This is a genomic window from Micromonospora sp. CNZ322 (genome assembly GCF_007827755.1).
This window is the reverse complement of record NZ_VITD01000006.1, coordinates 343,309-399,915: the sequence shown is the minus strand read 5'-3', so window position 1 is coordinate 399,915 and position 56,607 is coordinate 343,309. Positions and strand designations below refer to the sequence as shown.

52 protein-coding genes and 1 pseudogene (1 of these 53 only partly in view) are annotated in these 56,607 nt (G+C 71.6%); 24 read left to right on the top strand and 29 right to left on the bottom strand.

Annotation, left to right across the window (positions count from 1 at the left end):
- The 4 genes from FB453_RS17690 to FB453_RS17675 form a co-directional block, all read right to left on the bottom strand.
- Nucleotides 1-100: the 5' portion of a permease-like cell division protein FtsX gene (locus FB453_RS17690; protein WP_145791610.1), read on the bottom strand. It extends 512 nt beyond the left edge of the window; only the first 100 of its 612 coding nucleotides appear in the window; it begins with the start codon at nt 98-100; its stop codon lies beyond the left edge, outside the window.
- A gap of 86 nt (nt 101-186) precedes the next feature.
- On the bottom strand, nt 187-2,376 hold the full coding sequence (locus FB453_RS17685; protein ID WP_486480313.1) for an FUSC family protein: 2,190 nt from the start codon (nt 2,374-2,376) through the stop codon (nt 187-189).
- 87 nt (nt 2,377-2,463) lie between these two features.
- The gene (locus tag FB453_RS17680) at nt 2,464-3,876 is read right to left on the bottom strand and encodes an FAD-dependent monooxygenase family protein (protein ID WP_222431364.1); all 1,413 of its coding nucleotides are present in this window, start codon (nt 3,874-3,876) and stop codon (nt 2,464-2,466) included.
- A 302-nt stretch (nt 3,877-4,178) separates the two neighbouring features.
- The gene (locus tag FB453_RS17675; protein WP_145791605.1) at nt 4,179-5,561 is read right to left on the bottom strand and encodes a cation:dicarboxylate symporter family transporter; all 1,383 of its coding nucleotides are present in this window, start codon (nt 5,559-5,561) and stop codon (nt 4,179-4,181) included.
- 98 nt (nt 5,562-5,659) lie between these two features.
- Here FB453_RS17675 and FB453_RS17670 point away from each other — a divergent pair, with 98 nt between their 5' ends.
- The 3 genes from FB453_RS17670 (at nt 5,660) to abc-f (ending at nt 9,901) form a co-directional block, all read left to right on the top strand.
- On the top strand, nt 5,660-7,246 hold the full coding sequence (locus tag FB453_RS17670; protein ID WP_145791603.1) for a sensor histidine kinase: 1,587 nt from the start codon (nt 5,660-5,662) through the stop codon (nt 7,244-7,246).
- Nucleotides 7,243-7,938, top strand: coding sequence for a response regulator (locus FB453_RS17665; RefSeq protein WP_112699762.1), 696 nt, complete (start codon nt 7,243-7,245; stop codon nt 7,936-7,938). The genes FB453_RS17670 and FB453_RS17665 overlap by 4 nt, the downstream gene beginning before the upstream one ends.
- A 325-nt stretch (nt 7,939-8,263) precedes the next feature.
- Nucleotides 8,264-9,901: a ribosomal protection-like ABC-F family protein gene (gene abc-f / locus FB453_RS17660; protein ID WP_145791600.1), complete on the top strand. Its 1,638-nt coding sequence runs from the start codon at nt 8,264-8,266 to the stop codon at nt 9,899-9,901.
- Nucleotides 9,902-10,005: 104 nt separating this feature from the next.
- On the opposite strand, the gene dnaE is transcribed toward abc-f, so the two are convergent.
- Nucleotides 10,006-13,536 (bottom strand): DNA polymerase III subunit alpha, encoded by a 3,531-nt coding sequence (gene dnaE, locus FB453_RS17655; protein ID WP_112583357.1) that lies wholly within the window; start codon nt 13,534-13,536, stop codon nt 10,006-10,008.
- A gap of 144 nt (nt 13,537-13,680) precedes the next feature.
- On the opposite strand from dnaE, the gene FB453_RS17650 reads away from it, so the two are divergent.
- On the top strand, nt 13,681-14,301 hold the full coding sequence (locus tag FB453_RS17650) for an L-threonylcarbamoyladenylate synthase (RefSeq protein WP_145791597.1): 621 nt from the start codon (nt 13,681-13,683) through the stop codon (nt 14,299-14,301).
- A 37-nt stretch (nt 14,302-14,338) separates the two neighbouring features.
- On the opposite strand, the pseudogene FB453_RS17645 reads toward FB453_RS17650, so the two are convergent.
- Nucleotides 14,339-15,526: pseudogene (locus FB453_RS17645) on the bottom strand (RNA-guided endonuclease InsQ/TnpB family protein); the annotation flags it as partial.
- Nucleotides 15,527-15,564: 38 nt separating this feature from the next.
- On the opposite strand from FB453_RS17645, the gene tnpA reads away from it, so the two are divergent.
- The 3 genes from tnpA to FB453_RS17630 all read left to right on the top strand — a co-directional run bounded on the left by tnpA (nt 15,565) and on the right by FB453_RS17630 (nt 17,246).
- On the top strand, nt 15,565-15,999 hold the full coding sequence (tnpA, locus tag FB453_RS17640) for an IS200/IS605 family transposase (RefSeq protein ID WP_145791594.1): 435 nt from the start codon (nt 15,565-15,567) through the stop codon (nt 15,997-15,999).
- A 162-nt stretch (nt 16,000-16,161) separates the two neighbouring features.
- Complete coding sequence (locus FB453_RS17635) at nt 16,162-16,701, top strand: RNA polymerase sigma factor (protein WP_145791592.1); 540 nt, start codon at nt 16,162-16,164, stop codon at nt 16,699-16,701.
- Entirely contained in the window at nt 16,698-17,246 is a 549-nt protein-coding gene (locus FB453_RS17630) for a hypothetical protein (RefSeq protein WP_145791589.1), read from the top strand. The genes FB453_RS17635 and FB453_RS17630 overlap by 4 nt, the downstream gene beginning before the upstream one ends.
- Nucleotides 17,247-17,263: 17 nt before the next feature.
- Here the strand turns inward: FB453_RS17630 and FB453_RS17625 are convergent, their stop codons facing one another.
- Entirely contained in the window at nt 17,264-18,694 is a 1,431-nt protein-coding gene (locus tag FB453_RS17625; protein ID WP_145791586.1) for a serine/threonine protein kinase, read from the bottom strand.
- Nucleotides 18,695-18,814: 120 nt separating this feature from the next.
- Here FB453_RS17625 and FB453_RS17620 point away from each other — a divergent pair, with 120 nt between their 5' ends.
- From FB453_RS17620 to FB453_RS17585, 8 genes are all read left to right on the top strand, one after another.
- On the top strand, nt 18,815-19,414 hold the full coding sequence (locus FB453_RS17620) for a hypothetical protein (RefSeq protein ID WP_145791583.1): 600 nt from the start codon (nt 18,815-18,817) through the stop codon (nt 19,412-19,414).
- 130 nt (nt 19,415-19,544) lie between these two features.
- Nucleotides 19,545-19,886: a PadR family transcriptional regulator gene (locus FB453_RS17615; protein ID WP_145791581.1), complete on the top strand. Its 342-nt coding sequence runs from the start codon at nt 19,545-19,547 to the stop codon at nt 19,884-19,886.
- A complete protein-coding gene (locus tag FB453_RS17610; protein ID WP_145791578.1) occupies nt 19,883-20,830 on the top strand; it encodes a permease prefix domain 1-containing protein in 948 nt (315 codons plus the stop codon). The genes FB453_RS17615 and FB453_RS17610 overlap by 4 nt, the downstream gene beginning before the upstream one ends.
- Before the next feature lie 116 nt (nt 20,831-20,946).
- Entirely contained in the window at nt 20,947-22,284 is a 1,338-nt protein-coding gene (locus FB453_RS17605) for a sensor histidine kinase (RefSeq protein WP_145791576.1), read from the top strand.
- Nucleotides 22,281-22,997 carry a response regulator transcription factor gene (locus tag FB453_RS17600; protein ID WP_145791574.1) on the top strand — a complete coding sequence of 239 codons (717 nt, stop codon included), beginning with the start codon at nt 22,281-22,283 and terminating at the stop codon, nt 22,995-22,997. The genes FB453_RS17605 and FB453_RS17600 overlap by 4 nt, the downstream gene beginning before the upstream one ends.
- 80 nt (nt 22,998-23,077) lie before the next feature.
- The gene (locus tag FB453_RS17595; protein ID WP_112583369.1) at nt 23,078-23,971 is read left to right on the top strand and encodes an ABC transporter ATP-binding protein; all 894 of its coding nucleotides are present in this window, start codon (nt 23,078-23,080) and stop codon (nt 23,969-23,971) included.
- Nucleotides 23,968-25,029: an ABC transporter permease gene (locus tag FB453_RS17590; RefSeq protein ID WP_112583370.1), complete on the top strand. Its 1,062-nt coding sequence runs from the start codon at nt 23,968-23,970 to the stop codon at nt 25,027-25,029. The genes FB453_RS17595 and FB453_RS17590 overlap by 4 nt, the downstream gene beginning before the upstream one ends.
- Before the next feature lie 178 nt (nt 25,030-25,207).
- Nucleotides 25,208-26,998: a carbohydrate binding domain-containing protein gene (locus FB453_RS17585; protein WP_145791571.1), complete on the top strand. Its 1,791-nt coding sequence runs from the start codon at nt 25,208-25,210 to the stop codon at nt 26,996-26,998.
- A 73-nt stretch (nt 26,999-27,071) separates the two neighbouring features.
- Here the strand turns inward: FB453_RS17585 and FB453_RS17580 are convergent, their stop codons facing one another.
- Nucleotides 27,072-28,100, bottom strand: a complete 1,029-nt coding sequence (locus FB453_RS17580; protein ID WP_145791569.1) for a helix-turn-helix domain-containing protein — start codon at nt 28,098-28,100, stop codon at nt 27,072-27,074.
- Between the two features lie 253 nt (nt 28,101-28,353).
- On the opposite strand from FB453_RS17580, the gene FB453_RS17575 reads away from it, so the two are divergent.
- Nucleotides 28,354-29,349, top strand: coding sequence for a helix-turn-helix domain-containing protein (locus tag FB453_RS17575; RefSeq protein ID WP_145791567.1), 996 nt, complete (start codon nt 28,354-28,356; stop codon nt 29,347-29,349).
- A 12-nt stretch (nt 29,350-29,361) separates the two neighbouring features.
- Here the strand turns inward: FB453_RS17575 and FB453_RS17570 are convergent, their stop codons facing one another.
- The 8 genes from FB453_RS17570 to pgsA form a co-directional block, all read right to left on the bottom strand.
- Nucleotides 29,362-29,976 (bottom strand): ribonuclease FAU-1 family protein, encoded by a 615-nt coding sequence (locus tag FB453_RS17570; protein ID WP_145791565.1) that lies wholly within the window; start codon nt 29,974-29,976, stop codon nt 29,362-29,364.
- A 142-nt stretch (nt 29,977-30,118) separates the two neighbouring features.
- Entirely contained in the window at nt 30,119-30,871 is a 753-nt protein-coding gene (locus FB453_RS17565; RefSeq protein ID WP_112583375.1) for a YebC/PmpR family DNA-binding transcriptional regulator, read from the bottom strand.
- Between the two features lie 282 nt (nt 30,872-31,153).
- A complete protein-coding gene (gene pdxT, locus FB453_RS17560; RefSeq protein ID WP_145791562.1) occupies nt 31,154-31,759 on the bottom strand; it encodes a pyridoxal 5'-phosphate synthase glutaminase subunit PdxT in 606 nt (201 codons plus the stop codon).
- Between the two features lie 43 nt (nt 31,760-31,802).
- Nucleotides 31,803-32,720, bottom strand: a complete 918-nt coding sequence (gene pdxS / locus FB453_RS17555) for a pyridoxal 5'-phosphate synthase lyase subunit PdxS (protein WP_091401733.1) — start codon at nt 32,718-32,720, stop codon at nt 31,803-31,805.
- Nucleotides 32,721-32,870: 150 nt separating this feature from the next.
- On the bottom strand, nt 32,871-33,374 hold the full coding sequence (locus FB453_RS17550; RefSeq protein ID WP_112583378.1) for a hypothetical protein: 504 nt from the start codon (nt 33,372-33,374) through the stop codon (nt 32,871-32,873).
- Nucleotides 33,375-33,455: 81 nt separating this feature from the next.
- Nucleotides 33,456-34,616, bottom strand: coding sequence for a glycosyltransferase family 4 protein (locus FB453_RS17545; protein ID WP_145791559.1), 1,161 nt, complete (start codon nt 34,614-34,616; stop codon nt 33,456-33,458).
- 16 nt (nt 34,617-34,632) lie between these two features.
- Nucleotides 34,633-35,565, bottom strand: a complete 933-nt coding sequence (locus FB453_RS17540) for a phosphatidylinositol mannoside acyltransferase (protein ID WP_145791557.1) — start codon at nt 35,563-35,565, stop codon at nt 34,633-34,635.
- Between the two features lie 46 nt (nt 35,566-35,611).
- On the bottom strand, nt 35,612-36,241 hold the full coding sequence (gene pgsA / locus FB453_RS17535; protein ID WP_145791554.1) for a phosphatidylinositol phosphate synthase: 630 nt from the start codon (nt 36,239-36,241) through the stop codon (nt 35,612-35,614).
- 249 nt (nt 36,242-36,490) lie between these two features.
- On the opposite strand from pgsA, the gene FB453_RS17530 reads away from it, so the two are divergent.
- A complete protein-coding gene (locus FB453_RS17530; protein ID WP_145791552.1) occupies nt 36,491-38,647 on the top strand; it encodes an elongation factor G-like protein EF-G2 in 2,157 nt (718 codons plus the stop codon).
- A gap of 257 nt (nt 38,648-38,904) precedes the next feature.
- On the opposite strand, the gene FB453_RS17525 is transcribed toward FB453_RS17530, so the two are convergent.
- Entirely contained in the window at nt 38,905-39,963 is a 1,059-nt protein-coding gene (locus FB453_RS17525) for an aldo/keto reductase (protein WP_145791550.1), read from the bottom strand.
- An 86-nt stretch (nt 39,964-40,049) separates the two neighbouring features.
- Between FB453_RS17525 and FB453_RS17520 the strand changes: the two genes are divergently transcribed.
- Nucleotides 40,050-40,544: a hypothetical protein gene (locus tag FB453_RS17520; RefSeq protein WP_145791547.1), complete on the top strand. Its 495-nt coding sequence runs from the start codon at nt 40,050-40,052 to the stop codon at nt 40,542-40,544.
- Nucleotides 40,545-40,593: 49 nt separating this feature from the next.
- Here the strand turns inward: FB453_RS17520 and FB453_RS17515 are convergent, their stop codons facing one another.
- A complete protein-coding gene (locus FB453_RS17515) occupies nt 40,594-41,106 on the bottom strand; it encodes an HIT family protein (RefSeq protein ID WP_186718362.1) in 513 nt (170 codons plus the stop codon).
- A gap of 176 nt (nt 41,107-41,282) precedes the next feature.
- Here FB453_RS17515 and FB453_RS17510 point away from each other — a divergent pair, with 176 nt between their 5' ends.
- On the top strand, nt 41,283-42,011 hold the full coding sequence (locus tag FB453_RS17510; protein ID WP_145791542.1) for a D-Ala-D-Ala carboxypeptidase family metallohydrolase: 729 nt from the start codon (nt 41,283-41,285) through the stop codon (nt 42,009-42,011).
- Nucleotides 42,012-42,139: 128 nt separating this feature from the next.
- Here FB453_RS17510 and thrS read toward each other — a convergent pair whose 3' ends face one another.
- Nucleotides 42,140-44,149 (bottom strand): threonine--tRNA ligase, encoded by a 2,010-nt coding sequence (thrS, locus tag FB453_RS17505; RefSeq protein ID WP_145791539.1) that lies wholly within the window; start codon nt 44,147-44,149, stop codon nt 42,140-42,142.
- Between the two features lie 189 nt (nt 44,150-44,338).
- Here thrS and FB453_RS17500 point away from each other — a divergent pair, with 189 nt between their 5' ends.
- Nucleotides 44,339-45,253: a DUF1775 domain-containing protein gene (locus FB453_RS17500; protein WP_145791537.1), complete on the top strand. Its 915-nt coding sequence runs from the start codon at nt 44,339-44,341 to the stop codon at nt 45,251-45,253.
- Nucleotides 45,254-45,423: 170 nt separating this feature from the next.
- Here FB453_RS17500 and FB453_RS17495 read toward each other — a convergent pair whose 3' ends face one another.
- A complete protein-coding gene (locus tag FB453_RS17495) occupies nt 45,424-46,344 on the bottom strand; it encodes an ADP-ribosylglycohydrolase family protein (protein ID WP_145791534.1) in 921 nt (306 codons plus the stop codon).
- A gap of 73 nt (nt 46,345-46,417) precedes the next feature.
- Here FB453_RS17495 and FB453_RS17490 point away from each other — a divergent pair, with 73 nt between their 5' ends.
- Both FB453_RS17490 and FB453_RS17485 read left to right on the top strand, forming a co-directional pair.
- Nucleotides 46,418-47,107 (top strand): response regulator transcription factor, encoded by a 690-nt coding sequence (locus tag FB453_RS17490; RefSeq protein ID WP_091401712.1) that lies wholly within the window; start codon nt 46,418-46,420, stop codon nt 47,105-47,107.
- A 29-nt stretch (nt 47,108-47,136) separates the two neighbouring features.
- Complete coding sequence (locus FB453_RS17485) at nt 47,137-48,540, top strand: HAMP domain-containing sensor histidine kinase (RefSeq protein WP_181539338.1); 1,404 nt, start codon at nt 47,137-47,139, stop codon at nt 48,538-48,540.
- A 239-nt stretch (nt 48,541-48,779) separates the two neighbouring features.
- Here the strand turns inward: FB453_RS17485 and FB453_RS17480 are convergent, their stop codons facing one another.
- Both FB453_RS17480 and FB453_RS17475 read right to left on the bottom strand, forming a co-directional pair.
- Nucleotides 48,780-49,802, bottom strand: a complete 1,023-nt coding sequence (locus tag FB453_RS17480) for an adenosine deaminase (RefSeq protein WP_145791532.1) — start codon at nt 49,800-49,802, stop codon at nt 48,780-48,782.
- Nucleotides 49,799-50,593: a trans-aconitate 2-methyltransferase gene (locus tag FB453_RS17475; RefSeq protein ID WP_145791530.1), complete on the bottom strand. Its 795-nt coding sequence runs from the start codon at nt 50,591-50,593 to the stop codon at nt 49,799-49,801. Before FB453_RS17475 ends, FB453_RS17480 begins: the two co-directional genes overlap by 4 nt.
- An 83-nt stretch (nt 50,594-50,676) precedes the next feature.
- Here FB453_RS17475 and FB453_RS17470 point away from each other — a divergent pair, with 83 nt between their 5' ends.
- Both FB453_RS17470 and FB453_RS17465 read left to right on the top strand, forming a co-directional pair.
- Complete coding sequence (locus FB453_RS17470; RefSeq protein ID WP_112602199.1) at nt 50,677-51,660, top strand: aldo/keto reductase; 984 nt, start codon at nt 50,677-50,679, stop codon at nt 51,658-51,660.
- A gap of 88 nt (nt 51,661-51,748) precedes the next feature.
- On the top strand, nt 51,749-51,940 hold the full coding sequence (locus FB453_RS17465; RefSeq protein ID WP_145791528.1) for a hypothetical protein: 192 nt from the start codon (nt 51,749-51,751) through the stop codon (nt 51,938-51,940).
- A gap of 121 nt (nt 51,941-52,061) precedes the next feature.
- Here the strand turns inward: FB453_RS17465 and FB453_RS17460 are convergent, their stop codons facing one another.
- The 7 genes from FB453_RS17460 to FB453_RS17430 form a co-directional block, all read right to left on the bottom strand.
- The gene (locus FB453_RS17460; protein ID WP_030338233.1) at nt 52,062-52,265 is read right to left on the bottom strand and encodes a cold-shock protein; all 204 of its coding nucleotides are present in this window, start codon (nt 52,263-52,265) and stop codon (nt 52,062-52,064) included.
- 287 nt (nt 52,266-52,552) lie between these two features.
- Nucleotides 52,553-52,825: a DUF4235 domain-containing protein gene (locus tag FB453_RS17455; RefSeq protein ID WP_030338235.1), complete on the bottom strand. Its 273-nt coding sequence runs from the start codon at nt 52,823-52,825 to the stop codon at nt 52,553-52,555.
- Complete coding sequence (locus FB453_RS17450; protein WP_112583391.1) at nt 52,822-53,196, bottom strand: DUF3618 domain-containing protein; 375 nt, start codon at nt 53,194-53,196, stop codon at nt 52,822-52,824. The genes FB453_RS17455 and FB453_RS17450 overlap by 4 nt, the downstream gene beginning before the upstream one ends.
- Nucleotides 53,193-53,627: a phage holin family protein gene (locus FB453_RS17445; protein ID WP_030338239.1), complete on the bottom strand. Its 435-nt coding sequence runs from the start codon at nt 53,625-53,627 to the stop codon at nt 53,193-53,195. The genes FB453_RS17450 and FB453_RS17445 overlap by 4 nt, the downstream gene beginning before the upstream one ends.
- Before the next feature lie 435 nt (nt 53,628-54,062).
- Nucleotides 54,063-55,253, bottom strand: coding sequence for a mechanosensitive ion channel domain-containing protein (locus FB453_RS17440; protein WP_145791683.1), 1,191 nt, complete (start codon nt 55,251-55,253; stop codon nt 54,063-54,065).
- An 83-nt stretch (nt 55,254-55,336) separates the two neighbouring features.
- Entirely contained in the window at nt 55,337-56,158 is an 822-nt protein-coding gene (locus FB453_RS17435) for a DUF1206 domain-containing protein (RefSeq protein ID WP_145791527.1), read from the bottom strand.
- Nucleotides 56,159-56,217: 59 nt separating this feature from the next.
- Entirely contained in the window at nt 56,218-56,583 is a 366-nt protein-coding gene (locus tag FB453_RS17430) for a hypothetical protein (RefSeq protein ID WP_112583393.1), read from the bottom strand.
- Between the last annotated feature and the right edge of the window lie 24 nt (nt 56,584-56,607).

Genomic DNA, 56,607 nt, shown 5'->3' with positions numbered 1-56,607 from the left:
CGGTGCCGGCGGTCACCGCGTCACCGACCAGGTCGACCAGGGGTAGTTCCGGCTCGTCGGCGACAGCGCGGTCGAAGAGCACCCGTAGGTTCTGATCCATGTTTCCTCCGTGGCCCCGGTGGGCTTCCACAGGTCATGACTGGTTGGGACACCGGATCGGTCACATCGACCGCGGCGGCACCGGTGTCACCGCTTGCGGCGGCGCCCGAGCGACTCGTCGGCAGCGGGCAGCGGGGTCCGGGTAAGACTGTCGGCGAGGCCCGCGAGCCACCGGTCGACCTCCACCAGGTGCCGGACCGACTGATGGTCGGCCTCGCCGAGGAGCGGACGGATCCGGTCCAGCTGGTCGACGCAGCTGGTTGAGACCGACGCCCGGTCCGATGTCCGGCCGTGGGCGACCTCGTCGGCGAGGGCGTCGTACGCCGATCGCAGGCGCCCGGCGGAGTCCCGCAGCAGCGCCGCCGCCCCGGGCCAGCCGGCGAGGCAGCCGGGCGGGTTGCGGCGCAGCAGCGACTCCGCGCCGGGCACGACGTGGTGCCCGGTGCTCAGCACGGCGTCCCAGTTCACCTGTTGACGGTGCGGATCGTGCCGCTCAGAGTGGTACTGGCAGTACGACGAGTCGATCAGGACCATCCGGCGACGGACCCGGCCGAGGGCACGCGCGGGTGGCGGAGCATCGCCGAGCATCGACTGGACCGTCTGTTCGACCGCGTCCGCGCTGGCCGCCAGGTACCGGGTGGCGTTGTGCCGCAGGTCGTGGCCCGCGCCGCGCGGCCAGATCGCCACCCCGGCGAGCACACCGATCACCGCGCCGAGCAGCACGTCGACGAGGCGGGCCTCGGCGAGCCGCCACCCTTCCGGGCTGAGCTGGGCGAAGACGACAGTCAGCAGCACTGTGAACAGCGCCTGCTGCCACACCGGACCGAGCAGGCGGCCGACGCCGAAGGCCAGCAGCAGGGTGACCGGCAGGACGACGGCGTACACGATCGGATCGTCGACGACAACCATCACCCCGCCGCTGACGACCGCACCGATGATCGTGCCCAGCACGGCCGGCCGCAGGGCGGTACGGGTGTCGGCGGCCGACGTGCGCAGGACCGTGAGGGTGGCCAGCAGCACCCAGAAGCCGTGGGTCAACTGCAACACCCCGGCGGCCACCCGGGCGATGGCCAGCGCCACGGCCAGCCGCAGCGAGCTGTGCAGGTGGACCGAGCGCGGCGCCAGGTGGGAGCGGAACTGCCACCAGTACAGCGTCCACGGGCTGCGTCGGGCGTACTCGAACAGCGCCGAGGAGGCGTCGTCGCCGCCGAGCCGCGCCCCGGTGGCCACCCGGGAACCGACGACGAAGACCCGCACCTGGTCCGCGAGGGCCAGCGCGGTCGCGTCCCGGCACAACCGGGGTACGTCCGGCGCGTCGCGGACCTGGCCGTCTCCCACCGGGTACGCCGCCTCGGCTCGTCCGACCGCCACATCCAGGTCGGCCGGGGTCACCGCCGGGGCACCCGGCGACAGGCTCCGGCCGACCGCGCGGGTGGTGTCCGCGCACGAGCGCAGCAGACGCGCCGCCGCCAGGTCCGGGATCGGCTCCGGCGGGGCGTCCGCCGCCAACCGGTCCGCCTCGCCGAGCACCTCCCGTAACGCGGCCGCGCAGATCCGCAACGCCCGATCCCGAGCGCCCGCAGCGGTGGGCGCCCCGGCCGGAGGGCTGCGGTTCAGCTCGATCGCCGCCACCACGTCGTGCGCCCGCTCGCGCCGCCCGTCCGGGTCACCCGCAGCGGCGTGCGGGTGGGTCAGGGCGTCGGCGGTGGCGTCGAGGAAGGCGGCGACGCCGTCCGCCGCCTCGGCGAGGCGCTGCCGGTAGGAGACCGGCACCGGGTCGGGCCAGAGAAACACCTCGGCCGCGGCGAGCAGCACTACGGCGAGGGTCACCCCACCGAGTCGCTCCGGCAGGGTGTCCGGCTGGTACGGCGGGAACGACGCCAGGATGTAGAAGAGCTGGAACGCGCTCGCCAAACCCACCAGACGAGGGTTGCCGACCCCGGCGAACGCCACCACGAACCCGACGACCAGCATGCCACCGGCGGCCGCCCAGGTGCTCCACGCCAACAGCGAGCCCGCCGCGATCAGCGCCCACACCACCGGCAGCGACAGCACGAGGATCCGCGCCCGTTGCGGCGCCGGACCAGGGAGCTGCGCGAACGACCCGGCGGCGATCGTGCCGAACAACCCGTACGTGGCGAGCGTCGAGCTGCCCGCGCCGTACCGGCAGCCGTAGAAGACGACGGACCCGACGAGCGTCAGCCGGGCCGCGCGTCGCAGGATGGCGTCACCCGGGTCACGGCGGCGAAGCCGGCCAAGGAGGCTGGTTCCGAGCACGACCGCTCCCCCGGTTCGTCGCAGCACCCCTCCCCGGCCCACCATTCTCCACCGCGCGCCGCGACCGGCGGCGGGTTTGGCGACGAATCACCGCCGGGACCCGCCGAGCAGGCCGAGCCGGAGGGCCCGGAACAGGGTGCCGGGGCGACTGAGGGCGGCCGGGTGGTCGAGCATGGTGGTGACCCGGCCCAGCCGGGCATTGAGCACCGGGTCGGTCAGCGACGCCCGGAAGAGCAGGTCCCCGAACCACTTGGTGACCTTGTAGCCGGGCGGGTACGGCCCGTCGACGTGCGGCAGCTCGATGTCGGCGGTGGTGGAGATCTGCCAGGCGGCGTCGACCACCACGCGGACCTGGTCGAAGTACGCGTGCGCGGGCTCGTCGTGCGGCTTCGGACCGTAGCGCAGGTACTTCGACAGACAGGAGGCGTGCAGTGTCGCGGAGGTCATTCCCTGCCCGTACACCGGGTTGAAGGACGCGACCGCGTCGCCGGCGGCGACCAACCCGGCGGGCAGACGGTCGAGCTTGTGGAAGTCGCGGCGTCGGCTGTCCGCCTGGTGGTACGTGACCACGCCGCCGAGCATCTCCCCGCGTTCGGCGATGTCACCGAACATCTGCGGGTAGTGCTCCCGGCAACGGGCCGTGAAGTCGGCGACGTCGCGGCTGGGCCGGTCCCCGTCGTAGCCGGCCACCAGCATGATCCAGCGGTCCCCCTCGACCGAGTTGATCCCACCGATCCGGGCGGTACGCCCCTTGCCCGCCATGGTGTGGAAGACCGCCACCCAGGCGTCGCTGACCGACTCGTCGCGCTTGAAGAGCGCCGTGGCGTAGTTCAGCTTGATCGGCATGCGGTGCAGCGGCGGGCGCGGCCACCCGTGCTCGGCCAGCCAGTCGCTCAACCGGCTGGACCGCCCCATCGCGTCGACCACCAGGTCCGCCGCTTCGACGATGGGCTCGGTGCCACCCTCGGGCACGTACCGGGCGCCATTGACCCGCCGCTCGTCGAAGAGCAGACCCTCCGCCCGGCCGTACACCATGCGGATGTTGTCGATGGTGAGGGTGCGTCGGCGGACCAGCGCCTCCAGGAACGGACGCGTGGTGATCAGCGCCGGCCCGGTGCCGGTCGCCGCGGGCGGCAGACCCAACATGCCGTTCACGAAGATCTTCGCCGTGCCCGGGTCGCGCGGTGGCGGCGGGGCGCCGAGCGCGAGCGCCTCCTCGGCGATGCCGGGAAACCAGCGCTCCAACTGGACCTGACCGGCAGGCAGCAGCGCGTGCACCTGACTGCCCTGGGGCACACCCGGCCGTGGACCGGCGTCCACATCGGACGGGTCCCGTTCAATGATCAGCACTTCCTCGGCGTGGTCGCTCAACACCCGGGCCGCCAGCAACCCGGCCATGCTGCCACCGAGCACCACCGCCCGTCGCATGACCACTCTGGTCTCGGCGGGTGGTTCGGCCGTCGCTATCTCGGCGAAGAGCCGGGACGGAGAGGGGGGCATGGGATCACTCCTCGAACGGTCGGGATACCTCGGCATCCACGACCGTAACCATCGAGGGCCCCGCCGTCAGCGCTGAGTTGGCCCGCCATGTCGAGTTGGCGCCCCGGCTGCGGTGGCCAGGTCCCCGGCGAGCCCTGCGGGCCAGGACCGCGCCGGGTCCGGCCACTGATCAACTCGGCTTTCAGGTAGTCGCGGTGTCCGAGCGGCTCGGATGCCCCGAGTATCAGGAAGCCGAGTGGATCACCGCCGGACCGGGGTCGCGGCGGCACTCGGCCGCCGCGACCCCGGGTCCACGCCTCGGCTCAGGCCGGGGCTCCGGCCGGCGTGGCCTCCTTCTCGTCGGGGTGGGACGCCGCCTCGTCGTCGTGCTCGTCGACCATGGTGGCCTCGTCGAACGGGTCGTTGCCGCTCAGCACACCGGCCGCCCGCTCCCGGTCGAACTCCCCGGTCCAGGTTCCCACCAGTACGGTCGCCACCGCGTTGCCGGCGAAGTTGGTCAGCGCCCGAGCCTCCGACATGAACCGGTCGATGCCGACGATCAGCCCGACCCCGTCGACGAGGTCCGGCCGGTGCGACTGGAGGCCACCGGCCAGCGTGGCCAGCCCGGCACCGGTGACCCCGGCGGCGCCCTTCGACGCGATGATCATGAACAGCAGCAGTGAGATCTGCTCGCCGATGGCCAGCGGCTTGCCCAGCGCGTCTGCGATGAACAGCGACGCCATGGTCAGGTAGATCGCCGTACCGTCCAGGTTGAACGAGTAGCCGGTCGGCACCGTGATGCCGACGACCGGCTTGCTCACACCGAAGTGCTCCATCTTGGCGATCAGCCGCGGCAGCGCCGACTCCGACGACGAGGTCGACAGGATCAGCAGGAACTCCCGGCTCAGGTAACGCAGCAGCGAGAAGATCGAGATCCGGGCCACGAACCACAGCAGCGCGCCCAGGAAGACCAGCACGAAGATCAGGCAGGTGGCGTAGAAGCCGACCATGATCTGGGCGAGGCTCTTGAGGGCGTCCACGCCGGTCGCGCCGACCACGGCGGCCATCGCGCCGAACGCGCCGATCGGCGCCAGCCACATGATCATGGCGAGGACCTTGAAGACGACCCGCTGGATGACGGTGATGGCGCTGAGCACCGGCTCACCCCGCCGGCCCATGGCCTGGACGGCGAAGCCGACCAGCAGGGCGACCAGCAGCGTCTGGAGCACCTTGCCCTCGGTGAGCGAGGAGAGCAACGTCGTCGGGATGATCCCGAGCAGGAAGTCGGCAGTACCGGCGGCCTCGTCACCGGCGGCGGCCTTGCCGGAGCCGACGAGATCCGGGCCGAGGTTCAGGCCCGAGCCGGGGTGGATGAGGTTGCCGACGACCAGGCCGATGGCGAGCGCGACTGTCGACATGGTCAGGAAGTAGCCGAGGGCCAGGCCGCCGACCTTGCCGACCTTCGCGGCCTGCCGGACGGAGCCGACGCCGAGCACGATGGTGCAGAAGATGACCGGGCTGATCATCATCTTGATCAGGTTGACGAAGCCGGTGCCGATCGGCTTGAGTTCCTTGCCGAAATCGGGCGCGACCAGGCCGACCACGATGCCGGCGACCACGGCCACGATGACGGCCAGATACAGGTAACGGGTACGGTCCCGGCGGGCCGCCGGTGCCGGGGTGGTGGCGGATGCGGTGGTGTCCATGTCGACAATGTGAAGCGCGTCTCACCCGTTGACAGCCTTGCGGTCATTCTGTTCACCGCGATGGCAGAAACGGTGGCGCGACGAAGGAGGTGGTGGAGGTGGCCCGACGCCAGTGGAGCATCGCGGGGCAACTCTTCGCCCTCCAGGCGATGGTCGTGACGCTGCTCGTGCTGGCCGGCGCGGCGGGCGCCGTCTGGTTGGCCCGCAGCGACTCCCGCCAGGCCGCGCAGGAGGAGGTGCTCGCTGTGGCGCAGACCGTGGCCGGCTCCCCCGACGTCCGGGCGGCCCTCACGACCGCCGACCCCGCCGGGGTCCTCCAGCCGTACGCCGAGTCGACCCGGAAGGCCACGGGCACCGACTTCGTGGTGGTGATGGCCCCCGACCGCACCCGTTTCTCGCACCCGACCCGGGACCGGATCGGCGAGCCGTTCGTCGGTGAGATCGGGCCCGCTCTGGCGGGCCGCGCGTTCACCACCACCAACGTCGGGACGCTCGGCGAGTCGGTGCGCGCTGTCGTTCCGGTGTACGACGAGCAGCGACGCCTCGTCGGTCTGGTCTCGGTGGGCATCACCACCCGCGAGATCGACAAGAAGCTGCTCGGCCAGCTGCCGGTGCTGTTCGGTGTGGTCGCGCCGGCTCTGGCTCTCGCCGCGACGGGCTCCTGGCTGCTCAGTCGCCGGCTCCGTCGCCAGACGCACGGTCTGGGGCCGGCCCAGATGACGCGGATGTACGAGTACTACGACGCCGTCCTGCACTCGGTGCGCGAAGGTCTCGTCGTGCTGACCACCGATCGTCGGGTGGCACTGGTGAACGACGAGGGCCGCCGGCTGTTGGGGCTCGACGCGGACGCGCCGGTGATCGACCAACCGTTGGCCGGGATCGACCTGCCGCCCGCGGCGGCCGAGCTGCTCGACTCCGGGCGTGACGCCCGCGACGAGCCGATCCTCGCCGGTGACCGGGTGCTCGTCGCCAACCAGCGGACCACCCGCTTCGAGGGCACGGTGCTCGGCACCGTGCTGACCCTGCGCGACCAGACCGAGCTGCGCACCCTGGCCAGCGAGCTGGATTCGGTGCGCGCGTTGACCGAGGCGTTGCAGGCGCAGACCCACGAGTCGGCCAACCGGCTGCACACCGTGCTGACCCTGGTGGAGCTGGGCCGCGCCGACGAGGCCGTCCGGCTCGGCACCCGGGACCTGGCCCTCGCCCAACAGCTGACCGACCGGGTGGTCGGCGCGGTGACCGAGCCGGCGTTGGCCGCGCTGCTGCTCGGCAAGTCCGCACAGGCCGGCGAACGTGGGGTGGATCTGGTCATCGAGCCGGACTGCCGCCTCGACGACAGTCCGCTGCCCACCGGCGACCTGCTCACAGTGGTCGGCAACCTGGTCGACAACGCCTTGGAGGCGGTGGCCGGTACGCCAGCCCCCCGCCGGGTGCGGGTCTTCGTCGGCGCTACCGACGACGAGCTGGTGGTCCGGGTGGCCGACAGCGGCCCCGGTCTGGCACCGGAGCGGGTCGCCGACGCGTTCCGGCGCGGCTGGTCCACCAAGAGCACCGGCCGGGGCCTCGGCCTGGCGCTGGTCGGGCAGGTGGTGCGCCGGCACGGCGGCAGCGCCGAGGTCTGTCGCTCCGACGACGGCGGCAGCCTGTTCACCGTCCGGCTGCCGAGCAGGACCGAGCGGTCATGACCGCCATCCGGGTGCTGGTCGTCGAGGACGAGCCGCTGCTGGCCGAGGCGCACAGCGCGTACACCGAACGGGTTCCCGGTTTCGTGGTGGTCGGGGTGGCGCACACCGCGCGGGCGGCGATGGCGGCCCTACGCGCCAACGACGGCGGCGACGTGGACCTCGTACTCCTTGATTTTCGGCTGCCGGACCTGCACGGCCTGGACGTCTGCCGGGCGCTGCGCGCGGCCGGCAGCAGCGTCGACGTGCTCGCGGTGACGTCCGCGCGGGACCTGGCGGTGGTGCGCACCGCCGTGTCTCTCGGGGTGACGCACTACCTGCTCAAGCCGTTCACGTTCGCCGCGTTCCGCGACAAGTTGGAGCGGTACGCCGACTACCGCGCCCAGGCGCTCGCCGACGGCGAGGTCGCCGCCCAGCACGAGGTGGACCAGATGTTCGCCACCCTGCGCGGCACCGCCGGGCACAGCCTGCCCAAGGGGCTCGACGCGCAGACCCTTGATCGGGTACGCGCCGCGCTCACCGACGGCACCCGCGCGGAGGTCGGGCTGTCCGCGACCGAGGTGAGCGCGCTGAGCGGCATCTCCCGGGTGACCGCCCGCCGCTACCTGGAGTACCTGGTGACGGTCGACCGGGCGGCCCGCAGCCCCCGCTACGGCACCCCCGGCCGCCCCGAGGTCGAGTACCGACCCCGCTGACCCCTCGCCGATCTTGCGGTTCCTACTGGGACCATTGCCCGCAGAAGCGACATTTCCACAACAGCAAGTGCAAGATCGACCGGGGTGGGCCGTAACCGGTGGCGGGGCAGAGATCCGTTGTTAGACTCGGCGAGTTGGGTTGACGGTACGACCAGGGAGACCAGACATGGCGGGTGACGACGACATCTCCGGGTGAGACCGGATGTGTTCGGCCATTGGTTCGGCGCGCCTCCTGCGCAGCCGCCATGGCCATTTGTCGTTCCACCGGTTCCCGTTGTCGTCGGGCGGCTGAGGCGCGCCCACCCCACCCTTTGAGGTCACTCGCATGTCTGATGCGTTCATTGTCTGCTCGAACCTGTCCTTCTCCTGGCCGGACGACACCCCGGTCTTCTCGGAGCTGTCCTTCACCGTTCCCGACGGTCGCACCGGCCTGGTCGCGCCCAACGGCGCCGGCAAGAGCACCCTGCTGCGGCTGATCGCCGGGGAGCTGCGGCCCAGCGGCGGCAGCATCAGCGTCGACGGTGTGCTCGGCTACCTCCCGCAGACGCTGCCGCTTGTCGGCGACCTGAGCGTGGCGCAGGTGCTGGGCGTGGCCGGGCGGATCGCGGCGCTGCACGCCATCGAGGCCGGCGACGCCAGCGAGGAGCACTTCGCCACCATCGGCGACGACTGGGACATCGAGGAGCGCACCCGCTCGGAGCTGGACCGGCTCGGCCTGGGTGAGCTGTCGCTCGACCGCCGGCTGCACACCCTCAGCGGCGGCCAGGTGGTCTCCCTCGGCCTGGCTGCGCAACTGCTGCGCCGCCCGGACGTGCTGCTGCTCGACGAGCCGACCAACAACCTCGACCTGGAGGCCCGGCACAAGCTCTACGACGTCCTCACCGAGTGGTCCGGGTGCCTGCTGCTGGTCAGCCACGACCGGGAACTGCTGGACCGGATGGACCGCATCGCCGAGCTGGACCAGGGCGAGATCCGCTGGTACGGGGGCAACTTCACCGCGTACACCGAGGCGGTGCAGGCGGCACGGGAGGTGGCCGAGAGCAACCTGCGCAACGCCGAGCAGGAGGTCAAGCGGGAGAAGCGGGAGATGCAGCAGGCCCGGGAACGGGCCGACCGGCGGGCCAGCAACGCCTCGAAGAACCTGAAGAACGCCGGCCTGGCCCGGATCGTCGCCGGTGGGCTCAAGCGCAGCGCGCAGGAGTCGGCGGGCAAGGCGCAGGAGACACACTCGTCCCGGCTCGGTCAGGCCAAGGCCCGACTCGACGAGGCCGGCCGGGCGGTACGCGACGAGGACCGCATCGTGGTGGACCTGCCCGACACCACCGTCCCGGGCGGGCGCACGGTCTTCTCCGGCCACGGGATGCGGGCCCACTTCGACGACCGGGAGCTGTTCGGCGGCGACGGCGCCGACCTGGTGATCCGGGGGCCGGAACGGATCGCCCTGACCGGGGCGAACGGCGTCGGCAAGTCGACACTGCTGCGCCTGGTCAACGGTGACCTGCAACCGTCCGGCGGTGAGCTGAAGCGCGGCGAGGGACGGATCGCGTACCTGTCGCAGCGGCTGGACCTGCTGGACCTCGACCGTACGGTGGCGGAAAACTTCGCCGCGTACGCGCCGAGCCTTCCGGACGCCAAGCGGATGAACCTGCTCGCCCGGTTCCTGTTCCGGGGTGCCCGGGTGAACCTGCCGGTCGGGGTGCTCTCCGGCGGTGAACGGCTGCGCGCCACCCTCGCCTGTGTGCTCTGCGCCGAGCCGGCGCCGCAACTGCTGCTGCTCGACGAGCCGACCAACAACCTGGACCTGGTCAGCGTCGGTCAGTTGGAGAGCGCGCTGTCGGCGTACCAGGGGGCGTTCGTGGTGGTCAGCCACGACGAACGGTTCCTCGCCGAGATCGGCGTGCAGCGCTGGTTGCGGTTGGCCGACGGCCAACTGCGCGAGATCAGCGCCCCCGAGCGGGTCTGAGCCCGGCGGTCCGGCCGGCGCACGCCGGCCGGACCGAGGCCGGCTCAGCTCACGTTGGCCGGACCGAGGCCGGCTCAGCTCACGTTGGCCGGGCCGAGGCCGGCTCAGCTCACGTTGGCCGGGCCGAGGACGCTCTTCAGGTCACCCATCAGCGCGGTCGTCGCCGCCACCCGGAACGGGCCCAGCCGCAGGGTGGTGGTGCGCCCGCCGTTCTGGAGTTTGACGTGCACCTCGGTGTCGCCGGGGTGCAGCACCAGGGTCTCCTTGAGTTTCTCCACCAGCGGTGGCGTGCAGCGGTGCACAGGGATGGTGAGGGTGACCGGCTTGTTGGTGGCGCTGGTGCTGACGTCCGGCATGGACATGTCCATCGCCATGATCCGTGGGGTGTCGTCGCGGCGGTCCACCCGACCCTTGACCACCACGATGGCGTCCTCGGCGATGTACTGCCCGATCACCTCGTAGGTGTTGGGGAAGAACAGCGTCTCCACCCCACCGGCCAGGTCCTCCAGGGTGGCCGACGCCCATGCCCGGCCCTGCTTGGTGACCCGGCGCTGCACTCCGGAGAGGATGCCGGCGAGGGTGACGACAGCCCCGTCGGGCACCCCGCCCTCCTCGGCCAGGGAGGCGATGGTGGTGTCGGCTGCCGCGTTGAGGATGTGCTCCAGGCCGAACAGCGGGTGGTCGGAGACGTACAGGCCGAGCATTTCCCGCTCGAAGGCCAGCTTGTCGCGCTTGTCCCACTCGCTGTCGCCGATGGTCGGCATCACAGTGGTGCTGCCGGTGTCGGCGTCACCGAAGCCGGCGCCGAACAGGTCGTACTGGCCGACGGCCTCCTTGCGCTTGACGTCGGCGTACGCGTCGATCGCGTCGGCGTGCACCGCGAGCAGGCCCTTGCGGGGGTGGTCGAGGGAGTCGAAAGCGCCCGCCTTGATCAGCGATTCGATGGTCTTCTTGTTGCAGACCACGGCATCCACCTTGGACAGGAAGTCGTAGAAGTCGGCGTACTCGCCCTTCTCCTCCCGGCAGCGCATGATCGACGCGACCACGTTCGCCCCGACGTTGCGGACGGCGGCGAGGCCGAAGCGGATGTCCTTGCCGACCGGGGTGAACGGCCCGGCCGAGGTGTTCACGTCCGGCGGCAGCACCTGGATGCGCATCCGGCGACACTCGGCCAGGTAGAGCGCCATCTTGTCCTTGTCGTCGCCGACGCTGGTCAGCAACCCGGCCATGTACTCGGCCGGGTAGTGCGCCTTCAGGTACGCGGTCCAGTAGGAGACCAGGCCGTACGCGGCGGAGTGCGCCTTGTTGAAGGCGTACCCGGCGAACGGCACCAGGACGTCCCACACCGCCTGGATCGCCTCGTCGGAGTAGCCGCGCTCGCGGCAGCCGTCCCGGAACGGGATGAACTCCTTGTCGAGGATCTCCTTCTTCTTCTTACCCATGGCGCGGCGCAGCAGGTCCGCCTGACCCAGGGTGTAGCCGGCGAGGATCTGCGCGGCGCGCTGCACCTGCTCCTGGTAGACGATCAGGCCGTGGGTGGGCTCCAGGATCTCCCGCAGCGGCTCCTCCAGCTCCGGGTGGATCGGCGTGATCTCCTGGAGGCCGTTCTTGCGCAGCGCGTAGTTGGTGTGCGAGTCGACGCCCATTGGGCCGGGTCGGTACAGGGCCAGGACGGCGGAGATGTCCTCGAAGTTGTCCGGCTTCATCAACCGCAGCAGGGACCGCATCGGCCCACCGTCGAGCTGGAACACGCCCAGGGTGTCACCGCGGGCCAGCAGCTCGTACGCGGCCTTGTCGTCCAGCGGCAGGCCCAGCAGGTCGAGCTTCCGGCCGTGGTTCAGCTCGATGTTCTTGACCGCGTCGTCGATGATCGTCAGGTTGCGCAGGCCGAGGAAGTCCATCTTCAGCAGCCCGAGCGACTCGCAGGTCGGGTAGTCGAACTGCGTGATGATCGCCCCGTCGGCGTCGCGGCGCATCAACGGGATGTGCTCGATGATCGGCTCGGCGGACATGATGACGCCAGCTGCGTGCACACCGGTCTGCCGGATCAGCCCCTCGATGCCCTTGGCCGTGTCGATCACCTTGCGAACGTCCGGGTCGGAGTCGTAAAGGCCGCGGATCTCGCCCGCCTCCGCGTAGCGGGGGTGCTTGTTGTCGAAGATGCCGGTGAGCGGGATGTCCTTCCCCATCACCGCCGGAGGCATGGCCTTGGTGATCCGGTCGCCGACCGCGTACGGGAAGCCGAGGACCCGGGCCGAGTCCTTGATCGCGGCCTTCGCCTTGATCGTGCCGAAGGTGGCGATCTGGGCGACCTTGTCGTCGCCCCACTTGTCGGTGACGTACTTGATCACCTCGCCGCGCCGGCGCTCGTCGAAGTCGATGTCGACATCCGGCATCGAGACCCGCTCGGGGTTGAGGAACCGCTCGAAGATCAGGCCGTGCTGGATCGGGTCCAGGTCGGTGATGCCCAGCGCGTACGCGACGAGCGACCCGGCGGCCGAACCACGGCCCGGACCCACAGCGATGCCCTGGTTCTTCGCCCACTGGATGAAGTCGGCGACCACGAGGAAGTAGGACGGGAAGCCCATCTGGTTGATGACGCCCAGCTCGTACTCGGCCTGGACGACGTGCCCCTCGGGGATGCCGTTCGGATAGCGGCGGGCCAGGCCGGCGAAGGTCTCCTTGCGGAACCAGGACTCCTCGGTCTCCCCCTCGGGCACCGGGAAGCGCGGCATCAGGTTGTGGAACTCGAACATGCCCTTCGGGTCAACCTTCTCGGCCACCAGCAGTGTGTTGCGGCAGCCTTCCTGCCACAGCTCGGACGAGTCCACTGCACGCATCTGATCGGCGCTCTTGATGAAGTAGCCGCCGCCCTCGAACCGGAACCGGTTGGGGTCGTCGATGTTGCTGCCGGTCTGCACACAGAGCAGCACGTCGTGGGCGGTGGCCTGCGCCTCGTGGGTGTAGTGGGAGTCGTTCGTGACCACCGGCGGGATGTCCAGCTTGCGGGCGATCTCGGTGAGCCCCTCGCGGACCCGGCTCTCGATGGAGAGGCCGTGATCCATGATCTCCAGGAAGTAGTTGTCCTTGCCGAAGATGTCCTGGTAGCTGGCGGCGACCTTGAGGGCCTCGTCGAACTGACCCAGCCGCAGCCGGGTCTGCACCGCGCCGGACGGGCAGCCGGTGGTGGCCATGATCCCCTCGGCGTGCTCGGCGATCAGCTCCATGTCCATCCGGGGCCACTTGACGTAGTGCCCCTCCATGGAGGCGCGCGAGTTGAGGGTGAACAGGTTCTTCAGGCCCTGCGCGTTCTTCGCCCACATGGTCTTGTGGGTGATCGCGCCGTTACCGGAGATGTCGTCGCTCTTCTGCTCTGGGCGACCCCACTTGACCCGCGCCTTGTGATAGCGCGACTCCGGCGCCACGTACGCCTCGACGCCCAGGATCGGGGTGATCCCGGCGGCCATCGCCTGGTTGTAGAAGTCGTTCGCGCCGTGCATGTTGCCGTGGTCGGTGATCGCCACAGCGGACATGCCCAGCCGCTTGGCCTCGGCGAACAGGTCCTTCAGTCGGGCCGCTCCGTCGAGCATCGAGTACTCGGTGTGCACGTGCAGATGCGCGAACGAATCAGCCATGCGTGGCGCCCCCCGGCGGTGTGGATCTTGTTGGTCGGAGCCGACCGGGACCTACCCTACCGAGGTGATCTCGGCGGCTCCACCGTCCGCGCCGAGGGTGGCCCTCGTCTCCTGATCCTCCCCGGGTGCGCCTAGTCTCGGAGGATGGCGAGGTACTACGACGTACACCCGGAGAACCCACAGCCCCGGGTCATCGGGCAGGTCGCCGACCTGATCCGCAGCGGTGGGCTGGTCGCCTACCCGACGGACTCCTGCTACGCGCTCGGCACGCAACTGGGCAACCAGGACGGGCTGGACCGGATCCGGCAGATCCGACACCTCGATGATCGGCACCACTTCACGCTGGTCTGCCACGACTTCGCCCAGCTCGGCCAGTTCGTGCAGATCAGCAACTCGGCCTTTCGCCTGGTGAAGGCGTCCACCCCGGGCAGCTACACGTTCATCCTGCCGGCCACCCGAGAGGTGCCCCGCCGGATGCTGCACCCGAAGAAGCGGACCGTCGGCGTGCGGGTGCCCCGGCACACCGTCACCCAGGCACTGCTGGCCGAGCTGGCCGAACCGCTGGTCTCCAGCACGCTGGTCCTGCCCGGCGACGAGGAGCCGATGACCCAGGGCTGGGAGATCAAGGAACGGCTCGACCACCAGCTCGACGCGGTGCTCGACGCCGGCGACTGCGGTAAGGAGCCGACGACTGTGATCGACCTGTCCGGGCCCGAGCCGGAGATCCTGCGCAGGGGCGCCGGAGACGTGTCCCGCTTCGATTGACGCCCTCTCCGCCCTGGAGGGCGGAGATTCCGGTCTGCTACACCCCCGAAGGGGCAAGCTCCCGGTGGGTTACCGCTTCCCTGCGCGGTGCCGGCACGGGTGCCGGTCTTACCTGCGCTCCACGGTCGTTGAGGTCCGCCCGTCCGGCGGCCCTGATGTTCTTGGCGGCGTTCACGTCTCGGTCGTGCAGGCTGCCGCATGGGTAGCCCCACTTCCGGACGTTGAGCGCCATCTTGTCGTTGATCCGGCCGCAGTCCGAGCACATGCGGGTCGACGGGAAGAACCGATCTACCCGGGCGAAGGTGCGCCCATGCCGGGCGGCCTTGTACTCCAGCATGGCCGCGAACTGCGACCACCCAGCGTCGTGCACCGACTTCGCCAACCGTGTCCGGGCGAGCCCGGACACGCACAGGTCCTCGACGAACACCGCTTGGTTGTCGCGGATGATCTGCGTCGAAAGCTTGTGCTGCCAGTCCCGCCGGGTGTCGGCCACCTTCGCGTGCGCGCGGGCGACCTTCCGGACGGCCATCTTGCGGTTGTTGCTGCCCCGCTGCTTGCGGGACAAGCCCTGCTGCAACCGGCGCAGCTTGCGGGCCGCACGGCGCAGGAACTTCGACGCGCTCACCTTCGTCCCGTCGGACATCACGGCGAAGTGCGTCAACCCCAGATCGATGCCGACCTCCAAGTCCAGCTCGGGCAACGGCTGGTCGGCGGTCTGCACCACGAACGAGGCGAAGTGCCGACCGGCGGCGTCTCGGACCACCGTCACCGACGTCGGCGCAGCCGGCAACTCCCGCGACCAACGAACTTCCAGGTCGCCGATCTTCGGCAGCCGCAGTCGACCGTTGTCGAGGACCTTGAACCGGGCGTTGGCGGTGAACCGGACGGCCTGCCGGCTGTCCTTGCTGGACCGGAACCGGGGAGCGGCGACCTTGCGACCCTTGCGCTTGCCCGACAGCGAGGCGAAGAAGGCGCGGTAGGCCTTGTTCAGGTCAGCGAGGGCCTGCTGCAACACCACCGATGACACCTCGCCCAGCCACGCCCTCTCCGGGGTCAACTTGGCCACGGCAACCCGCTTAGACAGCTCGGCGTCCGTCGGATACGGCAGGCCAGCCTTGTGTGCTTCCTGTCGCACGCGCAGCCCGTCGTTGAACACCACCCGCGCGCACCCGAACGCCTTCGCCAGCGCCTCGCGCTGAGCGGCATCCGGGTAGAGCCGGTAGTTGTACCGAAGCCGGACGGGATCGAATCTAACACTGGCCTATGGCTGACCTCGGAGACGTCCGCACCGGTACACACTGCACTTTCGCATTGCACGCCCACTTGGTCTTCGTGACCAAGTACCGGCACCGAGTCTTCTCCGACCAACACCTCAAGCGAATGGAGGACATCATGCGGACGGTGTGCGCCGACTTCGACACCGAGTTGGTCGAGTTCAACGGCGAAGACAACCACGTCCACCTACTGGTGACCTTCCCACCCAAGGTCGCCCTGGCGAAGCTGGTCAACTCTCTCAAAGGTGTGTCCAACCGGCGGCTGCGCCAAGAATTCCCCGACCTCGCCCGCCACTACCACCACACCAACCGCCTGTGGTCCGCGTCGTACTTCGCCGGCTCCATCGGCGGGGCACCCCTGAGCATCCTGCAGCAGTACATCAAGCAACAGAACCGCCCGGCCCAGGGCACGCACGGGCCTTGACGACCCTCCCACGCGGGCCTTCACCACGCCCTGAACGACGGTGCACTAGCCCGCATTTCGTTAGCGCGCCGGTTCGGGTCGGGTGCCGGACGGTACGGGGCCGCTGCGGCGGCACCTGTCCTACGCTCAGGGATCGGCACCGGCGAGCATTGGACACCCGGCATGCCCGACGCGGACGACATCGACGCCCTGGCCCGGTCCGCCGCGCGCGGCGACCCGGCGGCGCTGGACGCCCTGCTGGTCGCGGTGCGCCCGGAGGTGCTGCGACTGTGCGCCCGCTTCCTGCCCAGCCGGGAGGACGCCGAAGAGGCCTGCCAGGACACGTTGCTGGCGCTGGCCGGCGGCATCAGCCGGTTCGAGGGGCGTTCCTCGTTCCGCACCTGGCTGCACCGGCTGACCGCCAACCGGGCCCGCTCCACGTACCGCACGCTGCGCCGCCGCTGCCGGCTGGAGGCCGAGGGCGTACCGCTGCCCGACCAGGCCGACCCGCGACGGACCAGCGTGGTCGCCGGCACCCGCCTCGACCTGCTCGACGCCTTCGACTCGGTCCACCCCGACCTCGCCGAGGTGGTCGCCCTGCGCGACGTCCTCGGGCTGAGCTACCCCGAGATCGCCGCCCTGCTCGACGTGCCGCTGGGCACTGTGAAGTCCCGGTTGCACCTGGCCAGGCGGCAGGTCCGGCAACGGCTCGACGCGCAATGAGCCGCACGTCGTTCCGCCGGGTCGTCGTCGTCCTCGCGGTCACCGTGGCGGTCGCCGGCTGCGGCGGCGCCGACGCCGTCTCGCCCCTGCCCGTCCAACCGCCCGGGCCGACCCGTTCGACGCCGGCCACCACCGCGATCCCCACGATCTCCGCGACCGCCGCGCCCACCGGGTCGCCGTTCCGACCGCCGCCGACCAGCGCGCGCCCGGCCGCGCCACCGCCCGCACCCACCAGAACAAGGGGTACGCCCCGAACGACTCCCCCGCCGACCGACGCGACGCCGGCCTGTCAGGGCGCTGTCCGCTACGACCTGCCGCTCGCCGAGACAGAGATCGAGCTGCTCACATCGCTCTGCTTCGCCACCGGTGCGGTGCTGCGCATCCAGGGCATCGGGCCGGGGCTGGTCACCGTGGACCGCCCGGAGCTGGTCTCCCAGCAGTACGAGGCGGGCGTGGTGGACATCCGCTTCGTCCGCCCCGGCACGGTCGCCGTGACGATCCCCAAGGACGGCCGGGAGCACACCATCACCGTGGTGGTCCGCTAGGGCGGGCTCGGCCGCACCTACCGCAGGTGCACGCCGGCGAGCAGGGTGTCCAGGAAGTCGGTTCCGGCGTCCGCGGGTGGGGCGATCTGCACGTACACCAGGGCGGGTCGGCCGGGGTGCAGGGCGGCCGACTCGATGATCTGCGGCCGGCCCCGCTCGCAGCGGTACGCCACGACGGTCCACTCGACGCCGGCCTGCCGGGTGACCCGGGCCGGCGCGGACGTGCAGTCGCCGTGCGTGCGCTCGGCCAGGAACCCGGCGGGCGTGGCACGGGCCGCCGTGCTGGCGGAGAGACCCACGAACGCTCCGGGCAGGCGAGGGTCGGCAGCCCAACGGCGGGGTTGCGGCGACATCACCAGCGCCGGTTCGGGTTCGCCGTCGGCGCCGTACTGACCGGCCCAGGTGGCACCCGTGGCGGACCAGCCGGGCGGCAACGTCACTGTCAGCGGCCCGGTCGTGTACGTGCCGCCGACCGGCCGCGCCGACCCGGCACCACCCGGCTCGGCGCCCACCACACCCACCGCGGCGACGGCCACCACAGCGGCCCCGGCCCGCCGCAACCGGTACGAGCGGCCCGCCCCCGCCCGGGGTGACGGCTGTCGCCGCACGGGACCGGCCGCCGGAGCCGGCCACCCCGCCGGGCCGGTCGCGCGGATCAACGCTGCGTGCAGGGTCGCGGCGTCGGGGTAACGTTCGGCCGGGCGGTGGGCGGTGGCCCGGGCGAGCACCGCCGCGACCGCCGGAGGCACGTCGTCCCGAAGTCGGATCTCCGGGGAGTGCCGAGGCGGATGAGGCCTGGTCGGGTTCGCGCTCGACGGGGCGGCGGCCAGCAGTCGGATGCCGAGTCGGCCGAGCCCGTACACGTCGGCGCGGGTGTCGATCACCGCCCCCGGATCGTCCTGCTCGGGGGCCATGTAGCCCGGGGTGCCGGCCCGGGCGGTCAGCCCGGAGGCGGCGGCGAGCGCCTTGGCCAGGCCGAGGTCGGCGATCAGCACCTGTTCCCCGCCGCCGGGGCCGGCGGAGCGGAACAGGATGTTGCCCGGGGTGAGATCACGGTGCACGACGCCGTGGCGGTGCAGTACGGCGACCCCGGCGCAGACCTCACCGAGCAGCCGCAACGCCGTCGGCGCGGGGAGCTCGCCACCGGCCAGCCGGTCCCGCAGGCTTCCCCCGTCCGCCCAGGCCAGGACCGCGTACGGGCGGCCGTCGGGCAGCTCACCGACGGCGTGCACCCGGATCAGCCGCTCGTGCTCCAACCGGCGCAGCAACCGGGCCTCGTCGAGGAAGCGTTCCCGCACCCGTAGGTCATGGCTCCAGTTCTCGGCCAGCACCTTGATCGCCACGTGCGCGTCGAGCGCCCGGTCGTAGCCCAGCCAGACCATCGCGAACGAACCGACGCCGAGCAGTCGCTCGACGGCGTAGGGCCCGATCCGCAGTGGAGCCGTCACGGCGTCACCCCCGACCGGCGTTTCTCTGCACAGTAGACCGGACCGGTCGCGATTCCGACGAACCGTTGGCCCTGGCGCGGTGACTAACAGTGCAGGAGACCCATCACCGAAGGAGCCACCATGAACCGTCCCGCGATCCTCCTCACCACCGCCGCGTTGGCGCTCGGCACGCTCGTCCCGGCGACCGTCGCCGGCCCGGCTGCGGCAGCGCCCCCGGCCGGCGGCGCCGCGTACGCCTCGGCCCGCGGTCCGCGCGCCGTCGACCCCGGGCACAGCCACCCGCAGGTGCTCAGCGTCGGTGGCGTCGGCGTGTACCGCATTGGCGCCAGCCTGGCGTCGCTCATCAGGAACGGGCACGTCGGCTGGACCGCGCCGGGTTGCGACGGGGTGGTGCGCACCGGCGCGACCGGATCCTTGGCGGGCGTGATCCTGCTGGCCTTCCGCGACGGGCGACTGGTGGAGGTCGGTACGGCCACCGCGCCGCCGCAGTCCCCCGCCGGCGCCACTGTCGGTATGTCCTTCGACGAGTTGGAGGCGATCTACGGCTGGCGGGGTTCGCTGATCCGCAACGACGCGGGGGACGCCGAGGCGTACCTGGTCCGGGTCGGGTCACGGGTGGAGTTGTTCACCGGGCACCCGATCCGGCCCGGGGTGGGCTACTTCCAGGTCGGACCGGCCAGCTTCGTCGAGCGGAACTTCCGGCAGGGCCCGTCCTGCTGACTTTTCCCAGGTGCGGGGCGTCCGGTGTCGACCGGGCGCCCCGCACGTCGTATCGGCCCGAACGAGGGCTGGGCGGACACGATGATGTCGCGCTAGACAACACTGTGTGCCACACAGTATGGTGTGACACATGGTTAGCGAGGACGTTCTACGGACGCACCTACAGGAGTTGCGGCGAGGCACCGTCGTGGTGGCCAGCCTGGTCGCGCTGCGCCGACCGGACTACGGCTACGCACTGCTGCAACGGCTCAGCGACCACGGCTTCCCGGTCGACGCCAACACGCTCTACCCGCTGCTGCGCCGCCTGGAGGACCAGGGGCTGCTGACCAGCGAGTGGAACACCGAAGAGAGCCGACCGCGCAAGTTCTACCGGACCAGCGACGAGGGCGAGTCGATGCTGAGCCGGCTCCTCGACGACCTCGCCGCCGTGCAGACCTCCATCACCGGGCTGATCCAAGGAGTGGACCGATGAACACCCTGACCGACCGCTACCTCGCCGCCACCCTCCGCTCGGTGCCCGCCCAGCGCCGCGACGAGATCGCCACCGAGCTGCGGGCCTCCATCGACGACATGATCGAGGGTCGGACCGATGGAGGGCAGGACGCCACCACCGCCGAGCGGGAGGTGCTCACCGAGCTGGGCAACCCCGACGTGCTGGCCGCCCGGTACGCCGACCGCCGGCTGCAGCTCATCGGTCCGACCTACTACCTGCTTTGGCTGCGACTGCTGAAGCTGCTGCTCAGCTTCATCCCAGCGCTCGTCGGCACGATCGTCACAGTGGTCGAGGCGGCCGAAGGAAAGGGTTTCGGGGCCATCGGGCCGGGCATCGTCGCGGCCATGCAGGTGGCCGTGCAGATCGCCTTCTGGCTCACAGTGACCTTCGCCATCATCGAGCGCACACAGACGGCCGTGGACCTGCCGGAGTGGACGGTCGACCAGCTGCCCGACGCACCGGTGCGACGAGGCATCCCCCTCGCCGACACCATCGCATCCGTGATCATGCTGGTGCTGACCATCGCGTACCTGCCGCTTCAGCACTACCACTCCTGGGTGCGCGGCACCGACGGCGAGAACATCCCGATCCTCGACCCGGCGCTCTGGTCGTTCTGGCTGCCGGCGCTGATCGTGGTCCTCGCCGCCAGCGCTGTGGTCGAGATCGTCAAGTACCGGATCGCGCACTGGACCTGGACGATCTTCGGCATCAGGGCCTTGCTCAGCCTGGCGTTCGCGGTGCCGCTGATCTGGCTGGCGCTCTCCGACCGACTGCTCAACCCGGCCCTCGGCGAGCGGCTCAGCTGGCTGGCGGAGGCGGACAACCGGGACTCCCTCGGCCTGGCCATCGCGGTGGGCGCCGCCGCGATCGTGGTCTGGGACCTGATCGACACAGCAGTGAAGACCCGGCGGCAGACCGCGTGAGTGATCCCCGACCCGACGGCCCGGCGCGTACCCCGCGCCGGGCCGTCGCCCGTCGTGGTGACCACGGCGGGCCGCCCGGTTGGAGGGCCTGGTGGGCGGCGTGGCATCGTTCCCGGATGACAGTGGCACCGCGACCGGAATGGCGTCGTCCGGGTCCAACGGCGGAGCAGCGCCGAAACGACCTCTGGATCGGCCTGGGGATGACCGGGCTGGCGTTGGTCAGTCTGACCCTGGCCCGCAGCACCGGCGCGTTCCTGCTGGGCCCACCGCCGTCCGGGCCGGAGCAGCTGTTCTGGACCGTCGCGGTGACCCTCCCGCTGATCTGGCGACGACGCTGGCCGACCGCGACCCTGCTGGTGGTCGCGGTGGCGTTCATCGCCGCGCAGGCCCGCTCGGCCCCGGAGAGCCAGTTCTCCTCCTGGGCCCTGTTCTGCGCCCTCTACACAGTCGGCGCCTGGGGCCAGGACCGCCAACTGTCCCGCCGGCTGCGGATCGGCGTGATCGCCACGATGTTCGCCTGGCTCGGGATCTACTACGCGGTGATGATCGACCACATTCCGGCGGACACCTTCGCCGACGCGGTCGGGCCGGTACCCCCGGTGCTCGCCGCGATGGTCAACGGTGTGCTGCTCAACGTGCTGGTCTTCGGTTTCGCGTACTTCTTCGGCGAGACCGCGTGGGTGGCCGCGCGCCGCGAGCACGAGCTGCGCGCCCAGGCCGAGGACCTGCGCCGGTCCCAGGCCGAGGCCCGGGAACGGGCGGTGCTCGGCGAACGGGTCCGGATCGCCCGCGAGCTGCACGACGTGGTCGCCCACCACGTGTCGGTCATGGGCGTACAGGCATCCGCCTGCCGCCGGGTGTTCGACCGCGACCCGAACAAGGCCCGCACCGCGCTGACCGCCATCGAGCAGAGCGCCCGCACCGCCGTCGACGAGCTGCGTCGGATGCTCGGCGTGCTGCGGACCTCCGCCGGCACCGACGCCGCGCCGCCGGCGGCCGGCGGCGTCGAGCGGATCGACGAGCTGGTCGAGCGGGCTCGGGCCGCTGGGCTGACGGCCACCCTCGGGGTGTACGGCGACCCGGTCGCGTTGCCCGAATCGGTCTCCCAGACGGCCTACCGGGTGACGCAGGAGGCGGTGACCAACACCCTGAAGCACGCCGAGGCGGCCCTGCTCGACGTGCGGGTCCGGTACCTGGCCCGGGAGGTGGAGGTCGACGTGACCGACGACGGGCGGGGCGGCGGCCGGGCCGACACCGTCGGGTTGGGCCTGATCGGCATGCGCGAACGGGTCGCCGCCCACGACGGCGACCTGGAGGCCGGGCCGCGGGCCGGCGGCGGCTGGCGGGTACGCGCCCGCTTCCCCCTGGCGGCGTCAGCGGACCGGCCGGTGGGCCCACAGCGGGAGCCGAGCGACAGGCAGCAGGCGGCAGCCGGCGCGGAGCCGTCGGCATGAGCGCGGCAGCCCAGCGGGCACCCGACACCGGACCGACGGTGCGGGTGCTGCTCGCCGACGACCAGCACCTCGTCCGTACCGGCTTCCGGGTCATCCTCGAGGTGGAGGACGACATCGAGGTGGTCGGTGAGGCCGCCGACGGCGAACGGGCCGTCACCATGACCCGAGCCACCCGCCCCGACGTCGTACTCATGGATGTGGAGATGCCCGGGATGGACGGCCTGGAGGCCACCCGGCAGATCGTCGCCGACGGCCCCGGGGCGCCCGCGGTGCTGATCCTCACCACGTTCGACCGCGACGACTACCTGTTCGCCGCGCTGCGGGCCGGGGCCAGCGGCTTCCTGCTCAAGAACGGCACGCCGGAGGAACTGATCGAGGCGATCCGGGTGCTGGCCAGGGGCGACGGTCTGCTCGCCCCGGAGATCACCCGCCGGGTGATCTCCACCTTCGCCCGACCCGGCGACCCGGCGGGCACCGCCCACCGGGGCCCGGACGCCCATGCCGCGTTGGCCGAGCTGACCCCGCGCGAACGGGAGGTGCTGATGCTGCTCGCCGCCGGGTCGAGCAACGCGGAGATCGCCACGGCCATCCACCTGGGAGAGGCGACGGTGAAGACGCACGTGAGTCGGGTACTGGCCAAGCTCGGCCTGCGCGACCGGGTGCAGGCCGTGGTGTTCGCGTACGAGAACGGGGTGGTCCGCCCCGGCGGGTGACGGCGTCCGCCGCGAGGTGGACCCGCCCGCTCACCCGCCGGGCGGACGGCGCAGCGGCGTCATCGATCTAGCGTGAGTGCGTGACCAGAACGCTTCGCCTCGACGGCGTCGACCGCAGCTTCGGCGACCGTCAGGTGCTCAGGAACGTGTCCTTCGAGGTGTCCGCTGGCCGGATGACCGGTTTCGTGGGCGCCAACGGCGCCGGCAAGACCACCACCATGCGGATCATCCTGGGTGTGCTCGCCCCCGACGCCGGCGAGGTGAGCTGGGGCGGCACCACGCTGACCCGGCAGGACCGCCGGCGCTTCGGCTACATGCCCGAGGAGCGGGGCCTCTACCCCAAGATGACCACCCGCGAGCAGGTGGCCTACCTGGGCCGGCTGCACGGGCTGGACGCCGCCGCGGCACGACGTTCCACCGACGCGCTGCTGGACCGCGTCGGGCTCGGCGAGCGCGGCGACGACCTGCTGGAGACGCTGTCGCTGGGCAACCAGCAGCGCGCCCAGATCGCCGCCGCGCTGGTGCACGACCCCGAGGTGCTGGTGCTCGACGAGCCGTTCTCCGGCCTCGACCCGCTGGCCGTGGAGACCGTCGTGGCCGTGCTGCGGGAACGGGCCTCGGCCGGCGCGCCGGTGCTCTTCTCCAGTCACCAGCTCGACGTCGTGGAGCGCCTCTGCGACGACCTGGTGATCATCGGGGACGGGGTGATCCGGGCCGCCGGCAGCCGGCAGCAGCTGCGCGACTCGTACACGGTGCCCCGCTTCGAGCTGGTCGTGGAGCACGACGCCGGCTGGGTACGCGACCACCCCGGGGTGACACTTGTCGAGTTGGACGGCGCGCGGGTGGTCTTCGACCTGCCGGCCGGCACCGACGAACAGCCCGTGCTGCGGGCCGCCCTCGCGCGCGGCCCGGTCCGCGCCTTCCGCCCGGTCAGCCCCTCGCTCACCGAGATCTTCCGAGAGGTCACCCAGTGAACGTCACCCAGGCCACCCGGCTGGTCGCCGAACGCGAGATCCGGGTCAAGCTGCGCGACCGCACCTTCCTGTTCGGCACGCTGTTCTTCCTGTTGATCGCCGCGGCCGGCACCATCCTGCCGCCGCTGTTCTCCGGCGGGCCGTCCACAGTGGCGGTGACCGAGAGCCTGGCCGCGCCGCTGCGCGCCGCCGGGCTGGAAGTCCGGGTCGTCCCCGATGACCGGGCCGCCGAGCAGGCCGTCCGCGACGACGACGTGGACGCTGCGGTGGTCACCGGACCGGCCGTCCTGGCCATGGACGACGCCCCCGACGACGTGGTGAGGGCCCTGAGCACCCAGCCGACCGTCCGCCTGCTCGATCCGGACGCGGTCGATCCGGTGGTGGCGTTCCTGGTGCCGTTCGTCTTCGCGTTCGTCTTCTTCATCACCTCGCAGACGTTCGGTGTGCAGATCGCGCAGAGCGTCATCGAGGAGAAGCAGACCCGGATCGTGGAGATCCTGGTCGCCGCCGTGCCGGTCCGGGCCCTGCTGGCCGGGAAGGTGGTGGCCGGGGCCATCCTGGCGTTCGCGCAAATCGCCCTGATCGCGGTGGTGGCGGTTCTCGGGTTGCAGATCGGTGACAGCGGAGGTCTGCTCAGCCTGCTCGCCCCTGCGATCGGCTGGTTCGTACCGTTCTTCCTGATCGGTTTCGTGCTGCTCGCCGCCATGTGGGCCGCGGCCGGCGCGCTGGCCAACCGGCAGGAGGACATCGCCGCCGTCTCGACGCCGGTGCAGCTCGCCGTCATGCTGCCGTTCTTCGCGGTGATCTTCCTGAACGACAACGCCACAGCGATGCGGGTGCTGTCCTACCTGCCGTTCTCGTCGCCCACGGCCATGCCGCTGCGGCTCTTCACCGGCGACGCGGCCGGCTGGGAGCCGATCGTCTCACTGGTCCTCCTGGTGCTCGCCGCCGGCGCGTTCCTCCTCGCCGGGGCCCGGGTGTACGAGGGGTCGCTGCTGCGCACCAACGGCCGGACCTCGCTGCGTACCGCCTGGCGGGAGCGGGAGACGATCGGCTGAGCCGGCGGTCCGCCCCGCGCGGGCGTCGGTGTCCTGATCGGATGCCGGCGCCCGCTGCCGTACGGCACCGTTCCGAGCGCTGTTCGGTGGCCGTGAACTGCGCGAACACTCCTACGTTGAGCCGATCCTCACGGCAACGACCTGGTCGTCGCCGGTTTCCGGACCGGAAAGGCTCTCGATGTCCCCACCGATCAACGCACGGCAACTCCGTCGTCTGCTCAGCCTCGTGCTCGCGGTCGCCCTCGCCAGCACCCTCACCGCCCTCGTCCGGCCCGCGCCGGCCGCCGCCGCCCCGGGCGACCTCATCCTCAACGGCACGTTCGACAACGGCAGCACCCAGCCCTGGTGGACCCGGCTCGCCTCGACCAGCACCACTGTCAACGCCGGGCAACTGCGCGTCCGCACCAGCGCCACGGTGGGCAAGCCCGTCTGGGAGGACCTGGTCGGTCACTTCGAGTTCGGGGTGACGGCCGCGCAGTCGTACCGGTTGCAGTTCGACGCCTCGGCCGACGTCAACCGTTCGCTGCGCGTCTCGGTCTCCCGGGCGGACACGCCCTTCACCTCCGCCGTCGACCAGAGCGTTGCGCTGACGTCCTCGATGCGCCGGTTCACAGTCGACTTCGCGTCCCCGTTCGGCGACCCGAAGGCGGTGCTGCTGTTCCACTTCGGCGGCCAGGCCGCCTCGACGGTCCGGTTGGACAACATCTCGCTCACCCCGCTGGCCGTGAACCCGGCCACCGACCCGATCCTGTACTGGAACGGCGTCCTGCTGGCCACGTACAAGGCGCTGGACCTGCCACCCACCTCCTCGTCCCGCGAGGCCGCCATCCTGCACGCGGCGATGCACGACGCCGCCGTCTCGGTCACCGGGGTCGGCAACCCCTACCGGGTACGAGTGCCGGTCAGCTACCCCGGCACCATGGACAACGTCGTGGCGCCGTCCCTGCACGCGGCCATCGACCGGGCCGCGTACGACGTGCTGACCGCCCTGTACGGCGGTCACGGCCAGTCCTACTCCCAGGCCCTCGCCGCCGCTGTCGCGCTCCGGCCGTCCGGGGTGAACGCCGCCGAGGTCGCCCGTGGTGAGACCGTGGGCGCGGCGGCGGCCGCCGCCAACCTCCAGGCCCGCGCCAACGACGGCTCCGGCAACAACACCCCGTACCAACTGGACGGCGTACCCGGCTCGTGGCGGCCGACCAACGGCAAGGCGGCGGTCAGCCCGAACTGGGGCTTGGTCACCCCGTTCGCGCTCACCTCGGGCCAGCAGTTCCGGCCCGGCCTGCCGGCCGACGCCAACGGGTACGACGACCTGCTCGGCAAAGACGAATACGACACCCAGGTGCGGGAGATCCGCGACTACGGCGGTCGGACGTCGTCGCTGCGGACCCCCGAGCAGACGCAGATCGCGTTCTTCTGGGCCAACGACCTGGGGGGCACGTACAAGCCACCGGGTCAACTCTTCTCGCACACCCGGATCGTGTCGGAGCAGCGTCAGCTCGGCATCCTGGCCAACGCCCGGCTCTTCGGGCTGGTCGCCCTCGCCCTCGCAGACGCCGCCATCGCCGCCTGGGACGCCAAGTACCAGACGCCCATCGACCTGTGGCGGCCGGTGACGGCGATCGAGGCGACGGAGGGCACCGGTTGGCAGCCGCTGTCGCAGACCCGCGAGGGGGTGCCGTACACGCCGGCGTTCCCGGCCTACATCTCCGGGCACGCCACCTTCGCGGGGGCCTGGTCCGCGGTGATGAAGAGGTTCTTCGGCACCGACGCGATCGCCTTCGACGCCACCACTGACGATCCGCACGCAGTGGACGTGGTCCGGCACATGACCGGCTTCGACCACGCCGCCGAGGAGAACGCGCTGAGCCGGATCTACCTCGGCGTGCACTATCGGTTCGACGCGGAGGCCGGGCTCGCCACCGGCCGTTCCGTGGGCGCGTACGTCTTCGCCAACCGCTTGCGACAGTGAATCGTCGGTCGGGGTAACGGGGGGCTCCCCGTCCGGTTCGTGTGGACCGGACGGGGAGCGTCACGCGTGACTGCTACGCCGCGCAGTTCCAGTGGCTGAAGTCGCCGGTACGAGACCAGACCTCCCGTGCCGTCCTGATGTTCCAGGCCGCGTCCAGCGCCGTCTGGCGGTCGACGCCGAACCGGGACACCTCCATGTCGCTGAACTGGAACAACCCCCAGCGCCGCGATCCGTCCTCGACGACCTCCACCCGGTACGGGTCCAATCCGGACAGGCAGCGCGCCACCTGCACCGCCCCGGCCGGGTCCTCGGGGAACATCCGCCGCAGGTGTTTGCCGATCCGGTCCTCCGACCAGCGGACGGGCACCTTGCGATCGCCCGCCAACTCGTCGAACAACCGCTCGTCCGCGGTGCCGCTGACCGGCAGAGCGCCGAAAGCCTGGAACACGATCACCCGGCTGGTGGTGTCCGGGCCGAACCAGCCGTCGACCGGCACTGTGAGTCCGTCGGCCACCAGGTGCTCCTGGAGGCTCAGCACGCAGGGGCCGTACATGCCCTGGCGCAGCACCTCCGGGCACCCGACGGTCGGTGAGCCGTCCACTGTGGGAGGGGCGAGGGGTCGCAGCGCCCCGGCCGCCCCGACCGTCAGGACGCCGAGCACCGCCAGCAGCGCCAGCCGAAGCCAGCGACGCGCCGGCCAGGGCGCTTCGGGTCGCTGTGGAATCGAGCCGACGCTCGGGCGGATGTTCGCCGCGACGGCCGTGGACGGGCCGGCAGGGGTCCGTGCCGCGTCGCTCTCGGCTCGACAGTGCTCGCCGAGGCGAGCCTCGAGGTCCCGCCGTGTCTCCAGCCACCTGTCGACCTCGACCGCCGGGGTGCCGCAGGCGGTCAGCAGCGCGACGACGGTACGTTCCCGGGGCAGCGTCGTCCGCCCCAGCATCGTCGCGAGGGTGCTCGGCGGCAGCCAGTGCCCGGCCGCCGAGGCTCGCCGGGCGAGCTCCCGATAGGTCAGACCGGAACGCCGCCGCACCTCCCTGAGCAACACCACGTACTCCCCCGCCGTGGCCGCCTGCGGCACCGGATCCCGGACAGCGTCATCCATCGAATCTCCCCGTGTCGTTGGTGTGGTCGGGCCCGAACCCGTGCCGGCACGAGCCCGTCGGCCGTACCCCGTTCAGCGGCGCGGCCATCGAGAAAAGACGCTAGGTAACCCGGTCGACCAGGACAATGCCTCGGTCGCCGCGCTGGGCTGTCCGGGCAGCTCAGAGCGGCATGTCCGGATCCTGTCCGACCATCTCGGACAGTCGTCGGGACCCGATTTGCCCTCGCGTCCGCGGGGTCTGGAGAATCGGGCGATGACCACGGGGGAGCTACGCCCGGACGACGCGTCCGACCCGGCCGAGTTCGTCGAGATGCTGCGCCAGCTCAAGGACCGGTCAGGGCTCACCTACCGGCAACTGGAACAGCGTGCCGCGTCGACGGGTGACGTGCTGGCCCGCAGCACCGCGGCGGACATTCTTCGCCGGTCCACACTGCCGCGCCCCGAGGTGGTGGCCGCGTTCGTGCGGGCGTGCGGCGCGGAAGATCAGGTCGAGACGTGGCTACGGGCCCGGCACCGCCTTGCGGCAGGCCAGTTGGCCCCGCCGTCGCCGGCAGCGGACCCACCGCCGGTCGACGCGGTTGCGACCGTGGCCCCGGAGCACTCTGGCCCGGCCCGCCCACGCTGGTTCGCGCGGCCCGCGCCGCTGGCGCTGCTCGTCGTCGCCGCCCTGCTGGCCACGCTCGGCGTGGGCTTCTGGATCGAGCGACGCGACGATGAGCAGGGAAAGGCCGCGCAAACCACCGATCCGACCGCATCGGCGGGTGGCGGTGCCCGTTCGCCGAGCGCGGGGCTCAGTCAGATCCGCCCCGTCCGCAGCCCGCACCTCTGCCTCACCGAGGGTCGCGATCGCACCGGCCAGTACACCAAGGAGATAGCGGTCCAGCGGCCCTGCACGGAGGCCACCCCACCGGACACCTCGCTGGAACCGGTGGCCGACGGAATGTTCTTCATCCACTGGGTCCACCCGGTGCTGGGGAAGGGCTGCCTCACCATCCGCGAGGAGGATCCCGGCCGGAACCTGCTCGAACCCTGGAACGAGAAGGATTGCAGCGCGAACAGGTCGAAGCAGGTGTTCCACTTTGAACCGACCGGAACGACGCCCGACGCGTACCGCATCCGGCCGGACCGTACCGAGTTGTGCGTCGGCCTGCGCGACGACGACAGCGCCGTGGCGGACGCCGCGCTGGTTGAGCCGTGCACCGGCGGCCCGGATCAGGTGTTCCTGGTCAACGCGCTGCCCGGAAACTGACATCGGCGCTGCTCAGCGCGCCGGTGGCACCTGATCCCAGCCGACGGGCAGCGGGGGCGCCGTCCAGGCGGGGTCGGGCTGCCAGGTGGCCCACGCCGGGTCCCACCAGCGCTCACCCCCGTCGAGCAGGGCGGCGATCCGGTCACCCTCGGCCTGGATGGCGTCCCCCATGCCCGGGTAGCGCCCCTCGACGAGGCGCTGGGCGAACATCTCCACGTCCTTCCAGACGTACCGGTCGGCGTCCGCGGCCCACCACAGGTCCAGTTCGTGGTCCAGGGTGTCCACCCCGATCGGGGTACGCCGCACCGGGTCCTGGAGGTTGAAGTACCAGCCGGCGAAGTCGCGCCCCGGCCCGGTCCAGAACACGTCGATCGAGTGCGCCTCACCGGGGCGTTGCAGCATCAGCTTGCCGTGCCCGGACCAGGAGCGGTGCCCCGCGGCCTCCCACGGGTGCCGCCCGCAGGGGAAGACGCCCGTGTCCGGGAAGCCGAACTGGGCCCCCGGTGGGAGGTAGAGGGCGAGCAGGTCAGGCGAGTCCTCGACGCAGATCGTCGGGCAACCGAACCAGACCTCACCCCGCAGCACCTCACGCCGCACCACTGTGTCGCCAGGCTCAAACCGCTCCACCCCGCACCCCCTCCCTCGCCGTCCCAGCCCCAGCCCTCGCCGCGATCTTGCACTTCCTGTTGCCGGTATGCCCTGCGTGACCCGGTCTGTCGGGTCAGAAAGTGCAAGATCGCGGCGGGGTGAAGCGGGAGCGGGGCTGGGGTCAGGCGTCGACCGCCGCCATCACGTCGTCGCTGACGTCGAAGTTGGCGTAGACGTTCTGGACGTCGTCGCAGTCCTCCAGGACGTCGATCAGCTTGAAGATCTTGCGCGCGCCCTCTTCGTCCAGCGGCACGTTGACGCTGGGGATCAGGGAGGACTCGGCCGACTCGTACTCGATGCCGGCATCCTGCAACGCCGTGCGCACCGGGATCAGGTCGGTCGGCTCGGAGACCACCTCGTACGCCTCACCGAGGTCGTTGACCTCTTCGGCGCCGGCGTCGAGGACGGCCAGCATCACGTCGTCCTCGCTGGTGCCCTCCTTGGGGACGATCACCACGCCCTTGCGGGAGAACATGTACGACACCGAGCCGGCGTCGGCGAGCGAGCCGCCGTTGCGGGTCAGTGCGGTGCGCACCTCGGTCGCCGCGCGGTTGCGGTTGTCGGTGAGGCACTCGATGAGCATGGCCACGCCGCTCGGGCCGTACCCCTCATACATGATCGTCTGCCAGTCGGCGCCGCCAGCCTCCAGGCCGGAGCCACGCTTGACGGCGCGGTCGATGTTGTCGTTCGGCACCGAACTCTTCTTCGCCTTCTGGATGGCGTCGAAGAGCGTCGGATTGCCGGTAGGGTCGCCGCCGCCGATCCGCGCGGCCACCTCGACGTTCTTGATCAGCTTGGCGAACATCTTGCCGCGCTTGGCGTCGATGACGGCCTTCTTGTGCTTGGTCGTCGCCCACTTTGAGTGGCCGGACATCTTCTACCTCCGTTGCTACCCGCCGTCTGCATCGACCGCACCGCTCACGCCCCGCTCCCACCGGCGCACGCGGAGGTGCCGGTCAGCTCTGGTGGAAGCCGTGGCGGGCAGATGGCCCTGCCGAATCTCCGCAATCCTACCGACGTCCCCCGGGTCCCTGTCATGCACCGCGCACGGCACGGCCGCCCGGCCCCGATGGACCAGGGCAGACGGGACAAAAACCCGGTCCGGGCCGCGACCGCGGCGAGCATCATGGACAGCCCGGCGCGGTCGCCCGCCGGTTCAGGAGGCGGCGCGGACCAGGTCCACGAAGTACGCGTGCACCCGCAGGTCACCGGTGAGCTCCGGGTGGAACGAGGTGGCCAGCAGGTTGCCCTGTCGGACCGCCACGATCCGGTCGGCAGCCGGGCCGTCGGAAACCACCCCGATGACCTCGACGCCGGCACCGACCCGCTCGACCCACGGCGCGCGGATGAACACCGCGTGGAACGGCTCCCCCGGCACCCCGACGACGGTCACCGGCGCCTCGAACGAGTCGACCTGCCGGCCGAACGCGTTGCGCCGGACGGTCATGTCGATGCCGGCGAAACCCCGCTGATCGGGTCGACCGTCGAGCACCTCGGTCGCCAACATGATCAACCCGGCGCAGGAGCCGTAGACCGGCATGCCGTCGGCGATCCGCTTGTCGATCGGCTCGCGCATCTCGAAGATGTCGGCGAGCTTGCTCATGGTGGTGGACTCGCCGCCGGGGATGACCAACCCGTCGACCGTGTCCAGCTCCGCCGGACGGCGGACCGGGCGGGCGTCCGCGCCCGTCGCGGCCAGCGCCGCCACGTGCTCGCGGACGTCGCCCTGGAGCGCGAGCACACCGATCACGGGTGCCGTCATGGTCGCACCATTCCTCTCCGCGTCACGCCGCCGGAAAGAGCGCTCACCAACCGCGCTCGGCCAGCCGGTGCGGCTGCGGGATCTCGTCGACGTTGATACCGACCATCGCCTCGCCGAGCCCCCGGGAGACCTTGGCCAGCACGTCCGGGTCGTCGTGGAAGGTGGTCGCCTTGACGATCGCGGCGGCCCGCTGAGCCGGGTTGCCCGCCTTGAAGATGCCGGAGCCGACGAAGACGCCCTCCGCGCCGAGCTGCATCATCATCGCCGCGTCGGCCGGCGTGGCGATCCCGCCCGCGGTGAACAGCACCACCGGCAGCTTGCCGCTCTCGGCGACCTCCTTGACCAGCTCGTACGGGGCCTGCAACTCCTTGGCCGCGACGTACAGCTCGTCGGTCGGCAGCGAGGCCAGCCGGCGGATCTCCTGGCGGATCTTCCGCATGTGGGTGGTGGCGTTGGAGACGTCACCGGTGCCCGCCTCGCCCTTGGAGCGGATCATCGCCGCACCCTCGGTGATCCGGCGCAGCGCCTCGCCCAGGTTGGTCGCGCCACAGACGAAGGGCACTGTGAACGCCCACTTGTCGATGTGGTTCGCGTAGTCGGCCGGGGTCAGCACCTCGGACTCGTCGACGTAGTCCACGCCGAGCGACTGGAGGATCTGCGCCTCCACGAAGTGGCCGATGCGGGCCTTGGCCATCACCGGGATGGAGACCGCCTCGATGATTCCGTCGATCATGTCGGGGTCGCTCATCCGGGACACCCCACCCTGCGCGCGGATGTCGGCGGGCACCCGCTCCAGGGCCATCACCGCGACGGCGCCGGCGTCCTCGGCGATCTTGGCCTGCTCGGCGTTGACGACATCCATGATCACGCCGCCCTTGAGCATCTCGGCCATGCCACGCTTCACGCGGGCGGTGCCGACGACGGGGGCGGTACCGGTGTTCGACGCGGTGTTTTCGGGCACGGGTCATCGCTCCTTGGACATGCTCTGGGGGTGGCAGCGAAAATGCTACGCGCGGTGCAACGCCGCACCGACAGCCAATCAGACCCCCGGTGGCCTGCACTGTGGCAGTGGTCACCGGCTCGTCGCGGGAGCCACGGCGGCCGTCGGAGGTCAGGCGGCGGGGACGTCCGCCGGCACGACGAGGGTCGGGTCGTCGATGTCGAAGTAGCGCGGCCACTCCCGGCCCCGCCCCATCCGCAACAGGCGCACCAGCGGCCGGCTGCGCGCCGAGCGGGCGTCCCGGACCAGGTCGGTGTGCACCTGCCGGGACAACGCGAGCCGACGACTCGCGGCGATGACCGCCGCGCAGTCCGGGTCGCCCGGGTCCAACTGGACGCCGCGCAACTGCCGGGTCAGGTCGTTCTCCGCCGCCTCCCGCTCGTCCGGGCTGGCGTCCAGGGCGATCCGGGCCGCCGCGTACAGCTCGACGCCGAAACGCCGCTCAGCCAGGACCGCGGCTGCCGCCGCGCGGCGCAGCAGGTGGGCGTCGAGGGCCCGGGCCGCCAGCTCCGCGCGGCCCTGTAGTCGCTCGACCCGGCCGGCGGTCCAGATGAGGTACGCCGCGACCAGCCCCACGACCACGCTCGCGGCCACCACCCACCACATGTGCGGCATCGTAGTGCTGCTCCGTTTCGTCCGATTGGGCGCGGCCGGACCGGTCCCGCCGGTCACCTTCGCACCATCCGTCACACCGGCTCAGCTCAGCCCCACCCATTCCTGGTCGATGACCCGCCCGTCGGTTGCCTCGATCGCCGCTGCGTATACCTCCAGAACGCGGCGGGCAACCACCGGCCAGTCGAAATTCGCGACCACCTGATCGCCGCAGGCGCTCAGCGTGGCCCGCCCGGCCGGGTCGTCCAGCAGGTCGGCCAGCACGGCACGCAGCCCCACCGGATCGCCGGTGGGGAAGAGCCGACCGGCCCGCCCACCGTCGAGCACCCGCCGGAAGGCGTCCAGATCACTGGCGACGACAGTCGTACCCGCGGCGAGGGCCTCGGTGAGGATCATGCCGAACGACTCACCGCCGGTGTTCGGTGCGACGTAGAGGTGCACACTGCGCAGCATGCGCGCCTTGTCCGCTTCGCTGACCAGGCCGAGGAACGTGATCCGCTCGTGCAGTTCGGCCGGGAACTGGTCGTACAGGTCGTCGGGGTCACCCGGGCCGGCGACGAGCAACCGCAGACCGGGCCGGGTGGCGGCCAGCGCCACGAACGCGTCGCGCAGCACCGGGAAGCCCTTGCGTGCCTCGGTGAACCGGCCCAGGAAGCCGAGTGTGCCGCCCGTGCCGGCCGCGCACTCCCCCGGCCAGCCCGGCAACGGCTCGGCGTCGACGAACTTGGCCACGGCCACCCCGTTGGGGATCTCCACCGCACCGCCGTCCATGTGCTCGACCTGCACCTTGCGGGCCAGCGCGCTCACAGCGATCCGGGCCGTGATCCGCTCCAACACGATCTGGAGCACACCCTGCGCGGCGGCGAGGACCCGCGAACGGGTCATCGCGGTGTGGAACGTGGCCACCACCGGGCCACGGGCGGAGAGCACGGCCAGCAGCGACAGGCTCAGCGTGAGCGGCTCGTGCACGTGCAGCACGTCGAAGTCGCCGTTGGTGATCCACCGCCGTACCCGGGCGGTCGACACCGGACCGAACGCGATCCGGGCCACCGAACCGTTGTACGGCAGCGGAACGGCCCGCCCGGCGGACACCACGTACTCCGGCAGCGGCGAATCCTCGTCGGCCGGCGCGAGCACGCTCACCTCGTGGCCCAGCGCGATCAGCGCCTCGGCGAGGTCCATGACGTGGTTCTGCACCCCGCCGGGCACGTCGAAGGAGTACGGGCACACGATGCCGATCCGCATCCGTCAGCCCACCTCCTCAGGCCGGGCCGGAGGCCGACGAGGGCAGCGCCGCGCGCTCCCCCGACCTCGCCTGGTCCAGCCACATCCGCTGCAGCATGTGCCAGTCTTCCGGATGCCGGGCGATACCCGCCGCCAGACGGTCGGCGATCAGCTGGGTCAGCGACCGGACCCGCTGGTCCAGTGGCCCCACCTCGGGGCCGGGCACCGGCAGCGGGCCAGCCAGCGACGCACAGGCTGCGTCCGGTTCGTACCACATCGAGGCCACGTAGAGCGGCGCGCCGGTGTGCAACGCGAGCAGCGCCGGCCCGGCGGGCATCCGGGTCTTCGCGCCGAAGAAGTCCACCTCCACCCCCCGGGCGGAGAGGTCACGGTCGGCCAGCAACGGCACCACCGCGCCGGCCCGGAGCCGGTCCAGCAGCACGTCGAACGCCGGACGCGGCCCGCCGTGGGTCGGCAGGATCTCCATGCCCAGCTCAGCGCGGAAGGCCATGAAACGCCGGTACACGCCCTCCGGCTTGAGCCGCTCCATGACAGTGGTGATCGGCCAACCGGTGGCCGCCACCCAGGCGCCCGCGGCATCCCAGTTGCCGGCGTGCGGCAGGGCCACCACCGCGCCCCGGCCGGCGGCCACGTCGGCGGCGAGCAGCTCGGCGCCGTCGAGCCGGAAATTGGACAGGATCTGCGACCGGCTCAGGGCGGGCAGCCGGAACGCCTCCATCCAGTACCTGGCGTACGAGCGCAACCCGCGCTTGACGAGATCGTCCAGCTCGGCCTCGGGCAGCCCCGGGCCGACCACCCGGCGCAGGTTCGCGCGCAGTCGGGCCGTACCCCCGTTGGGGCGGCGATGGGCGCGGTCCGCGCCCGCCTGGAACGCCGCCGCCACCACCGGCCGGGGTAGCGCGCGGACCACCCGCCACCCGGCGATGTAGCCCAGCTCGGTGATGTTCACGTGACTCGGCCGCCGGTCGTCAGACGCCGGGTCGCCGGCACGGCACTCACGCCTGGCCGTCCGGCTGGAGCTGCTGGGCCTGGCGGTAGACGTGCGTCATCCGCTGCCCCACCGTGAAGATCGACACGGCAGCGAGCAGCCAGAGCGCGATCTCCAGGGCCGGATCGACACCGACACCGGTGAGGATCCCGCCGACCCCGACGATCAGCAGCCGCTCCGTGCGTTCGGCGATGCCCACGTTGCAGGTCATGCCGAGCCCTTCGGCTCGCGCCTTCACGTAGGAGACGAGGCCACCGACGGCCAGGCAGACCAACGCGGCGGCCACCCCGGAGTGGTCGTTCTGCGTGGCCAGCCAGTACGCGACGGCGCCGAAGACGGCACTGTCGGCGACCCGGTCCATGCTTGAGTCCAGGAAAGCGCCGAACTTCGTGGAGCCACCGCTCATCCGGGCCATCGTCCCGTCGAGCAGGTCGGTGAGCGCGAACAGGGTGACGATCAACGCGCCCGCGACCAGATGGCCGCGGGCACCGAAGCCGAGCGCGCCGACGAGCACACCAACGGTGCCCGCGACGGTGACGGCATTGGGGGTGACGCCCGCGCGCAGCAGGGCGCGGGCAATCGGCTCGACGACGCGGGTCATCCCCGCGCGGGCCGACACTTGGAAGATCTTCGCCATGGCGGTCCCCACGATAACGGTCCGCCCAGCTCCGGCGATACGGACGGTACCGCCGACCCGCCCGGGGGAGGCTTGTGCCTACCCGGCAACGGGTGTGAGATCGAGCCGGGAGGTGAGCCAGCTCACCCGTCCGCCCGTCCCGTTCCCGCTGTGCAGCAGACCACCGGAGGATATCGCCGCGCACTCGCCCCGGGCCGCTACCCGTCGCGCGGCGGTCGCCACCACCACCGGCTGAGGGAGGTGCGCCCCATGGCGCAGAAGAGTCACGACAAAGGTTCCACCGGCGGCACGCCAGTGGTGACCGAGCCCGAGCGGGTTCGCAACGTGGTGCTCGTCGGGCATTCCGGGGCGGGCAAGACCACACTGGTCGAGGCCCTGCTCGCGGCGACCGGCACGATCGGCCGCGCCGGCACCGTCGTCGACGGCACCACCGTCGGCGACCACGACCCCGCCGCCGTACGCCAGCAGCGCTCGGTCAGCCTGTCCTGCGCGCCGCTGCTGCACAACGGCATCAAGGTCAACCTGCTGGACACCCCCGGGTACGCCGACTTCATCGGCGAGCTGCGCGCCGGGCTGCGAGCCGCCGACGCCGCGCTCTTCGTGGTCTCCGCGGCGGGTGGCATGGACGCGGCCACCGTCGCGCTGTGGGAGGAGTGCGCCGCTGTCGACATGCCCCGCGCGGTCGCGGTGGCCCGACTGGACCAACCCCGCGCCGACGTCGACGAGACGGTGGCGCTCTGCCAGCGCCTCTTCGGTGACAACGTGATGCCCCTCTACCTGCCGATGCTCGGCGACGACGGGGTGTCCACCGAGGGTCTGCTCGGCCTGATCACCCGTCGGGTCTTCGACTACAGCGCCGGGCTCCCCGCCGACGTCCGCGACCCGGACCCGGAGCACCAGCGGGCCATCGACGAGTCCCGCGACGAGCTGATCGAGGGGATCATCGCCGAGAGCGAGGACGAGACCCTCATGGACCGCTACCTCGACGGCGAGGAGATCAGCGACGAGGTGCTCATCGACGACCTGGAGAAGGCCGTCGCCCGGGGGCACTTCTACCCGGTGGTGCCGGTCTGCGCCCAGACCGGTGTCGGGCTGGACGTGCTGCTGGAGGTGCTGACCGCCGCGTTCCCGTCGCCGCTGGAGCACGAGCTGCCGGCGGTGACCGGCGTGGACGGCTCGCCGCGTCCGCCGCTGAGCTGCGACCCGGCCGGGCCGCTGGTCGCCGAGGTCGTCAAGACCACCATCGACCGCCACGTCGGTCGGGTCTCGCTGGTCCGGGTCTTCTCCGGCACGCTGCGCCCCGACCAGACCGTGCACGTCTCCGGGCACGGCATGGCCGAACGTGGGCACCCCGACCACGACGCCGACGAGCGGGTCGGGCACATCTACACCCCGCTGGGCGCCACAGTGCGGGAGGTGCCGCTCTGCGTTGCCGGTGACATCTGCGCGATCACCAAGTCGGGCAGCGCCGAGACCGGCGACACCATCTCGACCAGGGACGAGCCCCTGCTGATCGCCCCCTGGGAGATGCCGGAGCCGCTGCTACCCGTGGCGATCGCCGCCCGCAGCCGCGCCGACGAGGACGCCCTGGCCCGCAACCTCGCCCGCCTGGTCGCCGGCGACCCCACGCTGCGGCTGGAGCGCAACCCGGAGACCCACCAACTGGTGCTCTGGTGCATGGGCGAGGCACACGCCGACGTGGTGCTCGACCGGCTGCGCGCCGGCGGCGTCGAGCTGGACACCGAACCGGTCAAGGTGTCGCTGCGCGAGACCCTGACCGTGCCCGCGAAGGGGCACGGTCGCCACGTCAAGCAGTCCGGTGGCCACGGCCAGTACGCGGTCTGCGATATCGAGGTCGAGCCGCTGCCCCGTGGCAGTGGCTTCGAGTTCGTCGACCGGGTGGTCGGCGGCGCGGTGCCGCACAACTACATCCCGTCAGTGGAAAAGGGCGTCCGCGCCCAACTGGAGCGCGGGCTGGTCGCCGGGCACCCGGTGGTGGACCTGCGGGTGACCCTGGTCGACGGCAAGTCGCACAGCGTCGACTCCTCCGACGCGGCCTTCCAGACCGCCGGCGCGCTGGCCCTGCGCGACGCCGCCGAGCGTGGCCAGCCGGCCCTGCTGGAGCCGATCGACGAGGTCACCATCCGGGTGCCCGACGGCTCGGTGGGCACGGTGATGGGCGACCTGTCCGGCCGGCGCGGCCGGGTGCTCGGCACCGAACCGGACCCGGACACCGAGGGCCGCACCCTCGTCCGCGCCGAAGTGCCGGCCACCGAGCTGCTTCGGTACGCCGTCGAGCTGCGCTCCATGACGGCCGGCACCGGCACCTTCCGCCGCCACTTCGTCCGCCACGACCCCATGCCCGCCCACCTGGCCGACCAGGCCCGCAAGGAACAACTCCCCTAACCCGCCCCGCCCCGCCCCGCCCCGCCCCGCCCCGGCGATCTTGCACTTTCTGTTGCCCTTATGTCGCTGTCGCGGGCATAAGTCCCCGCAGAAAGTGCAAGATCGGCGAGGGCTGGGGTGAATCGCGGGTCGATCATGGAGTTGTGGCGGGCAGAAGGCCGATCTAGGCCCGATTTGTGAGGCACCACAACTCCTTGATCGACGCGGGCCGGCGCGCGGGGACGCGGGCCGGCGCGGCGCGGGGTTTGTGGGGCTGGTTACGGGTGGACTGTGGGGTGGGTGGGGCGGGGCCAGTGAGGGCGGTCGGCGTCGCGGAGGGCTGCGGTGCGTACGGCGGCGAGCTGACGCTCCACCTCGACGAACTGGTCCGCCGGCAGTGGGCCCCGGTGCAGCGCGGCGGCGTTCTCCTCGACCTGGGCGACCGTACGGCAGCCCGGGATCGGGATGGTGCGGCTGCTGCGCGCCCAGATCCAGCCCAACGCCCCCTGGGCGAGGGTGCGCCCGTCGGCGGTGAGCGCGGCACGGACCGCGCCGACCCGGCGCAGCCACTCCGGTGCCGGCCGGCCACCCCGGAACCACTCCAGCCAGCCCGGGGCCAGCCCGCGTACGTCGTCGCGGGGCAGCGTCGACCCGGCCGAGTACTTGCCGGTGAGCAGCCCCATCCCGAGTGGGCCCCGGTTGACGCTGGCCAGGTCGTACTTGTCGCAGACGGCGAGCAGCTCGGGGGCGTCACGCAGCACCGACAGGGCGTGCTGCACGGCGGTGGCACCGGCGGCGGCGTGCCCGAACGCGGCAGCCCGGTCGGTGCGGTCGGTGCTCCACCCGTACGCCCGAATCAGGCCCTCGGCCACCAGTTCCTCACAGGTCCCGATCAGCGCCTGCGCCCTCGGCACCGACAGGTCGGCAAGGTGCAGCTGATAGAGGTCGATCCGGTCGGTGCCCAGCCGGCGCAGTGAGGCGGTCACGGCACTGCGCAGGTACCCGGGCGACGCGTCCTCGCCGGTGGCCTGCTGGCTGGCCTCGTCGAAGGTGTAACCCCACTTGGTGGCGATCACGGCTTCGTCGCGGCGACCGGCGAGCGCGCGGCCGAGCACCCGCTCACCGTGCCCGGCCCCGTACGTGTCGGCAGTGTCGAAGAGGGTGATGCCGAGGTCGAGGGCCCGGCGTACCGCCCGCACCGACTCGTCGTCGTCGACAGCGCCCCAGCCCAGCGGCTGGGTGCCCTCCGCCCAGGGCCCGCCGATCGCCCAGCACCCCATGCCGAGGGCGCTGACCTCGATGCCGCTGCGCCCCAACACCCGTGTCGTGACTGCCATCGGCCGATCGTGCCACCTTCGGCGGGCCGGGGCGCAGCAGATCCGCGGGCGGACACGCGGGCGCATGGAGACGGTCACGGTGCGGCATGATCAATGCCATGCGACGGCTCGGGGTGGACATCGGCGGAGTCATCATCGAGCCGGCCGACGACGACGCGGACACGTCGTTCTTCGGCGCGCACTACCTGCGTACCCCGGTCGTCGTCGGGGCGTTCGACGCGCTCGCGGCGCTCGGCGCGGCGTTCGACGAGGTGCACCTGGTGTCCAAGTGCGGGGAGGCCACCGAGCGGCGTACCCGGGAGTGGCTGGCCCACCATGACTTTCCGGCCCGCACCGGCATCCCGGTCGAGCGGGTGCACTTCTGCCGCACCCGACCGGACAAGGCGCCGATCGCCGGACGCCTCGGCCTGACCCACTTCGTGGACGACAAGCTGGAGGTGCTCGGCTATCTCGACTCGGTGCCGCACCGCTTCCTGTTCCGGCCCCGAAAGGGCGAGGTCGCCGCACACGCCGCGCTGCTGCCCCGCGTACGCCGGGTGGAGAGCTGGTCGGAGCTGACCCCGCTGCTGCGCGCCGACTAGCCGGACCGGTGCGGAGGCCGCGCGACCGGCGCGGCGCGGCCGGCGGCGGTCAGGCCGGCCAGGCGCGGGCGAGCAGGTCGCGGGTGTCGCCGAGCAGCTGCGGCAGGACCTTGGTGCGGCCGATCACCGGCATGAAGTTCGCGTCGCCGCCCCAGCGCGGCACCACGTGCTGGTGCAGGTGCGCGGCGATGCCGGCGCCGGCCACCCCGCCCTGGTTCATGCCCAGGTTGAAGCCGTGGGCGTTGCTGACCTTGCGGATCACCCGCATGGCGGTCTGCGTGTACGACGCCAGCTCGGTGGTCTCCGGCACGTCCAGGTCGGTGTAGTCGGCGACGTGCCGGTAGGGGCAGACCAGCAGGTGCCCCGGGTTGTACGGGTAGAGGTTGAGCACCACGAAGACGTGCTCGCCCCGGGCCACCACCAGGCTCTCCTCCGGGGGCAGCTGCGGCCCTCGGCAGAAGGGGCAGCCGGTGGGCTTCTCGTAGCCCTCGGCCGGGCGGTCCTCGCCGGAGATGTAGGTCATCCGGTGCGGCGTCCAGAGCCGCTCCAGGCCGTCCGCCATGCCGTCACTGTCCGTGTGCCGTTCCGCCCCTGTCACGAGCCGATCCTACGGAGCCGCGCGGGCACGCCGCGACACCCGCCTTCGGGAAACCCGGGACTGCAAGTTCTTGACGGATCAAAGTCGAAGCATGAAACTTCCATGCATCCACGTACTTCCATGCATTGATGGAGGGCTACATGTTCCGACGGCTCGGCAGGTTCCTCGCGGCACTGGCGTTGACCGCCGCCACCACAGTGGCCGGCGTCACCCTCACTGCCGGCGCGGCCCAGGCGGACGGCTGCTACACCTGGGGACGCACCCTGTCCCAGGGGGCGTCCGGCGAGGATGTCCGGCAACTCCAGATCCGGGTCGCCGGCTACCCCGGCTACGGCGCGGTGCTCACCCTCGACAGCGCGTACGGCCCGGCCACCCGATCGGCGGTGATCCGCTTCCAGCAGGCGTACGGGCTGCCCGCCGACGGCATCGCCGGCCCACAGACGTTCAACCGGCTCTACGCCCTCCAGGACGACGACTGCACCCCGGCCAACTTCAGCTACGCCGAGCTGAACAAGTGCAACAGTGACTGGTCCGGCGGCGCCGTCTCGGCGAGCACCGCCCGGTTCAACGCGCTCGTCTCGATGTGGAAGCTCCAGGCCATGCGGCACGCCCTCGGCGACGTGTCCATCGCGATCAGCAGCAGCTTCCGCAGCTACGCCTGCAACAGCGCCGTCGGCGGAGCGTCGAACAGCAGACACCTGTACGGCGACGGGGTCGACCTGGTCGGGTCCCCGTCGTTCTGCCGGCTGGCGCAGCAGGCCCGCTACCACGGCTTCGGGCAGATCCTCGGCCCCGGCTACCCGGACCATAACGACCACACCCACGTGGCGGCGGTCGGAGGCTGGTCAGCGCCGAACTGCGGCATCTGACACCCAGCACCGCCTCCGGGCGAAGATCGTGCTCGAACATGGAAGTAGTGGTCTCCCCCACCGGGGAGGCCACTACTTCCTGGATCGAGCACGATCATGCGGCACGCGGACCGCGTGCGGCGGTTTCGCTACTCGGCGGCGGCGGAGGGGCCGATGTTGGTCCGCGAGCTGACCACGTCCAGCACGTGGGTCACGGCCTCGGCGACCGGCACCCCGTTGCGCTGGGAGCCGTCGCGGTAGCGGAAGGAGACCGTCCCGGCGGCCACGTCGTCGTCACCAGCGATCACCATGAACGGGATCTTCTGCTGCTGCGCCGTCCGGATCTTCTTCTGCATCCGGTCGTCACCCGCGTCCACCTGGGCCCGGATGCCTTCGGCGCGCAGCGCCGCGACGAAGCCGTGCAGGTAGTCGGTGTGGTCCTCGCGGATCGGGATGCCCACCACCTGCACCGGCGCCAGCCAGGCCGGGAAAGCGCCCGCGTAGTGCTCGGTGAGCACCCCGAAGAACCGCTCGATCGACCCGAACAGCGCACGGTGGATCATCACGGGCCGCTGGCGGCTACCATCGGCGGCCTGGTACTCCAACGCGAACCGCTCCGGCTGGTTGAAGTCGACCTGGATGGTGGACATCTGCCAGGTCCGGCCGATGGCGTCACGGGCCTGCACGGAGATCTTCGGCCCGTAGAACGCCGCGCCGCCCGGGTCGGGAACCAGGTCCAGGCCGGAGGTCTCGGCGGCGGTCCGCAGCGCCTCGGTGGCCTCGGCCCAGTCCTCGTCGGCCCCGATGAACTTCGGCGAGTCGTCCCGGGTCGACAGCTCCAGGTAGAAGTCGTCCAAGCCGTAGTCGCGCAGAAGGTCGAGCACGAAGCTGAGCAGCGTGGACAGCTCGCCGGCCATCTGCTCACGGGTGCAGTAGATGTGCGAGTCGTCCTGGGTCAGGCCGCGGACCCGGGTCAGCCCGTGCACGACGCCGGACTTCTCGTACCGGTAGACAGTGCCGAACTCGAACATCCGCAGCGGCAGCTCCCGGTACGACCGCCCGCGCGACCTGAAGATCAGGTTGTGCATCGGGCAGTTCATCGCCTTGAGGTAGTAGTCCGCGCCCTCCAGCTGCATGGGCGGGAACATGGTGTCCGCGTAGTACGGCAGGTGACCGGAGGTCTGGAACAACTGCGCCTTGGTGATGTGCGGGGTGTTGACGAACTCGTACCCCGCCGCCTCGTGCCGCTGGCGGGAGTAGTGCTCCATCTCGCGGCGGATGATGCCGCCCTTGGGGTGGAAGACCGCCAGGCCGGAGCCGATCTCATCGGGGAAGCTGAACAGGTCGAGGTCCGCGCCGAGCTTGCGGTGGTCGCGCCGGGCGGCCTCCTCCAACAGCTTCAGGTACGCCTTGAGCTCGTCGCGGGTCGGCCACGCGGTGCCGTACACCCGCTGTAGTTGAGGGTTCTTCTCCGACCCCCGCCAGTACGCGGCGGCGGAGCGCATCAGCTTGAACGCGCCGATCAGTCGGGTGGTCGGCAGGTGCGGACCGCGGCACAGGTCCGACCAGCAGACCTTGTCCTCCTTGGCGTCGAGGTTGTCGTAGATGGTCAGCTCGCCGCCGCCCACCTCCATCACCTCGTCGGTGTCCAGGCCCTCACCCTTGACCTCGATCAACTCCAGCTTGAACGGCTCGTCGGCCAGCTCGGAACGCGCCTCGTCCAGGCTGCCGAAGCGGCGGCGACGGAACCGCTGCCCGGACTTGATGATCTCCTGCATGCGCTTCTCGAGCTTGCTGAGGTCATCGGGCTGGAACGGCTTCTCGACGTCGAAGTCGTAGTAGAAGCCGTTCTCGATGGGCGGGCCGATGCCCAGCTTGGCCTCGGGGAAGATGTCCTGCACGGCCTGGGCGAGGACGTGCGCGGTGGAGTGGCGCAGCACGTTGAGCCCGTCGGGCGAATCCAGGCTGACCGGCTCGACGACGGTCTCCTCGGCCGGCGTCCACTCCAGGTCGCGCAGCTGGCCCTGCGGGTCGCGGACCACGACGATCGCCTTGGGGCCGTTCGCGGGCAGTCCGGCCGCGGCCACCGCGTCGGCCGCCGTGGTCCCGGCGGCGACGACGACGGGGTCGGCCACGGCGGGGGTACGGGGTGCGGACACGGTGACTCCTCCAAGTGGTACGAAACGGTGCCGATCCTCGGCTCCTGCCGATGCTATCGGTCGCCCCGCCTCCGACCGGGAAGGGCACCTCCTTACCGCCGTCGTTGAACCTTTCGCGCCTCGCAGCCGAACTAGAAGGTGTGGCCGGAAACCGGTGCCGGCCGCGTCGACTACGGATGGGGGCACGAGATGGCGAGCACGTACGGCGGTGGCCGTCGGCGGCGGATCGTGGCGGCGACCGCGGTGACCGCCGCTGGGCTGCTGCTCTGGCCTGGCGCGGCGTACGCGGCGGACGTGACGACCACCCCGGCCGAGGCCCGGCAGGGCGACGCGGTACGGCTGGAGTTCAGCGTTCCGGAGGAGCGGGCCGGCACGAAGACCAAGCAGATCGAGGTCCGGCTGCCGGCCGACGCGCCGATCGCCGAGGTCTACCCCATGTCGGTGAACGGCTGGGCGCCCCGGATCAGCTCTCGCACCCTGGACAAGCCGGTGGCCGGTATCCACTCCTCCGGGGTGAGCACTGTGACGACCGCGGTGACCTGGGTCCGGGTCGGTGCGAGTGACAGCGGGCCGGCTCGGCTGGCGCTCTCCATGGGGCCGATGCCGCAGGCGGAACGGCTCACCTTCGAGGTCGTTCAGACGTACGCCGATGGCACTGTGGTCCGGTGGGCGGACGCCGCCGGCCCGCACCGGGCCCCGACTCTCGCGCTGCTGCCGGCGGCACCCGGCGCGGCGGGTCCGGCCGCACACGGCGGGCACGCCGGCCCGGCGGCCGGCGCACCCGCCGCAGCGGACAGCGGTGTGGACGCCGCACCGCCGGCCCCGGAGGACGGCGCCGACGAGGGCAGCGCCGACGGGATGCTGGCCGCCGGCCTGCTGGCCGGGCTGGGCGGCGGCGCGGCGATCGGCTGGCTGGTCAGCCGTTGGCGCCGACGCGACCCGGGCGAGGCCACCGCGCTCGCCGAGGTGACCGGCGGCCCGGACGAGGCCGCGACGCTGGCCGAGATAACCGGTCGCGGAGACGACACCGCCACGCCAGACCCGACGCCCGCCGACCCGACGCCCGCCGACCCGCAGTCCGCTGTGCCCGCAGCATCGCGGTGATCTACTCGGGTTCCCGGAAACCGTTGCATCCAAGCCGCACGGACAGCCCGATCTAGCGATGATCCACTCGGCTCTCAGGAAACCGGGGCATCCCCACCGCCCGGACGACCCGATTTGCAGGAAGCCGAGTTGATCGTGCGCAGGGCCTGCCCAGGCGCTGGGCCGGGGGGTCAGGGGAGCCAGGTAGGTAGCGGCTCGCGGGCAGCCAGCCACTTTTCGGGCACCCCGCCCGGGGTGCCGACGCCGGTGTGCGCCGCCACCACCGCTCCCGCGATGGCGGCCGTGGTGTCCACGTCCCCACCGGCCCGTACGCACGTCTCGATGGCCGCCGGATAGTCGTCAAGGTGGGTGGCGGCCACCCAGAGGGTGAACGCGACGGTGTCCTGGGCGGTCACCCGGGAGCCGTTGCCGAGCGCCGCCACCACCCGGGGCAACGGCCGGCCGAGCAACCCGGCGGCCCGGTGTACGCCCCGGTGCACCTCGGTGCCCGAATCGAGTACGGCGGCGATCCCGGCGAGCAGCCGCTCCGGGGCCGGCCGGTGCCCGTCGAGGCGGGCTCGGGCGGCCAGCGCGGCGGCGACGGCGACGGCGACCGCGCCGGCGATCCCCTCCGGGTGCGCGTGGGTCACCTCAGCGGACGCGCGGGCCTGTGCCGCGGCACGCGCTGTCGAGTCGGCGAAGTACGCGCCCAGCGGGCCGACCCGCATCGCCGCGCCGTTGCCGCAGGAGCCCTGCCCGTCGAAGGCGGAGGCGGCGGCCAGCGGCCACGGGGTGCCGGTGCGGATCAGCCCCAGGATCAGCATCGCCCCCGCGCCGTAGCCTCGTCGCTCGGTACATCGCTCGGCGAAGGAGAGGGCCAGCCGGTCCCGGTCGATGCCGCCGGAGTCGGCCAACTGGGCGAGGACCGAGCAGGCCATCTCGGTGTCGTCGGTCCATTCCCAGGGCGCTGGCGGCAGCGCGTCGGCGGCGAGATCCACGGGCGCGGGCCCCGGCAGGAAGTACTGCGCGCCGAGCGCGTCGCCGGTGGAGAGACCGGCGAGGCTGTCCCGGGCGAGCGCCAGGCGGGCATCGGCGAACAGGGTGAACGACATCGTCGTACCAGCTTGCCCGGTCGCCAGGCACGCCGCAACGCGATCAACTTGCCAGGCCAAGTACGGTCTTGTCGTGGCCTCCGTGCTCCTGGTCGAAGACGATCACGTCGTACGCGGCGCGATGCTGCGGTCCCTCACCGACCGGGGGCATGCCGTGCACGCCGTGGGTACGGCGTTGGACGCCCTGCGTCGGGTCGCCGCGGAGACACCCGATCTGGTGGTGCTCGACCTCGGCCTGCCCGACCTGGACGGCTCGGACGCGCTGCGGATGCTGCGTGGCATCACCGACGTTCCGATCATCATCGCCACCGCCCGCGACGACGAGCAGTCGGTGGTCAAGCTGCTGCGCGCCGGCGCCGACGACTACATGGTCAAGCCGTTCACCGGGGCGCACCTGGACGCCCGGATCACCACGGTGCTGCGCCGGGCCGGCCGGGCCAGTCGGTCCGTGCAGCCCGCTGTGCACAGCGTCGGCGGGCTGCGGGTGGACGTGGGCGAGCGCAGCGCCCAGCTCGACGGGGAGCCGCTGGCGCTGACCCGCAAGGAATTCGACCTGTTGGCGTATCTCGCCGCACGACCTGGGCGGGTAGTGTCCCGCCGGGAACTCTTGGAGGAGGTATGGCGGCAGCCATCGGTCGGCGAGGATCAGACCATCGACGTTCACCTGTACTGGCTCCGCAGAAAGATGGGCGAGTCCGCGGCGAAGCCGCGCTACCTGCGCACCGTGCGGGGGGTCGGATTCCGGCTGGTGGCACCGGACTGAGGACGGCGCTGGCCCTGCTCACGGCCGGCATGTGCAGTCTCGTGGCGCTCGCGTTCCTGATCCCGCTCGGGCTCAGCCTGCGGGAGCAGAGCCGGGACGAGGCGATCGCCGACGCGGCGCGGCGCAGCGCCCTGGTGACCGGCGCGCTGGCGGTGAGCACCGACCCGGCGGTCGTCGAGCGTGCCGTGGTGGCCAGCGCCGAGGGCGCACCCACCCGGCCCGTGGTGCACGGGCTGGGGCTGGACGAGTCCGCTGGTCGGGCCAGCGGTAGCGATCTGGACCGGGCCCGCTCCGAGCGCCAGTCGTTGGTCGTCGACGTCGACGGGGGTGTGGCCCGGCTCGACCCGGTCGTCCTCGGTGACCGGACGGCCGTGGTCGAGGTGTTCCTTCCGGAGTCGACGCTGGGCGAGGGCGCCGGCGGTACGTGGTTACTGCTGTTCGCGGTCGGCGCGGCGATGGCCGGCGCGGCGGTGCTCGTGGTCGACCGGGTCGCTGCCCGCGCGGTGGACTCCACCCGCGGTCTGGTCAAGGCCGCGCTCTCCGTCGGCGACGGCGACCTCGGCGTACGCGTCGAGCCGACCGGTCCGCGCGAGCTGGCCGAGGCCGGGTACGCCTTCAACCGGATGGCGGACCGCCTGGACGCCGCCCGCACCGACGAGCGGGAGTTGGTGGCCGACCTGTCGCATCGTCTGCGTACCCCGTTGACGGTGCTGCGGTTGGACGCGGAGGCGTTGGAGTCCGACGACACCAGCGTGGGATCGTTCAGCCCGGCGGAGTTGGACCGGCTGCGGGGGATCCGGCGGATCCGGCAGGCGATCGTCACCCTGGAGGGTGAGATCGACGTGCTGATCAAGACCACCCGTAAGACGGTCGCGCTCGAGGCCGGGCCGGCGATGTGCGACGTCAGCGAGGTGGTCCGCGACCGGATGGTGTTCTGGGCGGCCCTCGCCGGCGACCAGAACCGGCCACACCGGGTCAACGGCGCGCAGCTGCGCATCCCGGCGCCGGTGCCGCGGGCCGAACTCGCCGCCGCGCTGGACGCGGTGATCGGCAACGTCTTCCGCTACACCCCGCAGGGCACCGCGTTCGAGGTGGCGGTGTCCCGGCGCGACGGTTACGTGGCGATCCGGATCGACGACGCCGGCCCCGGCATCGCCAACCCGGACCGGGCGCTGCGCCGGGGCGCCAGTGACCAGGGCTCGACCGGGCTCGGGCTGGACATCGCCAAGCGGGTGGCGTTGCAGGCCAACGGCTCGGTGAGCATCGACCGTGCCCGGCTGGGCGGGGCCAGCGTGGTGATGCTGCTCGCCGACCCGGAGGCAACACCCCGGCAGGTCAGCCGGTTCGGCCTGGTCGGTCGAATGGCCCGCGACGCCCGGGACACGAAGGCCACCGGCCGTCGCTGGCCCCGCCAGCGCCCCACCGACGACTGACCCGGCCGAACCCGGGGTTGTGCGCCGGCGCAAGTCTTCCTTAGATCGCGGTTAACGACCGCCTTGGATCGGCCACGGGCTGACAGGATCAAAGCACGAACCCACCAGTTCCACCGGCCGAGCGCACCACGCACCCAGGGCCGGTGGAGTCGCGCGCGCGGCGGGAGTCACAGGTCCCCCCACACCCACGCTCCCGCCGCGCGCCCTGCTCAACCAACCGGCCCAGCCGGAAGACCAGCTCAGCCGGCGGTGGCCAGGTACGCGTCGATCTCGGCGAGGATCCGCTGCTGGCCGGCGGCGTCCAGGAAGGACGCGCTCACCGCGTTGCGGGCCAGCCCGGCCAGACCCTCGGCGCCAACCCCGAGCAGGCGGGCGGCCACCGCGTACTCGTCGTTGAGGGTGGTGCCGAACATCGGCGGGTCGTCCGAGTTGATGGTGACCAGCAGCCCGGCCTCGACCAGCCGGGGCAGCGGATGCTCGTCGAGAGTGGCCACAGCCCGGGTACGGACGTTGGACGTCGGGCAGATCTCCATCCCGATCTGCCGCTCGGCCAGGTAGGCAAGCAGCTGCGGGTCCTGTGCGGCGGAGATGCCGTGCCCGATCCGCTCGGCGCCCAACTCGTTCAGCGCGTCCCAGACGGTCTGCGGCCCGGTGGTCTCCCCGGCGTGCGGGACCGAGCGCAGCCCGGCGGCGCGGGCCTGGTCGAAGTACTGCCGGAACTGCGGTCGGGGTACGCCGATCTCCGGGCCGCCCAGACCGAAACTGACCAGCCCGTCCGGGCGCTCGTCCAGCGCGATGCGCAGTGTCTCCTCGGCCGCGGGCAGGCCGGCCTCGCCGGGGATGTCGAAGCACCAGCGCAGCTCGATGCCGAAGTCGGCCAGGGCACGCTTGCGGGCGTCCTCGATGGCCTCGCAGAACGCCGGCGCGGGAATGCCCCGTCGGACGTGCGAGTACGGGGTGATGGTCAGCTCCGCGTACCGGACCTGTTGGCGGGCCAGTTCGCGGGCCACCTCGTGGGTGAGGATCCAGACGTCCTCCGGGTCACGGATGAGGTCCACGACGCTCAGGTAGACCTCGATGAAGTGCGCGAAGTCGCGGAACTCGAAGTAGCTGGCCAGCGCGTCCGGGTCGGCCGGCACGGGGGTGCGCCCCTCGTGGCGGGCGGCCAACTCGGCGACGATCCGGGGCGAGGCGGAGCCGACGTGGTGCACGTGCAGCTCCACCTTGGGCAGGCCGGCGATGAAGGTGGACAGGTCGGTCACGGGTTCTCCTGGGCATGGTCGCCGGTGCGGGCGACGACGAAGACGCGGCGGAACGGGAAGTACACCTGACCCTGCCGCACCGGGTACGCCGCGGTGAGCCGTACTCCCAGCTCGGCCCGGAAGGCGGACCAGCCGGCGGCGTCCAGTGCGGCCCGGACCGGGCGCAGCGCGGTGCCCTCCATCCAGGCCAGCACCGGGTGCTCGGCGGCGGGTCGAGCCGGCAGCAGGTGCACGTAGGTAGTCTCCCAGGCGTCCACCGCGCAGCCGGCGGCGGTCAGCAGCGCCGCGTAGTCGGCCGGGTCGTCGACCGGGTCCGCGCGCAGCAGCGGGGCGACCTCTGCCCGCCAGGTCGGTCGGTCGGCGACCTCCCGCAGGGCGCGGTGCGAGTCGGCGGCGAAGTTGCCGGGGACCTGCATGGCGAGCCAGGCGCCGGCCGGCAGCTCGGCGGCCCAGCGGCGCAGCAGCTCCTGGTGGCCGGGGACCCACTGCAACGCCGCGTTGCTGACCACCACGTCTTCATCGCCGGCCGGAACCCAGTCGCGCAGGTCGGCGACAGCGAAGTCGACCGGCGCGCCGAGGGCCTCGGCCCGCTCGATCATCTCGGGTGAGGAGTCGAGGCCGCGCACCCGGCTGGTCGGCCAGCGCTCGGCGAGGACGGCGGTGAGCTGGCCGGGGCCGCAGCCGAGGTCGACCACCGCCCGGGGTCGCTCGGCCGGGATCCGGGCGAGGAGGTCGTGAAACGGCCGGGATCGCTCGTCGCCGAAGCGCAGGTAGGTCGTCGGGTCCCACATGGTCGCCTCCCAAACCGTACGTGCGTACTGCTAACGGTACGGCTCGCGTGGCAGGGTGGCAACCCGATCACTAGGCTCGGGGCATGGAACAGCGCAGCTTCAACCGGCTCGGCCGGACCGTTGGCGCGGTCGGCCTGGGCGCGTGGCAACTCGGCGCCGACTGGGGCACCGTCAGCGAGGACGACGCGATGGCGGTACTCGCCGCCGCCGTGGACGCCGGGGTCACCTTCCTCGACACCGCCGACGTGTACGGCGACGGCCGCAGCGAGCAGCTGATCGGCCGCTTCCTGCGCACCCGACCCGACGCCGGGCTGACCGTCGCCACCAAGATGGGCCGCCGCGTCGAGCAGCGGCCGGAGGCGTACACCCTGGCCAACTTCCGGCAGTGGACCGACCGCTCCCGGGCCAACCTGGGCATGGACACCCTGGACCTGGTCCAGCTGCACTGCCCGCCCACCGAGGTCTTCTCCTCCGACGAGGTCTTCGACGGCCTCGACACCCTCGTCGCCGAGAAGGCCATCGCCGGGTACGGAGTCAGCGTCGAGACCTGCGACCAGGCCCTCACCGCGATCGCCCGACCGGGGGTGGCGAGCGTCCAGATCATCCTCAACGCGGTCCGCCACAAGCCCCTGGAGCGGGTGCTGCCCGCCGCTGCCGCAGCGGGTGTCGGCATCATCGCCCGCGTGCCACTCGCCAGTGGCCTGCTCTCCGGCCGCTACGACGAGCACACCGAGTTCCCCGCCGACGACCACCGCAACTACAACCGGCACGGCGCGGCCTTCGACGTCGGGGAGACGTTCTCCGGAGTCGACTTCGACAGAGGTCTGGCCGCCGTACGCCGGCTGGCCCCGCTCGTCGACGCGGACCGAACGATGGCGCAGTTCGCCCTGCGTTGGGTGTTGGACCAGGCGGGCGTCACAGTGGTCATCCCCGGTGCCCGCGACGCCGACCAGGCCCGACGCAACGCCGCCTCGGCGGCCCTGTCCCCGCTCACCGACGAGCAGTTGACAGCCGTCCGCGAGACCTACGACGAGTTGATCCGCCCGCAGGTGCACGACCGGTGGTGACCCGCGCGCCCGGGGTGCTCGCGTCGTGCCACCCGGCCGGCGATGCTGGACGGCGGCGCGGCGCCCCGGGCGGCGGAGAGGGGACGCGATGAGGGGTTGGCTTCCACTCACCCTCGGCCTGCTGGCCGTGGTGATCGGTGCGGTGTGGACGGTCCAGGGCCTCGGCTACGTCAGCGGCAGCGTGATGACCGACGAGAAGGTCTGGGCGGTGATCGGCCCGCTCGTGACGGCGGCCGGGCTGGTGGTGATCTGGCTCGGCCTGCGCTCGCGTCGACGCTGACTGCTCGCCCCACCGGCGAGCCTGAACAGGCGAAAGCCCCGCATCCCAACCGGGATGCGGGGCTTTCGCGTGACCCTTGAGCCGGATCGTCCCACTGGCCGGCGGGGGCCGGCCGTCCTACTCAGATGGGACGGACCTGCTCAGCCTGCGGGCCCTTCTGACCCTGAGCAATCTCGAACTCCACCCGCTGGTTCTCCTCCAGCGAGCGGTAGCCGCTGGTCTGGATGGCCGAGAAGTGGACGAACACGTCAGCACCCCCACCATCGACGGTGATGAAGCCGAAGCCCTTGTCAGCGTTGAACCACTTCACGGTTCCCTGAGCCATGTGTTTCTCCCTCTAAAAACTGGCGGCCGTGCACGCCGTCCGGCCGATTGGCCGTTTTTGAGCAGCGGCGCCTGAGGCGGCCCCACGAAGGAGACTTCTCTCAACCCACGCCATCTCGCAACAGCGGGGACCAGCAAATCACGGAGGTAAAAAGTCTGTCACGACCTCTCCGACGAATTTCTCCGACATGTGACCTGACGGATGCCTCAGGTGCGCTGGGCGGCGTGCGATGCCATGCGAAAGCCCCCTTCCCATCGATGCGGGAAGGGGGCTGAAGTCGCTGCCTGTCAATCCGGCCAGCTGCCGGTCATCCGGCGTACGCCGACCGCGCCGCCACGGTCCACAGCGGCCCGGACGACAGCGAAGATGGCGCCCTGCAACGCCGCGGCGGCCAGGATCTCGCCCCAGCCGCGATCCTCGTCGGTCGCGTTGGGCGCCTCACCGTCGCCCGCGGTGACCTTCCAGACCTGCCGGAAGATCGCCCCGGCCACCGCGCCCGCGGCGATACCCATCAGGACGCCGACCGGCCGGTACGCGACCCTGCCGATGCTCTTACTCACCTACGCCTCCCCCGCACGATCATCAGCACCACCACGGTGGCCACCGCGCCGGCCGCGATGGCCGCCCACGGCACCGGGTTGCGGCGCACCAACTCGCCCTTGTCGTACGCCTGTGCGCGTACCTTCTCGCCCTTTTCGTACGCCTGCGCCCGCGCCATTCCGGCGCCGCGCGCGGCCTGCCCGCGGACCCGAGCGACGGTCTGCGCCGCCTGCTCCCGCATCCGCGCCTTGGCCTGCTCAGCGGACTCCTTGAGACGCGCCTTGACGTCGGCCTTGGCGGCCAACGCCTCCATCGTCTCGCCCAACTCGACCCGGGTGCGACGGATCTCCTCGCGGAGGGCCTCCGTGTCGCCGGTCCCGTTACCGGTCATTGCCGCCCCCTGTCCTTCACCGCGGCGGTGACGGTGTCCATGTCTGCCCGGAGGCTGCGGACCGTGGCCGCCGGCACCGGCGGGACAGCACGGCTGACCTGCTTCTTGCCCACCAGGGCGAGGATGCCGGCCACCAGGAAGCAGGCCACCGCCACGATCAGCGCCGCGGCCCAGGCGGGCAACACCAGGTCGAGCAGCAGGATCGCCGTGGCGACCAGCGCACCCAGACCGAAGAACGCGAGCGCGCCGCCGCCGCCGAACAGGCCGATCCCGATGCCCGCGTGCTTACCCTTCTGGGTCAACTCCGCTCGGGCCAGCGTCAGTTCGTCCCGCACGAGGCGGGAGATCTGCTCAGTGGCCCGCTGCACCAACTCGGCGGTGGAGGGCTCGCTCCCGTTCTGGGATGTGCGGGCTTTCGCCACGTCAGCCATGCTGTCCTCCTTTCCTCATCACCGCGCTGTATGCCCGAAGTCGCCGCTCGTCAATCCTAAAGCGCGCCAAGCAGCTCACCGTCCCCGTTGTCCGGACGCCGCGCCGCCAATACGCGGCCAGCCGCCGCGATCACGCCAGAGACGTCCGGCAGCACATCCCCCACCCAAGCCCGACCAAACCTCCCGCAACCGCCCCCGCTCCCTCCCCTCCTCGCCCTGCAGCGGTGATCATGAGGTTGGCGGGGACAAACCAGGCGCACCCACTCGTCAACTCCATGATCGTCGGGGTCTGCCGCGCAAGATCGCGCTCGATCCTGGTTGTAGTGGCCTCGACGGGGATGGAGGCCACTACAACCAGGAAGTTGCACGATCTTGCGCGGCGCGGCGGGGCGGGGCGCGGCGGGCGGGGCGGGCAAGGGTGACCCGGGACGAGGGCTATTGGGGGCGGGTTTCTTCGGGGCCCACGAAGGCTTCGCTGCGGGCGTCGCCGTCGTCGCTGCCGCCGAAGACACGGGCGTCGTCGGGTGCCTCGGTGTCGGACTGGCGGCGGGCCGGTCGCCTCGGCTGCACCCACTGCCAGGACAGGTTGCTGTTGGAGTCGCCCAGCTCGGTACGTAGCCGGGGCATCGCGGTCGGGCGGTTGTCCCGGATCCAGGCGACCAGGTGCTCCCGGACGAGGCAGCGCAGGTCCCACAGGCTGCCCGCGTCGGCGGCGCTGACCAGCGCGCGCAACCGCACCGTCCCGCCGGTGGCGTCGGTGACCTGGAGGACGCAGACCCGCCCGTCCCACAGCTCGGTGCCCTCGACGAGGCGGCGCAGCTCCTCGCGCATGGTCTGCACGGGTACCGCCCAGTCGACGTCGAATTCGGCGGTGCCGAGCACCGCCGCCTCCGTCCGGGTCCAGTTCTGGAACGGCTTGCTGGTGAAGTACGAGGTGGGCAGGATCAACCGGCGGTCGTCCCAGATCTGCACCACGACGTAGCTGAGGGTCAGCTCCTCGATGCGACCCCACTCCCCCTCGACGACGACCACGTCGTCGAGCCGGACGGCGTCGCTGAAGGCGAGCTGGAGGCCGGCGAAGACGTTGCCGAGCAGGCTCTGCGCGGCGAGCGCGGCCACCACACCGACCACACCGGCCGAGGTCAGCACGCCGGCGCCGATGCCCCGCACGCTGGGGAACGTCATCAGCATCACGCCGATGGTCAGGATGACGATCACCGCGATGGTCAGGCGGCGCAGCATCACCACCTGGGTCCGGACCCGCCGGGCGTGCCGGTTGTCCGGTACGTCGACCCGGAACCGGGCCAGCGCGGTGTCCTCCACGACGACCAGCAGGCAGGCGACCAGCCAGGCCAGTGTGGCGATGACGCCGAGGATGAGCAGGTGCAGCAGCAGCCGCCGCCAGCTCTCGCCGACCGCGTACCCGGTGGTGAAGCGGACGGCGAACTGCACGGCCAGGACCGTTCCGGCGACCTGGAACGGGCGGTGCGCGTGGTCGGTCAGCTCGGTCAACAGCAGTGACCGGCGGCCGAACCGCCGGGTCACCCGGTGGACGACCTCGACCAGGAACAGGGCGACCGCCGCCGCGACGAGCGCGGCGACGGCCGTTTCGAGATAGTTCTGCACGGCTTCGGTGCTCCCCTTCGACCAGGCGTCGGGCACTTCGGGCAAAAGCCCAAGAGTGCCCGACATCCGTGGTATCGACCAGTTCAGACCTTGCGGTACCGGGACTGGAGGAAGCAGTAGACGCCGAAGGCGGCGATGCCGAGGGCGACCAGGGTCAGCAGGAACGTGCCGTAGGACTGCTCTTGCAGGGCGTGCAGAGCGGCGTCCAGACCACGGGCCTTCTCCGGGTCGTAGTTCACGGCGGCCACGATGACCAGCAGGCCGGCGATGCCGTACGCGACGCCCTTGGCGATGTATCCGGCCATGCCCAGCCGGCGGGCGAGCTGGCGGGTCTTCGGGCTCATCTCGCCGGTCTTGAGGTGCTTCTCGAACTTCTTGCGGGCGCCGTAGATGATCAGGCCGATGCCGATCGCGGCGACGACCAGCCCGGCCAGGCCGACCAGCCAGCGGCCACCGCTGGAGGTCATCAGCTTGCCGGTCAACGCCTCCTGCTGGTCGGCGCTGTTCGACCCGGCGTCCTTGAAGACCTTGAAGGCGGTCCAGGCGAAGTAGAGGTAGACGATGGTCCGGCCGGCCGAGGCGAGCCGTTCCATGAGCCGCTCCTTGTCGCGCTCGGCGCGGTGCCCGACCGCCGCCTCCAGCGCCTGCCAGATCGCCATCGCGAGCAGGCCGACCGCGACGGCGATGACCAGGAACTTACCGAGGGGCTGTGCGGAGAGGGTACGCAGCGCGCCGGACTGGTCGCCGTCGTCGGACGACGTGCCGAACGCGATCTGCAACGCCAACCAGGCGAAGAGGAGGTGGACGATGCCGTAGCCGATGAAGCCGGCCCGGGCGAGGAGTTCCAGCCACCGGCTGTCCGCCGTACGGGAGGCGGTGGCTTCGGCGCTACGGGTGAGTGACATGGCGTCACAATCTCCGATTCGGAAGATTCCCAAACGTCGGCCACCGCCGCCCGCCCAGGTCAGCTGCCCGGGTTGCGTGATACGCGAATCTTGACCTGCTGGTCGGTCACGCTGTCCAGGGTGACAGCGAAGCCCCCCGCCTCGGCGGCCTGCTGACCGGTGGTGAGGGTGAGCTGCTCACCGGCGACCTCGACGGTCACCTGGTCACCCTCGGCGCCGACCAGTTTGGCCTCGACGCCCAGGATGGTGGCGCTCGCGTCGACACCCCGCTCGAAGGTCACGGTGCAGGCGTCCAGCCCGCAGTCGGTGGAGGCGCCCTGGGAGCTGCACCCGGCGAGCACGGCGAGGCCGAGTGCCAGACCGGCGAAGAGACCGGCGGCGCGGCGGACGGGGGAAATGGGCATGGTGGCGGGTCGGTTCGTCACCCCGCCAAGAGTACGAGACATCCG

What these genes read in the sequence shown, in the direction of transcription:
- FB453_RS17680 (WP_222431364.1), bottom strand. Translation starts at nt 3,876, where the DNA reads ATGCCCCCCTCTCCGTCCCGGCTCTTCGCCGAGATAGCGACGGCCGAA.
- FB453_RS17675 (WP_145791605.1), bottom strand. Translation starts at nt 5,561, where the DNA reads ATGGACACCACCGCATCCGCCACCACCCCGGCACCGGCGGCCCGCCGG.
- FB453_RS17665 (WP_112699762.1), top strand. Translation starts at nt 7,243, where the DNA reads ATGACCGCCATCCGGGTGCTGGTCGTCGAGGACGAGCCGCTGCTGGCC.
- abc-f (WP_145791600.1), top strand. Translation starts at nt 8,264, where the DNA reads ATGTCTGATGCGTTCATTGTCTGCTCGAACCTGTCCTTCTCCTGGCCG.
- dnaE (WP_112583357.1), bottom strand. Translation starts at nt 13,536, where the DNA reads ATGGCTGATTCGTTCGCGCATCTGCACGTGCACACCGAGTACTCGATG.
- FB453_RS17650 (WP_145791597.1), top strand. Translation starts at nt 13,681, where the DNA reads ATGGCGAGGTACTACGACGTACACCCGGAGAACCCACAGCCCCGGGTC.
- tnpA (WP_145791594.1), top strand. Translation starts at nt 15,565, where the DNA reads ATGGCTGACCTCGGAGACGTCCGCACCGGTACACACTGCACTTTCGCA.
- FB453_RS17635 (WP_145791592.1), top strand. Translation starts at nt 16,162, where the DNA reads ATGCCCGACGCGGACGACATCGACGCCCTGGCCCGGTCCGCCGCGCGC.
- FB453_RS17630 (WP_145791589.1), top strand. Translation starts at nt 16,698, where the DNA reads ATGAGCCGCACGTCGTTCCGCCGGGTCGTCGTCGTCCTCGCGGTCACC.
- FB453_RS17620 (WP_145791583.1), top strand. Translation starts at nt 18,815, where the DNA reads ATGAACCGTCCCGCGATCCTCCTCACCACCGCCGCGTTGGCGCTCGGC.
- FB453_RS17615 (WP_145791581.1), top strand. Translation starts at nt 19,545, where the DNA reads ATGGTTAGCGAGGACGTTCTACGGACGCACCTACAGGAGTTGCGGCGA.
- FB453_RS17610 (WP_145791578.1), top strand. Translation starts at nt 19,883, where the DNA reads ATGAACACCCTGACCGACCGCTACCTCGCCGCCACCCTCCGCTCGGTG.
- FB453_RS17605 (WP_145791576.1), top strand. Translation starts at nt 20,947, where the DNA reads ATGACAGTGGCACCGCGACCGGAATGGCGTCGTCCGGGTCCAACGGCG.
- FB453_RS17600 (WP_145791574.1), top strand. Translation starts at nt 22,281, where the DNA reads ATGAGCGCGGCAGCCCAGCGGGCACCCGACACCGGACCGACGGTGCGG.
- FB453_RS17585 (WP_145791571.1), top strand. Translation starts at nt 25,208, where the DNA reads ATGTCCCCACCGATCAACGCACGGCAACTCCGTCGTCTGCTCAGCCTC.
- FB453_RS17580 (WP_145791569.1), bottom strand. Translation starts at nt 28,100, where the DNA reads ATGGATGACGCTGTCCGGGATCCGGTGCCGCAGGCGGCCACGGCGGGG.
- FB453_RS17575 (WP_145791567.1), top strand. Translation starts at nt 28,354, where the DNA reads ATGACCACGGGGGAGCTACGCCCGGACGACGCGTCCGACCCGGCCGAG.
- FB453_RS17565 (WP_112583375.1), bottom strand. Translation starts at nt 30,871, where the DNA reads ATGTCCGGCCACTCAAAGTGGGCGACGACCAAGCACAAGAAGGCCGTC.
- pdxT (WP_145791562.1), bottom strand. Translation starts at nt 31,759, where the DNA reads ATGACGGCACCCGTGATCGGTGTGCTCGCGCTCCAGGGCGACGTCCGC.
- FB453_RS17550 (WP_112583378.1), bottom strand. Translation starts at nt 33,374, where the DNA reads ATGCCGCACATGTGGTGGGTGGTGGCCGCGAGCGTGGTCGTGGGGCTG.
- FB453_RS17545 (WP_145791559.1), bottom strand. Translation starts at nt 34,616, where the DNA reads ATGCGGATCGGCATCGTGTGCCCGTACTCCTTCGACGTGCCCGGCGGG.
- pgsA (WP_145791554.1), bottom strand. Translation starts at nt 36,241, where the DNA reads ATGGCGAAGATCTTCCAAGTGTCGGCCCGCGCGGGGATGACCCGCGTC.
- FB453_RS17530 (WP_145791552.1), top strand. Translation starts at nt 36,491, where the DNA reads ATGGCGCAGAAGAGTCACGACAAAGGTTCCACCGGCGGCACGCCAGTG.
- FB453_RS17525 (WP_145791550.1), bottom strand. Translation starts at nt 39,963, where the DNA reads ATGGCAGTCACGACACGGGTGTTGGGGCGCAGCGGCATCGAGGTCAGC.
- FB453_RS17520 (WP_145791547.1), top strand. Translation starts at nt 40,050, where the DNA reads ATGATCAATGCCATGCGACGGCTCGGGGTGGACATCGGCGGAGTCATC.
- FB453_RS17515 (WP_186718362.1), bottom strand. Translation starts at nt 41,106, where the DNA reads ATGGCGGACGGCCTGGAGCGGCTCTGGACGCCGCACCGGATGACCTAC.
- FB453_RS17510 (WP_145791542.1), top strand. Translation starts at nt 41,283, where the DNA reads ATGTTCCGACGGCTCGGCAGGTTCCTCGCGGCACTGGCGTTGACCGCC.
- FB453_RS17500 (WP_145791537.1), top strand. Translation starts at nt 44,339, where the DNA reads ATGGCGAGCACGTACGGCGGTGGCCGTCGGCGGCGGATCGTGGCGGCG.
- FB453_RS17495 (WP_145791534.1), bottom strand. Translation starts at nt 46,344, where the DNA reads ATGTCGTTCACCCTGTTCGCCGATGCCCGCCTGGCGCTCGCCCGGGAC.
- FB453_RS17485 (WP_181539338.1), top strand. Translation starts at nt 47,137, where the DNA reads ATGTGCAGTCTCGTGGCGCTCGCGTTCCTGATCCCGCTCGGGCTCAGC.
- FB453_RS17475 (WP_145791530.1), bottom strand. Translation starts at nt 50,593, where the DNA reads ATGTGGGACCCGACGACCTACCTGCGCTTCGGCGACGAGCGATCCCGG.
- FB453_RS17470 (WP_112602199.1), top strand. Translation starts at nt 50,677, where the DNA reads ATGGAACAGCGCAGCTTCAACCGGCTCGGCCGGACCGTTGGCGCGGTC.
- FB453_RS17465 (WP_145791528.1), top strand. Translation starts at nt 51,749, where the DNA reads ATGAGGGGTTGGCTTCCACTCACCCTCGGCCTGCTGGCCGTGGTGATC.
- FB453_RS17460 (WP_030338233.1), bottom strand. Translation starts at nt 52,265, where the DNA reads ATGGCTCAGGGAACCGTGAAGTGGTTCAACGCTGACAAGGGCTTCGGC.
- FB453_RS17450 (WP_112583391.1), bottom strand. Translation starts at nt 53,196, where the DNA reads ATGACCGGTAACGGGACCGGCGACACGGAGGCCCTCCGCGAGGAGATC.
- FB453_RS17445 (WP_030338239.1), bottom strand. Translation starts at nt 53,627, where the DNA reads ATGGCTGACGTGGCGAAAGCCCGCACATCCCAGAACGGGAGCGAGCCC.
- FB453_RS17435 (WP_145791527.1), bottom strand. Translation starts at nt 56,158, where the DNA reads ATGTCACTCACCCGTAGCGCCGAAGCCACCGCCTCCCGTACGGCGGAC.